At 39.8% G+C, this 57,671-nt stretch carries 57 protein-coding genes (1 of these 57 running past the window's edge); 53 read left to right on the top strand and 4 right to left on the bottom strand.

Annotation, left to right across the window (positions count from 1 at the left end; all coding sequences use genetic code 11):
- From AC58U0_RS00285 to AC58U0_RS00065, 45 genes are all read left to right on the top strand, one after another.
- Positions 1-694: the 3' portion of a YveK family protein gene (locus tag AC58U0_RS00285; protein ID WP_497377022.1), read on the top strand. The gene continues 68 nt to the left of window position 1, outside the view; only the last 694 of its 762 coding nucleotides appear in the window; its start codon lies beyond the left edge, outside the window; the stop codon is at positions 692-694.
- Positions 675-1,340, top strand: coding sequence for a CpsD/CapB family tyrosine-protein kinase (locus tag AC58U0_RS00280; RefSeq protein ID WP_057304995.1), 666 nt, complete (start codon positions 675-677; stop codon positions 1,338-1,340). The genes AC58U0_RS00285 and AC58U0_RS00280 overlap by 20 nt, the downstream gene beginning before the upstream one ends.
- A gap of 47 nt (positions 1,341-1,387) precedes the next feature.
- Complete coding sequence (locus AC58U0_RS00275; protein ID WP_497377021.1) at positions 1,388-2,671, top strand: efflux RND transporter periplasmic adaptor subunit; 1,284 nt, start codon at positions 1,388-1,390, stop codon at positions 2,669-2,671.
- A 21-nt stretch (positions 2,672-2,692) separates the two neighbouring features.
- Positions 2,693-4,414 carry a hypothetical protein gene (locus AC58U0_RS00270; RefSeq protein ID WP_497377020.1) on the top strand — a complete coding sequence of 574 codons (1,722 nt, stop codon included), beginning with the start codon at positions 2,693-2,695 and terminating at the stop codon, positions 4,412-4,414.
- A 12-nt stretch (positions 4,415-4,426) separates the two neighbouring features.
- The gene (locus tag AC58U0_RS00265; RefSeq protein ID WP_497377019.1) at positions 4,427-4,639 is read left to right on the top strand and encodes a hypothetical protein; all 213 of its coding nucleotides are present in this window, start codon (positions 4,427-4,429) and stop codon (positions 4,637-4,639) included.
- A gap of 69 nt (positions 4,640-4,708) precedes the next feature.
- Positions 4,709-5,491, top strand: a complete 783-nt coding sequence (locus AC58U0_RS00260) for a hypothetical protein (protein ID WP_497377018.1) — start codon at positions 4,709-4,711, stop codon at positions 5,489-5,491.
- Positions 5,491-5,760: a PqqD family protein gene (locus tag AC58U0_RS00255; protein WP_497377663.1), complete on the top strand. Its 270-nt coding sequence runs from the start codon at positions 5,491-5,493 to the stop codon at positions 5,758-5,760. The genes AC58U0_RS00260 and AC58U0_RS00255 overlap by 1 nt, the downstream gene beginning before the upstream one ends.
- Before the next feature lie 13 nt (positions 5,761-5,773).
- Positions 5,774-6,202, top strand: a complete 429-nt coding sequence (locus AC58U0_RS00250) for a signal peptidase I (RefSeq protein ID WP_497377017.1) — start codon at positions 5,774-5,776, stop codon at positions 6,200-6,202.
- Positions 6,203-6,221: 19 nt separating this feature from the next.
- The gene (locus AC58U0_RS00245) at positions 6,222-8,045 is read left to right on the top strand and encodes an ABC transporter ATP-binding protein (protein WP_497377016.1); all 1,824 of its coding nucleotides are present in this window, start codon (positions 6,222-6,224) and stop codon (positions 8,043-8,045) included.
- Positions 8,014-9,039, top strand: a complete 1,026-nt coding sequence (locus AC58U0_RS00240) for a nucleotidyltransferase domain-containing protein (RefSeq protein ID WP_497377015.1) — start codon at positions 8,014-8,016, stop codon at positions 9,037-9,039. The genes AC58U0_RS00245 and AC58U0_RS00240 overlap by 32 nt, the downstream gene beginning before the upstream one ends.
- 196 nt (positions 9,040-9,235) lie before the next feature.
- On the top strand, positions 9,236-11,176 hold the full coding sequence (locus AC58U0_RS00235) for an asparagine synthase-related protein (RefSeq protein ID WP_497377014.1): 1,941 nt from the start codon (positions 9,236-9,238) through the stop codon (positions 11,174-11,176).
- Positions 11,177-11,190: 14 nt separating this feature from the next.
- Positions 11,191-11,340, top strand: coding sequence for a paeninodin family lasso peptide (locus AC58U0_RS00230; protein ID WP_497377013.1), 150 nt, complete (start codon positions 11,191-11,193; stop codon positions 11,338-11,340).
- Between the two features lie 149 nt (positions 11,341-11,489).
- A complete protein-coding gene (locus AC58U0_RS00225; protein WP_497377012.1) occupies positions 11,490-12,419 on the top strand; it encodes an HPr kinase/phosphorylase in 930 nt (309 codons plus the stop codon).
- A 3-nt stretch (positions 12,420-12,422) separates the two neighbouring features.
- Positions 12,423-12,734 carry a lasso peptide biosynthesis PqqD family chaperone gene (locus AC58U0_RS00220; protein ID WP_497377011.1) on the top strand — a complete coding sequence of 104 codons (312 nt, stop codon included), beginning with the start codon at positions 12,423-12,425 and terminating at the stop codon, positions 12,732-12,734.
- A complete protein-coding gene (locus tag AC58U0_RS00215; protein ID WP_497377010.1) occupies positions 12,718-13,191 on the top strand; it encodes a lasso peptide biosynthesis B2 protein in 474 nt (157 codons plus the stop codon). The genes AC58U0_RS00220 and AC58U0_RS00215 overlap by 17 nt, the downstream gene beginning before the upstream one ends.
- Entirely contained in the window at positions 13,192-14,382 is a 1,191-nt protein-coding gene (locus tag AC58U0_RS00210) for a nucleotidyltransferase domain-containing protein (RefSeq protein WP_497377009.1), read from the top strand.
- Positions 14,382-16,220 carry an ABC transporter ATP-binding protein gene (locus tag AC58U0_RS00205; RefSeq protein WP_497377008.1) on the top strand — a complete coding sequence of 613 codons (1,839 nt, stop codon included), beginning with the start codon at positions 14,382-14,384 and terminating at the stop codon, positions 16,218-16,220. Before AC58U0_RS00210 ends, AC58U0_RS00205 begins: the two co-directional genes overlap by 1 nt.
- Positions 16,221-16,346: 126 nt before the next feature.
- Positions 16,347-17,078: a glycosyltransferase family 32 protein gene (locus AC58U0_RS00200; protein ID WP_497377007.1), complete on the top strand. Its 732-nt coding sequence runs from the start codon at positions 16,347-16,349 to the stop codon at positions 17,076-17,078.
- Complete coding sequence (locus tag AC58U0_RS00195; RefSeq protein ID WP_497377006.1) at positions 17,075-18,271, top strand: glycosyltransferase; 1,197 nt, start codon at positions 17,075-17,077, stop codon at positions 18,269-18,271. The genes AC58U0_RS00200 and AC58U0_RS00195 overlap by 4 nt, the downstream gene beginning before the upstream one ends.
- Positions 18,268-19,305 carry a glycosyltransferase gene (locus tag AC58U0_RS00190; protein WP_497377005.1) on the top strand — a complete coding sequence of 346 codons (1,038 nt, stop codon included), beginning with the start codon at positions 18,268-18,270 and terminating at the stop codon, positions 19,303-19,305. The genes AC58U0_RS00195 and AC58U0_RS00190 overlap by 4 nt, the downstream gene beginning before the upstream one ends.
- Before the next feature lie 13 nt (positions 19,306-19,318).
- A complete protein-coding gene (locus tag AC58U0_RS00185; RefSeq protein ID WP_497377004.1) occupies positions 19,319-20,479 on the top strand; it encodes a polysaccharide pyruvyl transferase family protein in 1,161 nt (386 codons plus the stop codon).
- Positions 20,480-20,493: 14 nt separating this feature from the next.
- The gene (locus AC58U0_RS00180; protein ID WP_497377003.1) at positions 20,494-21,693 is read left to right on the top strand and encodes a glycosyltransferase; all 1,200 of its coding nucleotides are present in this window, start codon (positions 20,494-20,496) and stop codon (positions 21,691-21,693) included.
- Between the two features lie 4 nt (positions 21,694-21,697).
- Positions 21,698-22,879 (top strand): glycosyltransferase, encoded by a 1,182-nt coding sequence (locus AC58U0_RS00175; protein ID WP_497377002.1) that lies wholly within the window; start codon positions 21,698-21,700, stop codon positions 22,877-22,879.
- Between the two features lie 18 nt (positions 22,880-22,897).
- Positions 22,898-24,091, top strand: a complete 1,194-nt coding sequence (locus AC58U0_RS00170) for a glycoside hydrolase family 88 protein (protein ID WP_497377001.1) — start codon at positions 22,898-22,900, stop codon at positions 24,089-24,091.
- A complete protein-coding gene (locus AC58U0_RS00165) occupies positions 24,088-24,633 on the top strand; it encodes an acyltransferase (RefSeq protein ID WP_497377000.1) in 546 nt (181 codons plus the stop codon). Before AC58U0_RS00170 ends, AC58U0_RS00165 begins: the two co-directional genes overlap by 4 nt.
- Before the next feature lie 93 nt (positions 24,634-24,726).
- On the top strand, positions 24,727-25,659 hold the full coding sequence (locus AC58U0_RS00160) for an SP_1767 family glycosyltransferase (RefSeq protein ID WP_497376999.1): 933 nt from the start codon (positions 24,727-24,729) through the stop codon (positions 25,657-25,659).
- Between the two features lie 9 nt (positions 25,660-25,668).
- Positions 25,669-26,682, top strand: coding sequence for a glycosyltransferase (locus AC58U0_RS00155; protein WP_497376998.1), 1,014 nt, complete (start codon positions 25,669-25,671; stop codon positions 26,680-26,682).
- Positions 26,683-26,695: 13 nt separating this feature from the next.
- On the top strand, positions 26,696-28,258 hold the full coding sequence (locus AC58U0_RS00150) for a lipopolysaccharide biosynthesis protein (protein WP_497376997.1): 1,563 nt from the start codon (positions 26,696-26,698) through the stop codon (positions 28,256-28,258).
- A 171-nt stretch (positions 28,259-28,429) separates the two neighbouring features.
- Positions 28,430-29,977 carry a fibronectin type III domain-containing protein gene (locus tag AC58U0_RS00145; RefSeq protein ID WP_497376996.1) on the top strand — a complete coding sequence of 516 codons (1,548 nt, stop codon included), beginning with the start codon at positions 28,430-28,432 and terminating at the stop codon, positions 29,975-29,977.
- 39 nt (positions 29,978-30,016) lie between these two features.
- The gene (locus AC58U0_RS00140) at positions 30,017-32,419 is read left to right on the top strand and encodes a right-handed parallel beta-helix repeat-containing protein (protein ID WP_497376995.1); all 2,403 of its coding nucleotides are present in this window, start codon (positions 30,017-30,019) and stop codon (positions 32,417-32,419) included.
- Between the two features lie 128 nt (positions 32,420-32,547).
- Positions 32,548-33,720 carry an acyltransferase family protein gene (locus AC58U0_RS00135; RefSeq protein WP_497376994.1) on the top strand — a complete coding sequence of 391 codons (1,173 nt, stop codon included), beginning with the start codon at positions 32,548-32,550 and terminating at the stop codon, positions 33,718-33,720.
- Positions 33,721-34,914: 1,194 nt separating this feature from the next.
- On the top strand, positions 34,915-36,744 hold the full coding sequence (locus AC58U0_RS00130) for a polysaccharide biosynthesis protein (RefSeq protein WP_497376993.1): 1,830 nt from the start codon (positions 34,915-34,917) through the stop codon (positions 36,742-36,744).
- 16 nt (positions 36,745-36,760) lie between these two features.
- Positions 36,761-37,636: a UTP--glucose-1-phosphate uridylyltransferase GalU gene (galU, locus tag AC58U0_RS00125; protein WP_029196352.1), complete on the top strand. Its 876-nt coding sequence runs from the start codon at positions 36,761-36,763 to the stop codon at positions 37,634-37,636.
- 9 nt (positions 37,637-37,645) lie between these two features.
- Positions 37,646-38,800 (top strand): glycosyltransferase family 4 protein, encoded by a 1,155-nt coding sequence (locus AC58U0_RS00120; RefSeq protein WP_497376992.1) that lies wholly within the window; start codon positions 37,646-37,648, stop codon positions 38,798-38,800.
- Positions 38,785-39,894, top strand: coding sequence for a glycosyltransferase family 1 protein (locus tag AC58U0_RS00115; RefSeq protein WP_497376991.1), 1,110 nt, complete (start codon positions 38,785-38,787; stop codon positions 39,892-39,894). The genes AC58U0_RS00120 and AC58U0_RS00115 overlap by 16 nt, the downstream gene beginning before the upstream one ends.
- Positions 39,895-39,897: 3 nt before the next feature.
- On the top strand, positions 39,898-40,782 hold the full coding sequence (locus AC58U0_RS00110) for a glycosyltransferase family 2 protein (RefSeq protein ID WP_497377662.1): 885 nt from the start codon (positions 39,898-39,900) through the stop codon (positions 40,780-40,782).
- A gap of 21 nt (positions 40,783-40,803) precedes the next feature.
- On the top strand, positions 40,804-41,877 hold the full coding sequence (locus AC58U0_RS00105) for an EpsG family protein (protein ID WP_497376990.1): 1,074 nt from the start codon (positions 40,804-40,806) through the stop codon (positions 41,875-41,877).
- Between the two features lie 22 nt (positions 41,878-41,899).
- A complete protein-coding gene (gene galE, locus AC58U0_RS00100; RefSeq protein ID WP_497376989.1) occupies positions 41,900-42,937 on the top strand; it encodes a UDP-glucose 4-epimerase GalE in 1,038 nt (345 codons plus the stop codon).
- Complete coding sequence (locus tag AC58U0_RS00095) at positions 42,934-43,998, top strand: glucosamine inositolphosphorylceramide transferase family protein (RefSeq protein WP_497376988.1); 1,065 nt, start codon at positions 42,934-42,936, stop codon at positions 43,996-43,998. Before galE ends, AC58U0_RS00095 begins: the two co-directional genes overlap by 4 nt.
- A 13-nt stretch (positions 43,999-44,011) precedes the next feature.
- The gene (locus AC58U0_RS00090; protein WP_497376987.1) at positions 44,012-44,608 is read left to right on the top strand and encodes a sugar transferase; all 597 of its coding nucleotides are present in this window, start codon (positions 44,012-44,014) and stop codon (positions 44,606-44,608) included.
- A gap of 16 nt (positions 44,609-44,624) precedes the next feature.
- Complete coding sequence (locus tag AC58U0_RS00085; RefSeq protein ID WP_497377661.1) at positions 44,625-45,263, top strand: acetyltransferase; 639 nt, start codon at positions 44,625-44,627, stop codon at positions 45,261-45,263.
- Positions 45,264-45,371: 108 nt separating this feature from the next.
- Positions 45,372-46,547 carry a DegT/DnrJ/EryC1/StrS family aminotransferase gene (locus AC58U0_RS00080; RefSeq protein WP_497376986.1) on the top strand — a complete coding sequence of 392 codons (1,176 nt, stop codon included), beginning with the start codon at positions 45,372-45,374 and terminating at the stop codon, positions 46,545-46,547.
- A gap of 169 nt (positions 46,548-46,716) precedes the next feature.
- Complete coding sequence (locus tag AC58U0_RS00075; protein ID WP_497376985.1) at positions 46,717-47,058, top strand: helix-turn-helix domain-containing protein; 342 nt, start codon at positions 46,717-46,719, stop codon at positions 47,056-47,058.
- Positions 47,042-47,455, top strand: a complete 414-nt coding sequence (locus AC58U0_RS00070) for a VanZ family protein (RefSeq protein WP_497376984.1) — start codon at positions 47,042-47,044, stop codon at positions 47,453-47,455. The genes AC58U0_RS00075 and AC58U0_RS00070 overlap by 17 nt, the downstream gene beginning before the upstream one ends.
- A 127-nt stretch (positions 47,456-47,582) precedes the next feature.
- Complete coding sequence (locus AC58U0_RS00065) at positions 47,583-47,924, top strand: helix-turn-helix domain-containing protein (protein ID WP_497376983.1); 342 nt, start codon at positions 47,583-47,585, stop codon at positions 47,922-47,924.
- A gap of 12 nt (positions 47,925-47,936) precedes the next feature.
- On the opposite strand, the gene AC58U0_RS00060 is transcribed toward AC58U0_RS00065, so the two are convergent.
- Positions 47,937-48,137 (bottom strand): anti-repressor SinI family protein, encoded by a 201-nt coding sequence (locus tag AC58U0_RS00060; protein WP_497376982.1) that lies wholly within the window; start codon positions 48,135-48,137, stop codon positions 47,937-47,939.
- Between the two features lie 198 nt (positions 48,138-48,335).
- On the opposite strand from AC58U0_RS00060, the gene AC58U0_RS00055 reads away from it, so the two are divergent.
- Positions 48,336-49,202, top strand: a complete 867-nt coding sequence (locus AC58U0_RS00055) for a metallophosphoesterase (protein ID WP_497376981.1) — start codon at positions 48,336-48,338, stop codon at positions 49,200-49,202.
- 45 nt (positions 49,203-49,247) lie between these two features.
- Here AC58U0_RS00055 and AC58U0_RS00050 read toward each other — a convergent pair whose 3' ends face one another.
- A complete protein-coding gene (locus AC58U0_RS00050) occupies positions 49,248-49,568 on the bottom strand; it encodes a hypothetical protein (RefSeq protein WP_497376980.1) in 321 nt (106 codons plus the stop codon).
- A gap of 242 nt (positions 49,569-49,810) precedes the next feature.
- Here AC58U0_RS00050 and AC58U0_RS00045 point away from each other — a divergent pair, with 242 nt between their 5' ends.
- Positions 49,811-50,317, top strand: a complete 507-nt coding sequence (locus tag AC58U0_RS00045; protein WP_261302557.1) for a tyrosine-type recombinase/integrase — start codon at positions 49,811-49,813, stop codon at positions 50,315-50,317.
- A gap of 233 nt (positions 50,318-50,550) precedes the next feature.
- Here AC58U0_RS00045 and AC58U0_RS00040 read toward each other — a convergent pair whose 3' ends face one another.
- The gene (locus AC58U0_RS00040; RefSeq protein ID WP_200957449.1) at positions 50,551-50,919 is read right to left on the bottom strand and encodes a helix-turn-helix domain-containing protein; all 369 of its coding nucleotides are present in this window, start codon (positions 50,917-50,919) and stop codon (positions 50,551-50,553) included.
- 137 nt (positions 50,920-51,056) lie between these two features.
- Between AC58U0_RS00040 and AC58U0_RS00035 the strand changes: the two genes are divergently transcribed.
- Positions 51,057-51,482, top strand: coding sequence for a hypothetical protein (locus AC58U0_RS00035; RefSeq protein ID WP_497376979.1), 426 nt, complete (start codon positions 51,057-51,059; stop codon positions 51,480-51,482).
- A gap of 551 nt (positions 51,483-52,033) precedes the next feature.
- On the opposite strand, the gene AC58U0_RS00030 is transcribed toward AC58U0_RS00035, so the two are convergent.
- A complete protein-coding gene (locus AC58U0_RS00030) occupies positions 52,034-52,462 on the bottom strand; it encodes a DUF2621 domain-containing protein (protein ID WP_057305039.1) in 429 nt (142 codons plus the stop codon).
- 167 nt (positions 52,463-52,629) lie between these two features.
- Here AC58U0_RS00030 and AC58U0_RS00025 point away from each other — a divergent pair, with 167 nt between their 5' ends.
- The 5 genes from AC58U0_RS00025 to AC58U0_RS00005 form a co-directional block, all read left to right on the top strand.
- Positions 52,630-53,757 carry a deoxyribonuclease IV gene (locus AC58U0_RS00025; protein ID WP_497376978.1) on the top strand — a complete coding sequence of 376 codons (1,128 nt, stop codon included), beginning with the start codon at positions 52,630-52,632 and terminating at the stop codon, positions 53,755-53,757.
- A gap of 66 nt (positions 53,758-53,823) precedes the next feature.
- A complete protein-coding gene (purU, locus tag AC58U0_RS00020) occupies positions 53,824-54,723 on the top strand; it encodes a formyltetrahydrofolate deformylase (RefSeq protein WP_497376977.1) in 900 nt (299 codons plus the stop codon).
- A gap of 189 nt (positions 54,724-54,912) precedes the next feature.
- Positions 54,913-56,934: a transketolase gene (gene tkt, locus AC58U0_RS00015; protein ID WP_497376976.1), complete on the top strand. Its 2,022-nt coding sequence runs from the start codon at positions 54,913-54,915 to the stop codon at positions 56,932-56,934.
- A 75-nt stretch (positions 56,935-57,009) separates the two neighbouring features.
- On the top strand, positions 57,010-57,327 hold the full coding sequence (gene ppnP / locus AC58U0_RS00010; protein ID WP_497376975.1) for a pyrimidine/purine nucleoside phosphorylase: 318 nt from the start codon (positions 57,010-57,012) through the stop codon (positions 57,325-57,327).
- A gap of 209 nt (positions 57,328-57,536) precedes the next feature.
- On the top strand, positions 57,537-57,671 hold a 135-nt coding region (locus AC58U0_RS00005), incomplete at its 3' end, for a transposase (protein WP_497377660.1).

The raw sequence follows: 57,671 nt of genomic DNA, 5'->3' as shown, positions 1-57,671 counted from the left end.
ATTGGTGACGACTATTCTAACAGCTATGTATACCTCATCCAATTATCAGCCCATTTACCAGGCTTCGACCAAGTTGATCGTCAATAAAACCTTTGAACAGGATCAATCAGGTACAGAGCAAATCGATTATGGAGCGATCGGGGTTAACATGTCTCTCATTAATACCTATAAGGAAATCATTAGAACCCCAGCTATTATGGATAAAGTCGTTCAACGATACCCCGATTTAAATGTATCCACAGACCAACTAATTTCAATCGTCAATGTTTCTAATCTCAATGAAACGCAAGTCATGTCGATCGTTGTACGGCATTTTTCCCAAGAAAGAGCAGCGAGAATAGCGAACGCCGTTTCGGATGTCTTTCAATCCGAAATTCCCAAGATTATGAAAGTTGATAATATCACCATATTAAATAGAGCCAAAGTACAGGACAATCCTACACCTATCAACCAAAAATCAAATCAGTACCTCATTTTAAGCTTTGTAGCCTCCTTAGCTGTAATGATAGGGCTTACCTTCCTGCTAGATGCATTAGACGATACGTTAAAATCAGATGAAGACATTCGTCAGGTATTTGAAGTGTCGACATTAGGGTACATACCAAAAGTGAAAAACAAAGTATTGCGAACTAAGCAAAAAAATAAATCTAGAAAAAAAGCAGGGGAACCGTCATATGCCAAAACCATCCAATAATTCTGCGATTATGATGCAAATTCATCCGGATTCCTCCACCTCAGAAGCTTATCGTTCTTTAAGATTTAATATCGAATGCTCCGTCTTCGGACGCGAGGCGAAGACGATTACGATTACTTCGTCGGGCCGTGGTGAAGGGAAAACGACGACTGCTGTTAATTTGGCGGTGGCTTATGCTCAGATCGGAAAAAAAGTGATTCTGCTTGATGCGGATTTACGAAATCCATCCATCCATCTTGCATTTGGTGAAGATAATGGTATTGGATTGACGAATTATTTGGTTAATCGGAACGCATTGGACGGGATCATACGGGAAACAATCATTGAAAATCTGTCTATTTTGACCACAGGGCCTGTGCAGCAGAATCCGTCCAGTTTATTAGCATCGAAATCGATGGATGATCTCTTAGCAGAATTGAGAACCAGATACGACATGGTCATTGTGGATACACCATCGGTCTTAACGTTAACTGACGCGAAAATAATGGCGACCAAGTGCGACGGGGTGCTTCTCATTGTGGAATATGGCAAGGTGAAACGTGGCGCAGCCAAAAAGGTGAAAGAGGAGCTTATGCTCGCGAAAGCCAAGCTGATTGGGGTGGTTATGAACGAAATAAAAGACCATCATGCGGAAACTTATCTGTAACCTTTGTCTGTAAAAAATTGCAAGTAAGGGGAGCGAGTTTATAGCTAATGAGACAAAAAAGACGAAAGCCGCATCGGCGAGTCGTGAGAACCGCCTGCATCTTGACACTGAGCATTGGAATTCTGGCCGGATGCTCAGATACAGCTCCGTTAAATCCGGATGCTAATTCTGTATCTCAGGAACAGGCGTTAAAGAATGTTAAAGTATTTAAGGTCATAAATCAAAAAATTGGAGATCCGCTCGAGCGTGCGGCTGAAGTTCAATCCTCCGTTCAATTCGACGTCGTAGCTAAGATGGCTGGGGACGTTGATCAAATCCTGAAGAAGCGCGGAGATATGGTGCAAGAAGGAGACGTCATTGTCAAACTGAAGTCAAGCGAGGTCTCAGCCCAGCGAGAAGCAGCGGATGCTGCTGTCAAAGCGGCCCAGGAAGCCATCGAAAAAGCAAAAATTAGAGCAAAAAAAGAAATGGAAAGCCAGAAGCTGGAAATGAGTAACGCCATTCAAAAAATGGAGCTAGGCATGACGACCTTGCTGCGGAACTACAATAAAATGAAGAACGACTACGATATTGGTCTGGTTACGAAAGCCCAGTTGTATCAGATGGAAAACCAAATGATGAATGCCCGCATGGATCTGGATCAGCTCAAGCAGAAACTGAGCGCTTTGGAACCGATTGATGCCACTTCTGAGTTGGAATCACAGCTCAAAAATGCTCGAGTTACCTTACAGCAGATAGATCAAACCGTGAAAAATCTTGAAGTAAAAGCCCCTGTGAGCGGCTTGTTATCGGAGATGCCGTTAGAGGGCTGGATGAGCCTGCAGCCGGGTGCTACCATCGGTGTCATTCAGAGACTGGACCCGATTAAAATTAAAGCTCAGCTATCGGAAGAAGAAACGAGACACTTAAGTGGTAAGACAGAGCTGTCCTACTACATAGCAGGAACTAAGCAGATGTATAAAGGGAAAATTAGTTATCTTTCCAAAGTGATCGACCCGCAAACGAAAGCTTATGAAATCAACTTAGAAGTGCCTAACAAAGATTTGACCCTGAAGCCTGGCATGAAGCTAAGGATTCAAATGACAGAGGAAAAAGACCAAATCGTTCCTACTGTTCCGACGTATAGTATCGTTAAAGAGGGTGATGATGCCTTCGTATTCGTACTATCGGGCGATATGGTCGAGAAGCGCAGCGTACAACTTGGCAGGCTAAATGAACCTAATCAAGAAGTGCTTTCAGGTGTCAAAGAAGGGGAATTGGTCGTTAAATCCAATCCTAATCAGTTAAGAGACAAAGAAAAAGTCCAAATGACGGCTATTGAAGAGCAATAATGAAAAATGGAGTGACTTGAATTGAAAATAAATTGGAAACATACGATGGTCATGTTCATCTTATCCGTCTCTCTAGTGATTCCATCTGCGTCCTTTCATGCATTGGCAGATGAGAAATATACGCAGTCAACGAGTCTGACTAGCTATCAACTTACCGATTCAATCAAGGTGGAAGTTAAAAGCATTTTAAATGAATCAACCTCAGAAGGAACAAGAATTGCCGCTGTTGTACGCATATTTAACAATGGAGATCGCTTGACCGGGGTCCCGGAATATGAGGTTCGCGTCAAGACACAAGAAGGCTTGGAATATATCATGCGTCCTAGTCAAGCTAATGTCAAAAATATTCAACCCAAAGAAACTGCCGAGCTTAGTTATATGAATGTAGTCGATCGTTATGACGTTTTTTCATTGACCGAGCTTTCGTGGTTGGATGTGGATGAATTCGTCTATCCCAAACAAGAAAAGAGAATCATATCTATTCCGGTATCAGCCATAGAATGGAAAGGGGAGAAGGCCGTCCTTTCTGATCCAGCAACGACGAAGAAATGGGAAGATACGTTTACGATTCCAGTGTTATCGAGCCCGGTAGAATACAAACCGGTTAGCCTTAATGAACAGAATACACCAGAGGGCCCCATGACGATTGTAGGTTTGCTTGCAACGAATAAGGGAGATAAGAAAACAATGATACCCGATTTTCGAATAAACGGAGTATCAGACAAAAAGGTTTATACCGGCAAAAGGTTGGAACAAGATAAGCTGTTACTTGAACCAGGTGAGCAGCATTATGTCCACTATGCCATTCCAGTTAGGAATACAATGGATCTGAAGAGCTTATCCATCCTAACGCCCGAAGACTTTGCGGTTGATGACAAGACGCACAACAATTATTTAATAGGTAGATTAACGATTGCATTGCCGGGAGCTACCAGTAATCTGCGCTTCTTGAATCAATTAGTGGAGTACGAATGGAATAAGCCAATTAAGTTTGATCCGTTATATAAGTTGATTCGACCTGAAGTAGATGTATCCATGGTGGATTTGCAATTGCATGAAAGCGCTGGCGGGGGCTTTAAAGCAGCAGTCGCTAAGTTCAAGCTGCTCAATCATAGCGAAAACCCATTGCAGGTTCCTCAATTCCAGGCGGAGTTGTCGAGCAAAAGTGGTAATAAATACCTAGGTACTAGACAAAGTACGCTGGTAGAAACGCTTATTCCGAATATAAGTTATGTCATTTACTATTCTTTTGTCATACCGAGCACGGAAACAGGTGAGCAGCTGGCCATGCAGATTTTGGATACGAAGAGTGTTGAGCCTTACAACATTCCGCTTGCTGCCTTCAAAACGAAGGTTATGGAGGAGACAAGCGATAAGTCCCTTGCCTTCTACCCTTTTCAAGTTACTTTGAATGATTGGTCGACAGGGGCCAACTATAATATGGCATCGGGAAGTTTACCCTACTCGTATAAGCTGAATTTGGATTTCAATATCAAGCTTCAGGATGAAGTCGTCGTCGATCAAAGCTTCTCCAAGATGAGGCTCGAATTGGCCGATGCCAAAAATAGAATTATGGTAACGAAGGTCCTTTCGTTTACTGGCGAGAACAAGTTGGTTAGCGGAACACAGACCATTAATTTCGATTTAGATCGATTTGAAACTACGGTATATCTTCGTATATACGAAATTATTGATACACCCTTCGGGGAAGCAAGACGACTTATCCAAACTTTGAAAAGATAGGAGAGTGAAACGATGGAAGAAAATATGAAGAGGGAACAAAAATTGTATGCGCGCCCTATGGTTTTAAGTCAACAACCAGTTCGTTTTGAGACGGCTCAAAGCTGGAATAAAGGCCACGGTAACCTGAATCACCCGGGTACAGGGAATGGCGGCATTAATTATCCGAACCCTCCGTACACCGGGCCGCATAATGGTAACGGAGGCGGAAACGGTAAGAACAAGTAAGTTTACTCAAGGAGGTCAATGGTAGATTGCTATTGACCTCATATTTAAATTGTCCCGAGGGGATGCATAATGGAACGCATTTATACGATAATTGGCGAGCATTATATTCAAATGCAAAGCCATTCAGAGACGATTATGAACTGGATTCAAAGGAACTTCCCGGCCGCAAATTCAACTAAGGTTAAACCTGATCTCTTCATTCAACTGACTGAGGGATATGGGACTCCTTTTGTTGATTATAACGTGGCGATTACAAAAGAAGCGGATACCATTTCTTTCAACAGGGCTGATTACTTAATTGAGACGGATTTGGAGTATCGCTACGCTAAAATCTCTGTACATAATGAATTGGCATTAAAGCATGCATTGATGAATTTATACAGCTCTTATCTGATTTATTATCAGTGGGGACTATTAATTCATTCATCTTGCGTGATCGATAAGGGGAAAGCATACCTGTTTGCAGGTCACTCAGGAGCAGGCAAGTCTACCGCCGCTAGGTTATCACATCCCCGCGAGCTTCTATCCGATGAAGCAACAGTTGTAAAAATCACCTCTGATCAGATTACAGTGTTTAACTCACCTTTTCGAAGTGAACTAGACAGAACAGGCACTGAAGAAACAAGTCCGTTAGCAGGCATTTATTTATTGAACCAGGCGATTGATAATCACATCGTTACGCTTAGCAAGTCGAATGGATTTCTTCACCTTATAGATAAAGTTTTTTATTGGTCTCATAGCTCTGAAGAAACAGGGAGAATACTTCAATTGCTGCAGCATGTTGTCAACGCGGTCTCAGTTAACGAGCTGCATTTTCAAAAAAACGATACATTTTGGGAGTTGATTTCGTGATGACCCAGTACCTTCGGATGAATGATTATGAATCTATTAAACTTGATTTGGAATGGATTATTTTGAACACAGATGAATATACCTTAACTAAGTTAAATGGTGTGGGCGGATTTTGCTGGTCATTGCTTGGCACAGCTCAGACGGTAAGCTCCATCAGCGAAGCAGTTCGGAAGGAGTATGAATTCGTCTACGAGACGGTTGAAGAAGATATTGAAGCGTTCTTGAACGATATGATCGGACGCGGCTTGGTTCAACATGCCGTTTCATAAGGAATCTGTACAGATGATGACACATGTAATTGATAAAAAAGGATGGATCGAGCTTCCAGCCAGGGGAACGAGTATGTATCCTTTTATCAAGAAAGGGGATATTTGCCGTTTTGTTTCCACGCAAGCTGCAACCCTGAAGAAAGGCGATATCATCCTATTTCATACACCAAATGGAAACTTAATCGCTCATCGATTCTGCCGGTTTGTTACTAGGAACCAACAATTGCATTATCTTTGTAAAGGAGATACGAATTTAGCGCATGATGAAGCTGTTGCAATGGAGCATTTGATTGGCAAGATGACCTGGATTAGGCGGAATGGGAGAATCATCCAAGTCTCGAATCTGCCCTCTTATGTATGGGGCCAAACCGTTCTAACATTCCCCATGATATCGTTATTGTTAAGAGTTTATTTAAATCGAAGAGAAAGCACGCAAGCGTAGACTTTCAATGGAGCGACCTATGACAGGAATAATACGAAGGTACCTATTTGCCGTAAAGGAATACATAACTTTCAAGGACGTTCAGAAAACCTACACCTTACTGACTCCATATATGCTGCGGCATTGGAAGACGTATGCCATTCTCTTTTCCTTGTTATTCGTTGATATCACCTTAACGTTGGCCTATTCATGGTTCTTTGGAAACCTGACGGACGCTGCTATTCAAAGTAATTTTGCACGCATGAAGTGGTTAATCCCAATAGGAATTAGCTTTGTTATTCTCAGCATTTCTTCGACTTATCTGAATACCATTTTTGAAACCATTGCAACAAATGCTGTGAAGAGGGATTTTTCCGCACACTTATTTAAACACATAATGCTTTTATCTGGAAAGGATATATCCAAGCACCAATCCGGTGAGCTGATGTCTCATTTTACCAATGATATTCATAGCATTAACGGTGTTATTGGCAGAAGCCTAATTGATCTTATAAGACTTCCCTTTATCTATCTGGCTGTTTTGATATATTTGATGCAGATTAGTGGGAAATTAGCGCTTATATGCGTACTAGTCGCTCCGATTGCTATGCTATTTAGTGTTATCTTCGGTTTATTACTCCGTAACAACGGCAGATTAGTTCATAGCCTGATGGGAAATATTAGTACCCTGCTAAATGAGACATTTCATGGATTGCAAGTCATTCGATCTTTTACCATGGAAAAATCGATTTTCGCGAAATATGTTAGTAAAAATCAAGAACTCTATACCCTAGAGTTAAGCAATGCAAAGCTGCGTGGATGGTTCTATGTAGGGGGGCACGCTGTATCTACGATAACATTTCTTGTAAGCCTCTGCATGGGTTCGTATTACGTCTCATTAGGTTTAATATCCGTAGGTTCCTTGCTAATTTTTGTTAACCTAGTTAACCATTTGGTTTATCCGTTGACAGAGCTCGCAGGACAATGGGCAGGCTTTCAAAGATCATCTTCAGCTATGGAAAGAATATTCAAGATCTTGGAGCAGCCAACCGAATCAACTGATTTACCGTTAGCCGTCCAATCTAAGCCATTGATGAAGTCTATTCAGTTTCAGGACATCACATTTAGCTATGATGGACATACCAACATTTTCAATCATTTAAATTTGCAGATCCCGGCCGGAAAGGTCGTTGCCATAGTCGGTTTGAGCGGGGCAGGGAAAACGACATTATTTAATCTGCTCTTAGCATTTCACAAACCGCAATTAGGTAGGATTTTCATTGATGATCGTTCTAGTGAAGCATTCTCACCTTCCGAATTAAGGAGTTTATTTGCCCATGTTTCTCAAGATACCTTTCTATTTGGCGGTACGATAAGGGAAAACCTCTTATTAGCGCGAGAGGGCATTACGGATGCGGAGATGATGCAGGCTGCAACAATTGCCAACATCCATCCTTACATCATTTCTCTTCCTCATGGCTATGACACTGAAATTGGGGAAAGAGGGATAAAGCTGTCCGGTGGACAAAAACAACGTATGGCTATTGCCCGTGCGGTGTTAAAAAATGCTCCGATCCTCCTGCTGGATGAGGCTACCTCCGCCTTGGACAATGAGACAGAACATCAAGTAAAAGAAGCCCTGCATAAATTAATGGTAGGCCGTACAACGCTTGTCATCGCACATCGATTATCGACTGTTCAAAATGCTGATGTAATCATTGTCATGGACAAAGGAAAAATTGTTCAAACCGGACACCATAGCGATTTACTGCTGGAGAATGGATTGTATCGCAGTTTAAATCGGAAAGGGTCTCAGAAAAGGGGAGAGCTCGTTGATCATCACTTTGATACAAGCGTTATATGATTCAAGAGTCCACATACCCCAGGAAATAGAGTTTTTTGAGAAAACACTCGAGGATATTGAGTTTTTTGATATATCACCGCAGATTTATTGGTTATTAAAGCAGCGGGGACAATTGGTGCAAGTGCCGTCGTTTTTTCAGGAACGGTTAAAACAAAAATATAATGGTGCCTTATATCAAAATATGTTTATCCGAAGTCAAACGAAATTAGCATTAGAAAAACTTGAAGAAGCGGGAATTCAGACAATCCCCCTTAAAGGCACTTTCTTTGCTGAAAAGTATTTTGGACACTTAGGAGCTAGGTGTACGTCCGATATTGATCTTTTAGTGCATCCTTTTGAACTGGAAAGAGCTATTCATTGTGTGAAATCTTTGGGGTATATAGAGCAGGAACGGATCCCTTCCCATTTCCATTGGAGCTTCAGTAAAGAAATACCTAACAGCACTATTCCTCTGACCATTGAGCTTCACTGGGATTTGCTAAAGGAAAAAACATCTGATTTAAATATAGACGAGTTTTGGGAGCAAGCAACTCCTATGGAATCCTATCGGTATATCAAGGAATTATCGGATTACCATACGTTTTATATGATTTGTCTGCATGGTTGGAGGCATAATTTGTGTTCTCTTAAATATTTTTTGGATATCATCCAGATGATCCATATCCTGCAGGACAAAATTGATTACATCCGTTTACAGAAGGACGCTGCTGCCCACAAAACCTTGAGAAGGACCGTCAGGACACTAGCCATTGTTTACCACCACTTTCCACATCTAGCAGGCATTAAAGAGCTGCCCATTAAAAAAGGTATCAACCTTTGGTGGCAATACAACGCAATTAGAGATCGAAATTACAAGACATACATGCAATATATAAATTGGGTCTATTATGAATTTTTCGATTTTGATTCGCTTGCGCATACTTGGGCAGCGCTCGTTAATTTCACGTATAGCGTAGGAAATATGAGGTTTTCGCATAAGATCAAAAAGATGTAGGAAGTTGTTGACAGTGATGATAGAAGATGATATTCTGAGGTTGTTCTCGATAAAGAACGATTTTAGAGAATGTAAATGAAATGCTTACATGGTCATGTGAGCCAATAGAAGTAAATCTATGCATAGAAACGTTCTTTAATGAGAACGATGAAAGAGAGCGATTCTCTTTTATCATATAGAAATGTGGAGGAAACGAATGAGTGCAATAGCCGGAATCTTTCACCTAGATCAAGAGCCAGTGAATGCTGAACATGGCCATAGATTGATGCAAGGATTTGCAAAGTATCCTTCAGATGATGTTCAGACATGGCAGCAGGGGCAAGTTTTCCTAGGCTGTCATGCACAGTGGATTACACCCGAATCGGTCGGTGAACGAAATCCATACTATGATTCTGAAAGACAGTTAGCTATTACAGCTGACGCGATCATTGATAATCGTGATGAATTGTTTCAATTCTTGCAAGTGGAGCATAGCCGGAGAAAAGAAATGTCTGACAGCGAGCTGATACTGCTTGCTTACGACAAATGGGGGGAAGAATGTCCTAAGTATTTGGTGGGGGATTTCGCCTTTATGATTTGGAATGAGAGAAAGCAACAGCTTTTTGGGGTTAGAGACCCTTCAGGTTATCGAACTCTTTATTACTACCGAAGTCATTCTCGATTTGCTTTCTGTACAATAATCGAGCCTTTACTTTCATTACCATACATTGAAAGACAACTAAATGAGCAGTATGTAGCTGAATTTTTGGCGATAACTGGAATGATAGATACGGTAGATGCTCGAATGACTCCTTATAGGGAGATAGAACAAATACCACCATTTCATTCAATCACTATTAACAAAAATGAAATTAAGATATCAAGGTATGGTACTTTTTCTTCGGGTGAGCGTTTAAAGCTAAAGTCTAATGAAGAATATGTGGAAGCATTTCAAGATGTTTTTCAAAAGGCAGTAACCGCAAGGTTGCGCACACGTCATCATGTCGGTTCTCAGTTAAGTGGGGGGTTGGATTCGGGCTCGGTTGTTAGTTTCGCTGTAAAAGCAATGAGAGAACAAAATAAACCATTTCATACATTTAGTTATATCCCACCTCATGATTTTGTGGATTTTACCCCTAAACAAGGAATGCCTGATGAAAGGCCATTTATCCAAAAAACTGTGCAGCATATTGGGGGTATCTCAGACCATTATTGCGATTTCGATGGGAAAAGTTCCTATTCAGAAATCGATGATATGCTTGATGTGATGGAGATGCCATATAAATTTTTCGAGAACTCATTCTGGCTAAAGGGAATGTTTGAAAAGGCTCATGATCAGGGCCTAGGGGTATTACTTAATGGCGACAGAGGAAATTTCACAATATCTTGGGGATCAGCACCCGATTATTATGCTGTCCTCCTGAAAAAACTTAAATGGGTTCGACTTCTCCAAGAATTGAATCAATATAGTAGAAACGCTGGGGGATCCAGATTACGTAGGTTGCCAGATATTGCAAGAATAGGTTTTCCAATTCTTAATCAATTTTTTCCTCAAGGGGTGCCTCAAAGGCATCCTGTAGTAATCAATTCACAATTTGCTCAACGTACTAAAGTTTATGAAAAACTGAGAGCGCACGGTATTGATCAAACAGGTTGGTTTGCTTCACCTAACTTGTATGAACAAAAGAGAGCATTATTTGAGGATATTCTCCCTTGGAACTCTGGGAATACACTTGATTCTAAACTATCTTTACGGCATTCACTATGGAAACGGGACCCAACCAACGATCTGCGTGTTGTTCGTTTTTGTTTATCTGTACCAGAAGATCAATATGTCCAAAATGGTTTAGATCGTGCTCTTATCCGCAGATCTACTGAAAAATTCCTGCCCGACAAAATCAGGTTAAATCAACGTATTTGGGGAATTCAAGCAGCTGATTGGGTTCATCGCATGGTTCCAAACTGGAAACAGTTTGTAGAAGAAGCCAAGCAACTAAATTCTGATGAAAGATTAATGGAATATCTAGATAGTGAAGTGATTCGTTCAGCTTTAATAAAAGTTAATGAGGGAGCTCGTCCTGAATATTACACAGATCTAGATTATAGAATACTAATGCGCAGTATAATTCTATACCGTTACTTGAAAAAAATAGCTTGAAGGGAGGTGATAACATGAAAAAAGAATGGCAAACACCTGAATTAGAAGTGCTTGATGTGAAGATGACAATGGCTAGTACCACTGGTAATCACTTCGATGGAAATTTCACTCAAAATGGTCAAATTCCTACGGATGGTAATGGTCACCCACTAATCGCTAGCTAGGTTAATTACATAAGGGCTGAAGAAGATTTACGAATTGAAATAATATTCATACATAGAGAACCTCGTAAATATGTATGAAGGTTAAAAGCCCTTATTGTTTATTAAAGCATAAGGGCTTTTAACTCAATCATGAAAATGGAGTGAAAAGAATGTTAACCGTTGAGAAAAAAGTGGTTTATAAAGCTTTCGGATTGTCCATTGTTAGCGAAATCTCTCTTCCAGAATTAACACATATGGATAACAAGGTAGAATCTATTGATGTTGTTATAACTTATGGAGATTTATCCAAGATGTGGTCTGAGCTTTCAGTTAATCCAGACGAATTTACCATCAAAGAAAATTTAATATTGTTTCAAATCCCCAATTTAGCAACTTTTTGCATTGAAGAAGGGAAAAAAATTACGGTTTCACCAATGAATGATTATGACGATGATATGGCCAAAGTCTGGATTCTTGGGTCTTGTATGGGTGCTATTTTAATGCAGAGGCAGATCTTTCCTTTGCATGGAAGTGCAGTAGCTATTCATGGTAAGGCATATGCTATAGTTGGAGATTCAGGCGCTGGTAAATCAACCCTCGCTTCAGCCTTCCTTGATAGAGGCTATCATCTTCTATCAGATGATGTGATTGCTGTTAAACTTTCCAAAGAAGATAATGCGCCTATTGTCACCCCGGCCTATCCTCAACAGAAGCTATGGCAGGAAAGCTTAATAGAGTTTGGCAGGGAAACGAGTCAGTATCGTTCCATTTACGGTAGAGAAACTAAGTTTTGTGTGCCAGTCGCCGCGCAATTCTTTTCTGAACCATTACCTCTTGCAGGTGTGTTTGAGCTAGTGAAATGTGACTGTAAGGAAGTAGAATTACGTCCAATTGAGAAAATGGAAAGATTTTATACGCTTTATCGTCATACGTATCGTAATTTCATTGTTCCGCGGTTGGGACTAATGGATTGGCATTTCAGTACTTCAGCGAGTATTGTGCATCACATTCAAATGTTCCAACTAAGCAGACCCGCGTTTGGTTTTTCAGCTACTCAATTAGTAGAAACTGTATTGCAAACTTTAAATGTGGAGGCGTAAATTATGACACAAGTACAATCAATCTCTCAACATGATATTGTGGTACAAGGTAAAGGAAATATTGTAAGTAATATGGGTGCTGAAAAGGTGATGCTAAGCGTCCAAAATGGAAAGTACTACAATTTAGGTGCTATTGGTGGACGAATATGGGAACTGATTGAGGGGCCAACCCAAGTGGAAAAGGTGGTAGAGACTTTAACATCTGAATATGCGGTAGAGCGAAATGAGTGTGAACAACAAGTCATCACTTTTATTGAAATGTTATCGAGGGAAGGATTGATTGAAGTCGGTGAGGTTAATGGTGATCCTTCATAAATTAAAGGTCTTATTCTCTTTAGAAGCTAAAACCGTTCTTTTGTTTGTGGAGGCTTTTTTTTATTTGGGCTGGGCTCGCATTCTTATTTTAGTACCATTCGCTAAGATTGCGCCTTATTTAGGAACTCATATGGAGGAAACAAAGAGTGAACAGCACCATCATTTGAGATCCGAACTTGTTAAGGTTCATGATGCTATTAGGCTCATCAGTCCTTATACGTTTTGGGAAAGTAAATGTCTCGTTAGAGCAATAGCAGCGTCTAAGATGCTGGAAAGGCGTAGAATTGAAAGCACTCTTTATTTAGGAACCGCAAGGGATGATTCAGGGAAAATGATTGCTCACGCCTGGCTTCGAAGCGGTAACTGCTACATTACAGGGGCTGAAGAAATGCAGAAATTCGCAGTAGTAGGGAAATTCGCCAAATATATAGGACTAAGGGAAACGAAGGGGATATGAATGGATAACGATTTCCAGTTGGATGTATCGCACTTTCCTAAAGAGTTAACTTTATTACTTTCAGTTATACAATCGAACATTGAGGGAAGCAATCAGTCGAGAGGGATTACTGATATCAATTGGGATCTGTTCCTGAATCTGTCTGCACATCATCGGGTTTATCCTATAGTTTATAGAGAGTTAAATAGAGCTGATTATACATGGGTACCCCCCCATATTATTCGGACTCTGCAAAATGATTATCAAGTAAATACATTTCAAATGCTTCAATTAAGCGCAGAAATGCAACATATATCGAGTTTACTCTCCGATTCTAACATCCCTATGCTGCTCCTGAAGGGTCCGGTACTCGCCGAAGATCTGTATGGAGACATTTCACTGCGAACCTCCCGAGATTTAGACATCCTTATCCCTTTACAGGAGTTAGAACCAGCAGAAGAACTATTCGTGCGACAGGGTTATGTCAAAATAGAGTATCCATCAATGATATTGAATGATTGGAAATGGAGACATCATCATATTACCTTCTTTCATCCTGAGAAAAAGGTTACCATCGAAGTCCATTGGAGATTAGGTCCAGGTCCAGGGAAAGAACCTAGATTTGAGGAATTGTGGGAAAGGAAGAGAGCTAATAAGAGTAGTGGAAGTCCTGTCTACTATTTAGGAAGAGAAGATTTATTCTTATTCCTCGTTTGCCATGGCGCTCGGCATGGATGGTCACGACTTCGTTGGTTATCTGATATTGATCAAGTCATCAAACAAAATCTCAATTTACCGAATCTTTTACATCTACTAAAGGAAAATAATTGTATGCATATTGGTGCGCAAGCACTTATTTTGGCTTCACAGATTTTACGTACGCCTTTGACGGAAGAAATGAAATTGTTGACTCTGAATAAACGTGCATATTACTTAGCTAAAGATGCACTTTTTTATATGTATCAGATGGTAAACTTACACACTAGTCCAGTTCCTGATGGTGTTGCTAAGTACCATGCACGTCATTTATTTTCACTGATGTCAATGAAGACTAAAATATTATTTGTCTTAAGTTTCTTGTATCCCTATCCTGAAGACACTGAAATGATAAGGTTGCCCAAACAATTGCATGTTTTGTATTTTCCGCTAAGACCTCTCCTATGGGCTTGGAGAAAAAGCAAGAAACATCGCTTACTGCAGGGAGGGGCGTAATGAATCATCTACTATATTTTACAAAACAAATGCATAACTACGCTGGAAGAATTCTATATATCAACCTACTAGGCATGATGATGATCAGCTTACTAGACAGTGTAGGAATTATATTATTAATTCCTTTGTTGAATGTAAGTGGAATTCTAAACATGAACGCTGGAATGAACTCTTTCTTTGGGATATTTGATTTTCTAAAAGAGCTTCCACAGTCGTTAGCCCTGCTTCTTATCCTAGGGGGATACCTTGTACTGATACTCGGTCAAGCCGTCATACAACGGAATCTATATCTTCGTGATACGAGAATCCATACCGGATTTATTAATTATGTAAGATCAGAGACGTATCGTGCATTATTACTTGCCAACTGGAGCTTTTTTATCAAAAGAAGAAAGTCAGATCTCTTAAACTCATTCACAGATGAACTGGGACGTGTCGCGAGTGGAACCTATATCTTTCTACAGTTTCTTACATCCTTAGTTTTTACCATGATTCAGTTGGGTATAGCCTTTATGTTGTCACCCAAAATGACACTCTTTGTTTTAAGTTGTGGTTTGGTTATTGCATTCTTCTCTCGTGCTTTAATCAAAAGGTCAAGAGCTTTGGGAAATCAAACGTCAGAACTATCGCGGGCCTATATGGGTGGTATTACAGACCATTTTAATGGAATTAAAGATATTAAGAGCAATATGTTAGAGGAGTCTCGTATTACTTGGATGGATACCTTATCCCAAATGATGGGGAAAGAAAGGTATGAACACGCCAAATTGAAAACGAGCTCTCAGCTTTATTACAAGATTTCGTCCTCTTTCTTTATTGTAGGTTTCATTTACTTATCCGTCATGCTGTTTCATAATCAAGGAGAACAACTATTGTTGGTCATTCTCATTTTTTCTAGACTTTGGCCGCGATTTACAGGCATTCAATCCAATTTAGAGCAGATATCTGCGTCCATGCCAGCCTTTAAAGCACTAATGGAATTACAACAAGCTAGTATGGAAGCTAAAGAAATAAAAGATAGAAATTATGCTTATGACGAAGTAAAACCAATTCTTATCAAAAAAGATCTTGAATGTCGAAACGTGTATTTCCGATATAACGAGAAAGAACAGGTCTTTGCTCTTGAGGAAATCAATCTGCATGTGCGTTCCAAGCAATTAACAGCCATTGTTGGTCGATCTGGTGCCGGTAAAAGCACCCTAATAGATATCTTAATGGGACTACTTCAACCCAATAGCGGGCAATTGCTGATCGATGATGTTCCATTAACTAGTGAAAAATTATTGTCTTTGAGGAGAGCAATTGGTTATGTTCCTCAGGATCCGGTACTCTTCAACGGAAACATAAGAGAAAACCTATTATTGATTGAACCAAACGCAAGGGAGGAACAACTGTGGGAGGCGCTTGAATTTGCAGCGGCAGCTGAATTTGTAAGAGCACTGCCAATGGGATTAGATACGATTCTCGGGGATAGGGGAGTTAGGCTCTCAGGTGGTGAACGTCAACGGATTGTGCTGGCGCGGGCCATTTTACGAAATCCTACTATTCTTGTTTTAGATGAAGCGACTAGCAGCTTAGACACAGAGAATGAGGGGAAGATTCAGGAGGCACTGGCTCGATTAAGAGGGAAATTGACGATTATCGTCATCGCTCATCGTTTATCGACCATACGTAATGCTGATCAAGTCATTGTGTTGGATAAAGGAAAGATAATACAAAATGGCGGATTTGCCCAATTAGCTGGTGAAAAAGAAGGATTGTTTGCCAGCTTATTAGGAAATCAGATTCAAGAAATGAATAAACCCTCTGTCTCATACTTAGATTCTGTTGCAACTTGATGTATAGAGAAGACGCATGTTGACATGTTCTCTATAAAGAACTAAAATGGATGTAGGCCCAAGATATATTCTGCTAACTTCACTTGTTGTTCTTTATAAAGAAAATGTTAACGAGGAGAACAAGAAATGACAATTCCTAAGATCATTCACTATTGCTGGTTTGGCGGGAAAGAAAAGCCAGACATCGTTAAGCGATGTATAGCAAGCTGGCGTAACCAACTAACTGGCTATCAATTCATAGAGTGGAATGAAAACAACTTTGACATCAGCAGTAATTTATATGTAATAGAGGCGTACGAAGCAGGCAAATTTGCGTTCGTCAGCGATTATGCGAGAGTGTACGCGCTCTATCACTATGGTGGTATTTATTTAGACACCGATGTGGAAGTATTCAAATCCTTTGATGACCTGCTGCATCATGAGTCATTCTGGGGGTTCGAGCAAGAGAACTACATCGCAACAAGTACGATCGGAGCCGCGAAAGAGAATAAGCTGATCCAAGTATTTATGGATTCTTATCATACCAAGAGCTTCATCCTTGCGGATGGAACTTTTGATTCGCTAACGAATGTAGCGATGATAACGAAGATATTAGGCGATTGGGGGGTTACTCCCAATGGTAGCTATCAAGACATAGAGGGTGTTGGAACCTTTTATCCGCAGACATATTTCTCTCCTTATGATTATATTAACTGCAGGAAATTCATCACGGAAAACACGTATGCGATGCATCACTTTTATAAGAGCTGGTTGCCGCTAAAGGCGAGGTGGAAGGGGCGAATGAAGTTGCTCCTGGCAAGGATTATTGGCGGACATAATATTGCAAGATTAAGGGAAGGGCTTAGGGGGATTCAATGAAGAACATATTGATTGCTTCCTTTGACATGGAAGTTGGTGGCGTAGAGAGAAGTCTGGTTAGTATGCTTGATCACTTCGATTATAAGCAATATGCCATTGATCTCATGTTATATAAACATCAAGGTGATTTTATGAACCTCATCAGCCAAAAAGCCAACTTATTAGGCGAAATTCCCCAATATAGTACATTTAGAAAATCAATCGCCAAGACCCTTCAGGATAGACAATATACGATTGGATTTACCAGGATTTTATCAAAAGTGCATGCGGATATTCTTGGGCGAGTAAGGCAAGTTGCGGAGCCAGGATATTACCAAATGCAATTGATGTGGAAATATGCGCTTCCCTATTTACCAAAAGTTGAGAAAGAGTATGACGCAGCCATTAGCTATTTATGGCCTCATTATTTTATAGCCGAGAAGATTAAGGCAAAGAAAAAAATAGCTTGGATACATACGGATTATTCCAATGTGGAAACCAATGTGAAGTTGGACCTGGAAATGTGGAGAAAGTTTGATCATATCATAGCTGTCTCGGATGCATGCAAGGACTCTTTTTTAGCAAAATATAGGGAATTAGAAAGCAAAGTTGTCGTTATAGAAAACATTACATCACCAGATTTTATTAGGAATATGGCCGATAAAGAAGCAGCTATCCCAATGGTGAATGATGAAAGGTTTAAAATAATGACAGTAGCCAGATTATCCCATGCGAAAGGCATCGATAATGCTGTAAAGGCATTAAGGATTCTAAAAGATAAAGGTTATAAAGATATCGCTTGGTACATTGTTGGTTACGGCGGAGATGAAGCTGCTATAAAAGAGTTGATCGCAATGAATGGTTTAGACGATCAATTCATTCTATTGGGGAAGAAAACAAACCCATATCCTTATATAAAAGCTTGTGACTTATATGTACAGCCATCTAGGTATGAAGGCAAGGCTGTTACGGTAACCGAAGCGAAAATCTTAGGTAAGCCTATTTTAATCACGAATTATTCTACCGCAAAGAGTCAGGTGGAGGATGGTTATGATGGGATCATTTGTGAGCTTAGTGTAGATGGAATTGCTGGTGGCATTGAGAGATTATTTAGAAAACATGAGCTAAGAAATGATATAAGTAACCATAATATCAGCAAGGAATTTAGCAACAGTTATGAATTAGATAAGCTTTATGGAGTGATATACACGTGAATATAAAGGTAAGTGTGATAATACCCGTGTATAATGCGGAGAAATATTTAATCCCTTGTTTGGAGTCACTTACAAGTCAAACCTTAGAAGCTTGTGAGTTTATATTTGTTAATGACGGTTCCATAGATCAGAGTGGGCAAATCATTGAGGATTATTCAAAAAATGATCCTAGAATTAAACTTATTCACCAAGAGAATAAAGGCGTGAGTATGGCTCGGAATGCTGGACTGCAGGCAGCGGTTGGAGAATTTATTGGCTTTGTTGATGCAGATGATTATATAGAAACAGATATGTATGCGACCTTGTATAACGTTGCACTTGAGGGCAATTGTGATGTCGTCATTTCGAATTTCGAAAGCGAGATTGAGGGTCAAAAGGTAATTACGAAATATCCATTTCCTCTTCAAACCATGTTGGCGAGGGAATACATAGAGCGTGAGATTTTAACCTATTTCTTGAAGGCAGATCATTTAAATACCGCATGCAACAAGCTTTATCAACGTAAAGTCATTCATGATTACGATCTAAGATTTCCAGAAAAGGTTGCATTAGGTGAAGATGGACTGTTCAATATTCAATTTTTTAGACATGCTTTAAGTGCAATATATATCGATTATACAGGCTATCACTATCGGGAAGTAGCCGGAAGTGCAACAAGAAATATTTTAGAAAAAGACTATTTTAAAAGAGCATTAGAAGTGTATACGATGGAAATTTCAGATTGGGGAATCAGCTACATAGATCCAATTAAGATCAAACAGCTAAGGTCGATTAGACTAATAAATAGCGTGATGGCCTATGCCTATGTTTACTTGAAATCATCTAATGAGTTAAGTTTCAGCCAAAGATTGAGATATGTTAGCCAGATGATCGCTAATCCCCATGTTAGGGAAGCATTGCCTTTTTTTTATAATGAAGTTTACGGAAATCTAGGCAGATATGAGAAGTTTATTGCTGACATGATTAGCAGGAAGTCAATAATAGGCCTCTATTGTGGTGCGACATATAGCAGATTAAGAAATAAATCGTATTGAAGGAGTTTAGAAGATGAAGATTATGATGTTTGCTCATGATGGTAGTCTAAATAGGGGATGCGAAGCTATCGTACGTTCCTCAACCAATCTGATTAAAGAAAAAATGAATGGTGTGCAGGTGTTTCTAGCATCGGGAAAACCAGAGACGGATCGGATTATCTCCAAATTAGATGGGATCTATGATGGATCTGCCCGTGGCATTAAGAGGTATTCCTATGATTGGTTTCTTTCCTTTATTAAGGTAAAGCTGTTTAAAGACGAATCTTATGCCCTGGGTAAGATTCATAACAATATCGTTAAACATATCCCGGATATGGATGTATGCCTCTCCATTGGTGGTGATAACTATTGTTACGGTGAACAACCTGGATGGTACGAAATCAACAAGAGGGTGAAGGCTCAGGGAAAGAAGCTGGTCTTATGGGGCTGTTCCATTGGTCAAGAAGATATGTCAGAACGCAAATTGGAAGATCTCAAATTGTTTGATTTGATTCTTGCGCGAGAAACGCTGACGTATCATATGCTGAGAAGCAAAGGTTTAAGGAACGTTGAATTATGCGCGGATGCTGCATTTACAATGGAAAAGGAAGAGTTAGAGTTGCCCAGTGGTTGGCAGGCCGGGAACACCGTTGGTCTTAATTTCAGCCCTTTGGTATGGAAGAAAAACACAAATTCTCAATCGGCAGTAAGAGACCTTATCACTCATATTTTGAAGACGACAGACATGACCATAGCCCTTACCCCTCATGTTATAGAAGGTGGAAATAATGACTATGAAGTTCTTCAAAAGTATTACGAAGAATTTCAACCTAGTGGTCGTGTGATCCTTTTACCTAGTGATTTGAACGCGATTCAGTATAAGGGATATATTTCAAGAATGAGATTTTTTATTGGAGCCAGGACACATGCAACGATAGCTGCATACTCCAACTTTGTCCCAACTATGGTACTAGGATATAGCGTCAAGTCGAAGGGGATAGCAAGGGACATTTTCGGCGAAGAAAAGCTGGTCTTAAGCATTGACGAAATATCGAACAGTTTGAAGTTAATAAGTAAGTTTGATGAGATGGTGAGAGAAGAAGAGCAAATCAAGAAGAAGCTTCAAGTATCGATTCCTGGAATTAAGCAAATGTCCTATAAAGCCGTAGAGTATCTAGACAAATTAGTTCAATAAGATTGAGGTATAAAATGAAGAAAAAATTACTTTTTATTATGCCTAGCTTAACAGCGGGTGGGGGAGAAAAGAGTTTAGTAACCTTATTAAACAAAATCGACTATAGCGCATATCATGTAGATTTGTTTTTATTAACTCATGAAGGGCTTTTTATGGAATTTATTCCCAGTGATGTACGCCTATTGCCTTTACCTGAAACCTATAACTTATTTACACTGCCTTTGTTTCACTCTATAAAGGAGCTATTGTTTAGAGGCAATGGGGGATTGGCCTATAATAGATTGATGTTCTCTTTAAAGAATAGAAATGCAGGAAACATATCCAAAAGAGAACAGTATAACTGGAAATACATCTCTAAATCGTTTGAACCCCTACAGGAAAAGTATGATGCTGCAATCGGATTCTTAGAAAAAACTTCTACTTATTTTTGTGTAGATAAAGTGGATGCTGCGAATCGAAAAATTGGTTGGGTTCATATCGATTACGATCAGTTAGGAATGGATTCGCGGTTCGATGACGATTATTTTAACAAGTTGGATCATATAGTGACCGTATCGGAGGAATGTGCCCATATACTCGAAAATCGCTTCCCTGAACAAAAGGAAAAGGTGGAAGTCATTTACAATATCGTATCCCCGACGATCATTCAGAAAATGGCAAGCCCAAATCATCTAGATGTATATGAGAAAAAAGAGGATGAAATTATTATTTTATCCATAGGCAGATTACATTACCAAAAGAATTTTGCTATGGCAGTTGAATCCTGCAAGATATTAGTAGACCGCGGCTATAAGATCAGTTGGAATATTATAGGCGATGGTGAAGAAAAAGGACAACTCATGAAATTAATTGAAGAGAATCATTTAGAAAACAACTTTAAGCTGCTAGGTTTAAAAGCGAACCCATATCCTTATATCAAGCAAGCAGATATTTATGCGCAAACTTCAAGGTTTGAAGGGAAATCTATTGCTATTGATGAGGCTAAGATATTGAATAAACCAATTATAGTCACGAATTTTAGCACGGCGAAGGATCAAGTTAATGATGAAATAGATGGACTCATCGTAGATATGAATGCTAACGCAATGGCAGACGGAATTGAAAAGTTGATTAAAGATAGCAATCTCAGAACAAAGTTATCATCCAATCTATCTAAATTACAGTTGGGAACAGAAGAAGAAATCGAGAAATTATATGAACTTCTAAACAGGTGATTCTATGAAGAAAAAAGTGCTATTTGTAATGAACAATTTGAGCTGTGGCGGAGCTGAAAAAGCACTAATTTCCTTATTGGAAACAATGGATTACGCAGCGTATGATGTGGATTTATTTTTACTTAAACATGAAGGGCTATTTCTTAGTAAAATTCCACAGCAAGTGAATTTGTTGGAAGAACCAGCTGAATATAAGTATTATGATATGTCTATTAAAACGGCTATTATGGATTGCCTTAAGAAAAGGCGATTGCATATTGCTCTATTCAGGATACTTGCCGGTACCATCTATAAAATTGAAAAAAACAAAATTCGATGCGAGCAGCGGGTTTGGAAATATATAGCGAAATCGCTGGCTAACATAGATACTAAATATGATATCGCCATCGGGTATTTAGAAAAAAATCCGATTTATTTTTGTATAGATAAAGTGAATGCTGCTAAAAGAATAGGTTTTATCCATAATGACTATGACAAACTTGGGATGGATCCCTTCTTAGATCAACCCTATTTCGATAAGCTTGACCATGTAGTTACCGTATCGGAAGAGTGCGGTCATATTTTAAAAAATAGATTTCCGATGTATAGCCATAAGGTTGATGTCATGCACAATATCGTGTCACCGGCAGCTATACATAAATTATCGCAAGAATCGATAAATATGAGCGATGCTGAGATAAAACTAGTTTCAGTCGGAAGATTAAACTATCAAAAAGGCTTTGAAATGGCGATCGAATCATGCAAAATGCTTATCCGTGCAGGATATGTAGTGAAATGGTATATCATTGGCGAGGGAGAAGATCGAGGGAAGTTAGAAAGAAAGATTGTTGAGGAGGGATTGCAAGGAGTTTTCGTTCTCTTGGGCATTAAAGAAAATCCCTACCCGTACATAAAAGAAGCAGATATATATGTACAGCCATCTCGATTTGAGGGGAAATCAATTGCTATAGATGAAGCGAAAATTCTACATAAACCTATTGTGGTAACGAACTTTAGCACAGCTAAGGATCAAATAACTAATCATGATAATGGTTTGATTGTGGAAATGAATTCAAAATCCTTATATGAAGGAATTGCGTCACTCATCAATAATGAGGCTTTGCGTGAACATTTTACATACCAATTATCTAATGAACGATTAGGAACGGAATCGGAGATTCATAAGCTTTATGAAATGTTTAATTAATTAAAGGGGATACAGCATATGATTATTCAAATAATAGGTTTAGCACTACTTTGTATAATTGCAATAATTATATCGATTGATGTCGTTCCTATTGGGAAGGATTGGCTCAGTAGAATTCATATTGGAAGATATCAGGATAAACAAATATGGAATAAATCGATCACAAAATTAGGGCTGAAGTGGTTGAATACAACGCCAAAGATTAAAGTGACGGATCATACAAGATTAGTAGTAATCGATATGTTAAAAGGAAATTACACGAAAAGTGCCATTCAACATTGGCAAGAAGCATCGCTTTTATTAGGATTGTCGGAATATTTGATACATAATGACGATAAAGATGTGAAACGCGAGCTTAGAAAGTATTTAAGCTTGAAATTTGATAGTCAGGGCCAGTGGCTTCATATGCCTAATCATGTAGATGCGGCCATATTAGCTTATGCATTAATGAAATTGGACTTTATCGAAACGGATAACTATAGATTGGCTCTTGATAGTACCTGGGCTATGATCAAAGAACATATCGGACACGATGGTACAGTGGCTTACCGTAAGTTTATGAAAGGTTATCGGTATGTTGACACAATCGGGTTTATTTGCCCGTTCTTAGTATCTTATGGTATTCGATATCAAGTAGATGAATGTGTAGATTTGGCGGTTAAGCAAATAAAAGCTTATGAAGAGCAAGGCATGTTGGAAGGACATCATATACCAAGTCATGCCTATCAAGTAGATCGCAACGTCCCATTAGGACTTTATGGTTGGGGTAGAGGGCTTGGATGGTATGCAATAGGTCTTATCGATGCATGGCTTGAATTGCCAAATGATCATAGTTATAAGCCCGTCTTGGAAGAAAGTGTGAAAAAGTTTGCAACGGCCGCTGTACAGTTCCAACAAGAGCAAGGTAATTGGAATTGGACAGTCACCAGAGGAGAATGCAGGCCTGATTCTTCAACAACAGCTACACTAGGATGGTTCATGCTAAATGCGTCCCAAATCGATGAAATTTCGGAATTATGTATAGAGAGCGCAAATAAAGCAACCAATTACTTGATGAAGGTTACAAGAAGAAATGGTGCTGTTGACTTTTCTCAAGGAGACACTAAAGATATAGGCGTATATTCGATGTTATTTAATATACTTCCATTTACGCAAGGATTCTGTATTCGAATGATGAATTCCTATAATGGTCTTAAGGTTGTGAAGAGATGATAAAGAGAATTATAACTTCAATAAAAGTCCGGGTTAGAAACAAGTTATTTCCAAAAACAGAATTGGAGGTATTAAGAGAAAGAGGATTAAAACATGGTAAAAATTTTAATTACTTCAATAGCCACATAGATTATGGTCATTGTTGGCTTGTAGAGATTGGTGATGATGTAACAATTACCAATAGTGCCATACTGGCTCATGATGCAAGTACCAAAGTATATTTTGGTAAGACAAAGATTGGGAAAGTTAAAATTGGAGACCGAGTATTTATAGGATTTAGAAGTGTTGTTTTATGCAACGTTACAATCGGCAATGATGTCATAGTGGCTGCTGGGTCCATAGTAACAAAGAATATTCCCGATAACAGCATAGTAGCTGGAAATCCTGCGCGAATTATCGGAAAGACATCCGATTACTTGGATAAGCATCGGGAAAATCTTAAGGTTAAACCGGTGTATGACACATACTGGCCAAATAAAACACAGGAACAAATCGAAATCATAAGAAAAGAATTAGACAATGACTTTGGCTATGATGAATAAATATAGTATACTCTGAAGTTTACTCTATTTCACATCGGTATGGATGGGTCATGAGACAGTAATAATAAGCGGAGGAAGATGGGTGAATAGTTTATGATACTAAGAACGTTAAAAGATCGTTTAACAGTAGTGTGGAATTTGATGTTTGATTTAAAACATGAAGCTCAGCATCAAGCTAATATTGTTATTGATAGCATCATTAGACTTTTGTTCAGTTCTCCCAAAATTAAAACCATCGACCATACCTTAGATGAAATCTTGAATAATAAAGCCTCTGTTTGTAGGTACGGAGATGGCGAATTTAAATTAATGATGAATACCAGAATTACGTTCCAGAATTCAAATGAACTCTTAGCAATAAGATTAAGAGAGATTTTAAAGGTTGAAGACCCTGGGTTTCTAGTATGTTTACCGGATGTGTTTGAAGATCTAACACAATATCATGATGAACCCAGGAATTACTGGCGACGACATTTAGCAAAGTATCGCTTGCAATGGTATAAGCTCCTGTCCGAAAAAAAAGTATACTACAATTCGTTTATATCCAGATGTTATTATCCATTCCAAAATAAGTCGAATAGTCATCGATGGTTTGCTCAAATGAAATTAATCTGGAAAAACAGAGACATTGTTATTGTTGAAGGAAGGAAAAGTAGGTTAGGTGTAGGGAACGATTTGTTCGATACAGCCAATTCGATCGAGAGAATTCTAGTTCCTGAAGAGGATGCGTATTCCGCATATGACAAGATTATGGCTGAAACCAAAAAGATCGTGAAACATAAATTAATATTGCTGGCAATTGGCCCCACTGCAACGATCATGGCCTATGATTTATTCAAAGAGGGATATCAAGCTATTGATATAGGCCATGTGGATATCGAGTATGAATGGTTTCTAAGAAAAGCGAATACGAAGATAAGTATAGAAAATAAATATGTATGTGAAGCAGGAGCAGGGCAAGGTGTTGGAGAGAGTCAAGACAAGAAATATTTAAAAGAAATAAAATGTATTATCACAACGAGTTGAGGTGGCCAAATGGGTGAAATAGTTAGCATAATCGTACCCATGTACCGCGCAGAGAAATGTCTACCCAGATTGATGGAATGTATATTTAACCAAATATATACAAATTTCGAATTAATACTTGTGAACGACGGTTCACCTGACAAATGTGGTGAAATTGCTGAGTACTACGCAGCTAATGACACCCGTATTAGGGTTATTCATCAAGAAAACGGTGGTCCCAGTAGTGCAAGAAATACGGGTATTGATGTGTCTACTGGGAAATACATTGTATTTATCGATGCTGATGATGAAATTTCAAAGCAATATTTACATCTCCTTTATAAGACTGCCGAACAGCATCAATGTGATGCGGTTATTAGTGGTTACCAAACAACGCCAAGTCATCTCTCATTTATACCGGGGTATAAGGTAAATCAGCTAATGCAAGGAAGAGAACTCGTACTAAGCGCATCAAATATCCATTCCAATAATGATTTATGCTATGCATGGAGGTACTTTTACAAGACAAGTTTTTTAAAGAAAAATCAAATTAAATTCAATGAAAATGTCTTTGTCGGCGAAGATGTCATATTTAACTTGGAAGTTCTCCTTACATCGAAGCGCGTGTATGCGATATCCGATATCCTGTATTACTACACAGATAATAATCAGGATAGTGTAATGAGACAACCTTATAAACCAGCATTGGAAAGCAGTTTAATTTTACAGCACAGATTAAGAAAGCAGCTCTCTGAAAAGTTCGGTTTGCTTACGGATAAAACTTACAGGAATGACATGGCCAATTATTATATAAAAACAATTTATAGATTGCTAATCCGGAATGTAAAAAACAGCTCTGACCTAAAAATCGATGTCGAATTGCGCAGGCTTGTAAGGCATGAAATGTTCCAAGATAGTGTCAAAGAAATAGGCTTTGCTTATCAGTGCAATACCATTAAAGAATACATCTATTATTTGGCTCTTAAATTTAAAGTATTACCGATTTTAATAGAAGTGCATAAAAGAGAATTCAGAAATCAGTAAAACAGGAGCCAAAATGAGAGTAAAAAATTCGCTAATTAATGTATCAACCGGAATTGCCAGTCAATTCATCATTACATTGCTCAGTTTTCTGTCAAGAACTGTATTCATTAGTGCTTTAGGGATTGAATATCTAGGAATTAATGGATTATTTACGAATATATTAGGCATGCTTGCCCTAGCGGAAGCTGGAATTGGCTCAAGTATAGTATACAGCCTGTATAAACCGATTGCAGAAAATGATCAAGAAAAAATTAATGTATTGATGAATCTATACAAAAAAGCTTTTCGGATCATCGCACTCGTTGTTTTCCTTCTAGGAGTTGCAGTTCTGCCCTTTATTAAATATTTTGTTCAAGATACAAGTATTGAGCATGTAAATCTAATTTTTTTTATTTTTCTGTTAAATACAGTATCGAGTTATTTATTTTCACATAAAATCTCTCTCTTGAATGTCAGTCAAAAAGGTTATATTGTAACGGGGGTATATTCAATCTCATCCATTGTTGCTACCAGCATTAAGATTGGAATATTGTATATTACTCATAATTATTTGATGTATATCATCATTGATATTCTGATAACGATTTTAACGTCAGTGATTTTATCTATTATGGTAGATAGAATGTATCCATTTATTAAGAGCAAAGTAACGACACAATTAGACACTGAGACCAAGACAAGTATTATTAAGAATGTGAAAGCTTTAATTCTGCATAATATAGGTGGATATTGTGTGTTTGGCACTGACAATCTGATAATTGCTTCTTATGTAAGTGTGGCTGCAGTAGGCTTATATTCAAATTATTATATGTTCATTACGATTTGCAGAACGTTTATCAATCAAGTTTTTGATAATATTAATCATAGCATTGGAAATTTAGTGGCAAAAGAAAGTGAAGAAAACATTTATCGTATATTTAAAATAACCTTCTTTTTCAATTTTTGGATATATTCTTTTTTTACAATATTTTTATATATTACATTAGATCCGCTAATTACTTTGTGGTTAGGGCCTGATTATCTGATAAGTAAAAGTGCAGTTATATTTATTATGTTGAATTTCTATATATCTGGTATGAGACGCTCTATTGTAATGGTAAAAACTACTTCTGGCATTTTTCATCAAGACAGGTTTGCGCCTTTTTTCGAAGCTGGAGTAAACCTAATTTTATCTATTATACTAGTACAGTACATAGGTATGACAGGTGTTTTCATAGGTACATTAATAAGCACTATCGTTGTACCTTTTTGGACAGCCCCATATTTTGTATATAAGGAAGTTTTTCGTAAACCTGTAAAGGAATATTTTTTAATTTACTTGAGTTACTTGACTATAGGTATAGGTATTTACGTGGTAACAAATTTTATTTGTAATTTATTACCAGTTAATAATATTTTTCTGCTAGTTGTTAGAGGGCTGATTTGTATAATCGTTCCGAATGTTTGCTATGTACTAATTTATCGTAAATCGAATGAATTTAAATATATGTATTCGATTATGCATCAGTTATCATCAAACTTATATGTAAGAATCAACAAATTTAAGAAGAGGTCAGTTTTAAAAGAAAATCTTTAAAATCGCCCCGTTGCTGCCATTCCTGGAGCAAAGGGGTGATTTTTAGTTTGAATTACATTAATTGGGTTAAAGAGCAATCTATTGTGGGACATGAATAACGAACAAGTGATATTAAATTGCATATAGTAAATATAAGAAGGATTAGCTAGATTGAGAGGGGATGAGTAAGGAATGACCTATCAAACAAAGAAGTTGCTTGTTGATTCAGAGGGCGTTCAGATTCCACAATATTTTAATGAATCTAATGATCAATTTGAACCTTTGTTGGGTTCAAATGGTGGAACGAAGATGCTTTGTGCTAAAGCCAAGGAACCATTTAGCGGAAACGCAGGATTAACAAAAAATTTCAATAGTAATATGGATGGTTTTGTCATCACGAATGATGGGATAACTGATTTAACGTTTACTATCAAAAATGATACCTACACCGTGAAGGCCGGTGAAGTATTTGAAGCCTTTTTTGAACCGTTTAATTCTGTACTGATCTCGACCAACTCTTCCTTTCGTGCGTACTGTACTCAATTTGTAAATATTATTACGAATAATAACCCTGACGTAATTGCTCCTGACAATGTGACTAATTTATCTGCAACGAATGTTACTACTAATTCTCTGACTCTCAACTGGACGGCAAGTGCTTCTTCTGATACGGTGGCCTATAGAATCTCAAATGGTACTTCGTTCCTCACAAGTGTGCTAGGGACCTCTTACAACGTCACGCAACTTTCACCATCGACTTCGTATACCTTCAACGTTAAGGCTGTTGATGCCATGAATAATATATCGAGCGGAACATCACTAACGATTGCGACAACTGCACCCCAAGGCATAGTAATTACTAGCATGAATGTTACATCTTTTGGAACAACATTAACATGGCCAGTTGTCGGGGGGGCTTCCTCTTATGAAATCTACAATGGATCAACCTGGTTGGCGAGTACTTCAGGAACTAGCTACACGATGGTTGGATTAATGGCAAGCACGAATTATTTGCTTACACTTAAATCAAAGAATACGGCGGGTACTGAAACAAATATGGGAAATGTTTCGTTTGTCACTTCAGCATTAAATCCGAACGCACCTGTTTTGTATTTATTCACCGATGATATTTTGGCTGCAAACATGACAACAAACGGATTGCTGTGGGGAGACCGGAGTGGAAACGGTTATAATGTTCTGGTATCAAAAGGGTGGCCATATGCGAATTCTGCATTCCAAGGAAATATTCATGCTGATGGTCTGGAATATACGTCTGACGTTGTCGTTTCTAGTATTGCTTCCAATTTGATACCATTTTGTACAGATGTGTTTACGTGGGAATTTGAATTCATGCCACCGAGCATCCCTCTATCTAACTTTACACTTCAAGCTTACCAGAACGACTATTATGGTTATCAAACTTTCTTCGCGAAGAATAATGGTGATTTTCACCTTCAAAGTCCGAACAGCAGCTTATATACAGTTCTAAATACAAATCCCTCCATATTTAATGGAACAAAACATCATTTAATTGTTACTTGTGATGGCACGAATGTTAAAGTTTATCTGGATAATGCATTGATCGGCAATAGAGTAACGAATGGGAGAAGCACAATTATTTGTAAGACTCTGAGCATCTACAATAAAGATAACGGAGGTAGATTCCGCCGCGTCAGGTATTATACGCGCGTGTTGACTGATTCGGAACGAACAGCTAACTACAATGAGTGCATGTCTTAATTAGCTGGTACTACTACCATAGAGTGAGGTGATGGAATTATGGTTTGGGTCAAGAGTAGCAAGGATTTAGTATCAGACACATCAACTACCTATTTAATAGAGTTGTCAAGGTGGGGTATCACGAAAGGTCTTCCTGCTAAGCCTTACGTGGTAAATGACTATATAACTGCAGACAACAATATTCAAGGAATCAATAATGCCTTGAAATATGCTTTAAACAATAATTTCACAGAGGTTACTTTACCAAGAGGTGAGTATTCGGTTTGCTATCCAAGAACCATTAATATGGTTAGTCATTTAAGATTCAATCTTAATGGCTCAACGATTAAGGTGATTTATGATTCCGATAAGAAGTCACCTTTTGACAAAATAAATACGTCAGATTTTTATAAATTTGAAGGGACTGTTCTCACCTTTGATAACGTTTACAACGCGCATCTTCTCAATGGATATATAATTGGCTGCAGAGAGGATAGAAGCTATTCATATCCAGTGGGGGAAGCTGCTCTTGAAAGCTCATACGGCGTTCAATTCCAACGGACTTCAAGTAACAATTCGATAATAAATTGTAGTATAGGGTCATTTACTGGAGACAGTATCAACTTTATTAGTAAATCACTTAGTGAATTAATTGAATTCAATCCGCAATTTACATTAAACACTATCAACAATGCTACAGGTGCTCTAATTCCTGCGACAAACATATTAACGAGTAAATCAATAGACTTGCCTAATTTAGATGGTGAGAATTATTCTTCATTAGTCATTGCTGGTACAGGTTATGACAGAGTGATTGGAAGTATGAATACAAAAGATTTTGATATGGCTTTCTACAAATCAGATGGTTCCTTTATAGGCAAGATGAAAAGTCAAAGGATTTATACACCAGTATCTATTCCTAGAGGGGCATCCACGTACCGATTTGTATTTTTTGATGAAACAAATCCCAATAAAATATTTAATATAAGAATCATGTACGGAGATATTCCTCATCACAACATCATTCGTAATTGTGAGATTTATGGTTGCCAACGTGGTGGAATACAAGGCGGGGGATCCCATAATATTATCGAATATAATACGATTAGAGACACAGGAAAAGACGGAAGCAATGCTTTTCTAGATGGTGGCACCGTGTTTAATGATCCTACACGATATTGTTTCAATCAAGAAGACAATTATGGGGAAGGTGTAATTATTCGGCATAATCGCTTCTATGGCAGCAGTAATGGGATATTAGCGGGAGTATATACGATCAGTATCCAGAATAATCATTTTTATAATATGACCGCAAATGGTATCAACATATATGCTGTCCAACATGCAGATATTAAAGGAAACTATTTTTACAATTGTGGAAATAACATCGGATTGATGACAGCTGAACTGGAGAATCCATATATTAACATAACAGGAAACTATATGAAGGGTGGGAGTTTAGGCTTAGGCGGAGCGAAATATAAAGTGAATTTTAGTCATAACTACTTGATCAATTGTGTCAATATTAGCATGCCCTCTGAAAATGCAATATTCCAAAATAATGTGATCAAGTTTACAAAAGCATCTATAGGTTACACGTTTTTTATTGTCGATCTGGTAAAAGATTGTATATTTGAAAATACGATTTCAACAGGTTTCAGACTTGATGCTCGAGTGTATGCATACGAAGGATGTACTTTCGATAACATTGCAATTAAAGCAGGCTCACGAAATGAATCAACGCTAAGTGAGCATGTAAACATCGAGCAATGTACATTTAAAAACAATGCATACTTACTACATGACACTTCGGCAACAAATCCCAAAATTCTGAAAGTCAACAATTGTTCCTTTATCGATGCAAGGGTATGGAATTTAGTCACCAATATGAATAATATACGTTCCGTAACTTTAATCACAAATTGTTACTTTCAAGTGAATTCAATCACTGAAATCTTCGTGAGTCAAATAAACAGCCCAACCTCGGAGACTGAAATTGCACTTGAAGATTGTGTCATTGAAATAAAAACACCTGCGTTTGTTCGTTTGTTAACTCAGTTCTGGGGCAATGTTTCTACAGTAATATTGTCGCTGAAAAGAACCTCAATAACCTATTCAGGCTCTGCGACGCCACTTGCCTTAGTTTATTATCAATCCTCAAATGTAATGAAAAAATTCGTATCAGCAGACAACACATTTACGAATATTATCTTGCCACAGCAGGACCCCATTTATATTGGATATGATGAATCCAGGAAGTTCAAGAAGACCGTAACACTTACAGCTGATGGAGCACAATTTTCTTCAACAATTGTTCATAAATTAAACACAATGGAGCCTTATGTATTCAGCTTATCTTCCGCACAGATTGTACAGCCCAGTATCATGCTCATTGATGCAAATACAATTAAAATTACGTATACACAAAGCATTACTATGAATGTGACGGTTAGCAAGTTGTGAATTGGGATCAGAAATATGTGTATAGGCACCTTCGGGTGTCTATATTGAGGTTGAAAAAAGAACAAATATCTGTTATTGTTCTTTATAGAGAACAATGATTTATCATTAATTGGATTGGGGTGGTTAGTTTGGCTAATAGATTTGAAGAATTAGTCTCTTTAAGAGGAGTGGCTGCTTTAATTGTATTGTTGTCACACTTTATCTTTGCCTTACCAATGAATATTGCAGTTGTGAAACCTTATATTGCAGTGTTCACAAGTGGTCATGCGGCAGTAATTTTGTTTTTTGTTTTAAGTGGATTCGTCTTGTCGCTCTCCTTTTATAAGAATCCTCAAGTCAGCTATCCCAAGTATTTAATAAGAAGATTCTGCAGGATTTATATTCCCTATTTTATTATTATTGTCTTATCTTTCATTGCTAAGGTGAGTTTAGCTTCCAATATTGATAAGGTACCTGACATTATCGGGCTAGGCAATTGGGCGGAAAAAATAACTGTTGATAATATAATCAATCATATCCTTTTTTTAGGGGAGTACAAATGGTATACCTTCAATATGGTTATTTGGACATTAGTTCATGAACTAAGAATATCAATCGTATTTCCTTTCATTATGATTTTTGTCCTTAGGGCCAAGTGGAAATTAAGTATCATCGTGAGTCTCCTCCTATCTGGTGTTGGTTATTTCATGATGATGAATATCCCTAGTGAATTTCATAAGCCATTATCGACGAATTACTTTATAACATTGCACTATTCGTCAATGTTTATTATTGGAGCCTTGCTAGCTATACATAGAGTTTATTTAGTAAGTATCATAGCTAAAACCAGATTAAAACACGTTTTCCTTCCAATGGGGGTATTGTTTTTTTGTTATCCGCGTCTTCCTTTTTCGATATTATCAAAGTTAATTGGTAATACAGAGTACAACTTGTACTTAATAATGATTGATTGGTTTATTACCTTTGGAGCTGTTTTAATTATGTTGCATGCTTTAGGGGTTAATTACTTTTCGAAATTTTTACTTTTGAGACCCATAAATTTTCTGGGCAAAATATCGTTTAGTTTTTACTTATTACACGCATTGATATTGTTAATCATGTTGCATATACTGTACGGTTTGATACCAATGTTGATAATATTAGTTATTTCCTTTGTTTTATCTATCTTCATGTCAGCTTTGAGCTATAAATTTATAGAAAAACCTTCCATTAAGCTTGGAAAATATTTATCGGGTTACGGATTTAAACGGAATTCGAGTTCTTTAAATAACGATGAGTTATCAAAAAAAGTATCTGCATAAAAACGAAAAATAATCTTTTGCCGTACTAGGTTTTATGCCAAGCGTCTCGAATGCAAACGGAAGGAATTAAAATAAATCATATGTTTAGGATGATTGTTATTTGAATCTCAAAGCTTGAGTTCAAACGTTGCCTATTGCTGCAGAGCTAATACTACAATGAATGCGGCTGCTGTTTCAACGCAACGTACTTATCTTGAGTTAACCAGATGGAATATTAATAACGACAATTCGCACACTTCTGAACCAACAGATGGTCTAAATCTTGCTTGTTATTAAAAAAGGTCCATGTGATTTTTTTGGGGCAACGAGGGCGAGTGATCAAAGTCCCAGATGCATGTAATTGTTTTCTGGGATATTTGGTTTTAAAAATCTTCTGAGAATGCCCTCTCTCTTGTCAGACGAGGGGTGCTATCCGAAAAGCCCAAGCAGCCGTCCAAGATTGGGTAATGACATCCCTATGCAGATATCCATCTTTAAAAACTTATAAGTAGCGGCCATACTATCCTCCAAGGGGCTCATGGATCTGACAGCAGCTATGACATGGGTTCTATTCTTTGTCCTGTGGTACCAACAAGAACAGTGATACAGTGGGCTTAACTTCTAGACGTCCAATGCAAACTGTGGATAACGAACAAGCGTGTACGAAATGCCGAAATCTAAGCATTCTGAAAGATGGTCACGGGAAGTAAGAGCATGTGTTTTGAAAGAAGTAGTATAGCTTAATCCTGATCGGATCAGTGTGAAATTAACTGAAAATATTTGATCCTCTTACTTGGAATGGAAAGCTTCTGAGACGAGATAAAAAAACTGTATTGACACGTTCTTTATAAAGAACTACAATTAAATAAACAACTATTGACCAAATAAAAGTATATTTTTTTACTCAAAATGTTCTTTATAAAGAATTAATTTAAGTTAAACGTTCTTTATAATAGGATAATCGCCAATATTTTCAATATCGTTCTTTATGAAGAACTATAAAAGGTGTTCCTAAATGAACTCCGGTGATGCCTCCTTACCGTTATCAATGGAAGCACTCGACCATGCTGTGGGTTGAATCGACCTTAGACGCGAGTCGTCAAAAGTGTGGTGCGAGGAAGGGTTAGATGCCCTATATAGGATTAAAGGATTTAATTATATGGTCTTTCTCCAAAGGCCTTATACTTAAGAACTTTAGTGAGAGGGTGGATTTATTTGTCATACCGACAAAGGTTATCTCTATTAATATTCATAGACTCCTTCATTGTATTAACGTCCATTTTTTTTAGCCGATTTTTATTGAGCGCAGATCTAAACGTCATATCGCTGCCTTTGGTCGTTAGTTCAATTACATTGCTCCTTAGTCATCATGTGTTTTCGTTTGTGTATAAGCTTTATAAGAAAGCCTGGGAACATGCGAGCATCGAGGAATTATTGTTTATTGTAAAGGCGATTACGTTTTCAATTGTTACTGTGGCGTTCATCCAACAAATCATTGTGCAGGATATTTACTTCCGTTTACTCGCGGTCACATGGATGCTCCATATCATGCTGATTGGTGGATCTCGTTTCTGTTGGCGACTCCTTCGGAACCGTTATATCAATAAACAAGTGAATAAAAAACGTACGTTAATCGTTGGTGCCGGTTCGGCAGGGATGATGGTTGCCAGACAATTGATCAAAAATAATGACGCGGATCTAGAGCCTGTTGCATTTATTGATGATAACGCGCGAATGCATAACCTGGATATTCTGGGTATACCCGTCGTTGGCGGCGTTAATCGCATAGAGATGGCGGTAAAAGAGCTGCAAATCGACAATATTATTATTGCTATTCCTTCACTAGGTAAAAAGGACCTCAACTTCATATTCCAAGAATGTGCGAAGACGGCAGCCAAGACACAAACACTGCCTAAGCTAGAGGATCTAGTAACTGGTAAGCTTTCCGTTAATCACTTCTTGGACGTTCAGGTTGAAGATTTATTGGGGCGGGAACCCATAGAGCTTGATATTGAAAGTATTTCCGAATTTATCACGGACAAAGTGGTACTAGTAACTGGTGCTGGAGGTTCAATTGGTTCGGAAATTTGTCGACAAGTCACGAAGTTTCATCCTCAGAAGCTGATTCTCTTAGGACATGGGGAGAACAGCATTTATTCAATCGAAATGGAATTAAAGGACATTTGTGTACATACAGAAATTGAATTCATAACGGAAATTGCTGATATTCAGGACTCCTGGAAGATGATGTCGATCATGAACAGACATCGACCTGATGTCGTGTATCACGCAGCTGCCCATAAACATGTACCGCTCATGGAGCGGAACCCGGAAGAAGCGTTAAAGAACAATGTAATCGGCACGATGAACGTTGCCAAAGCGGCCAGCAAGTTCGAAGTGGGTACATTCGTCATGATATCAACGGATAAAGCGGTGAATCCAACCAGCGTCATGGGTGCCACCAAAAGAATGGCTGAGATGATTATTCAGGATATGGATAGAAGCAGCAATACCAAATTCGTTGCTGTTCGTTTCGGCAATGTGTTAGGGAGCAGGGGCAGTGTCATTCCGAGGTTTAAGCATCAGATTGAAAAAGGCGGTCCGGTTTCAGTCACTCACCCCGACATGATTCGCTACTTTATGACGATACCTGAAGCATCCAGATTGGTCATCCAAGCCGGAGCATTAGCGAATGGCGGAGAAATTTTTATTCTAGACATGGGAGAGCCCGTGAAAATCGTAGATTTGGCGAAAAATCTCATCAAGCTATCCGGCAACTCGCTAGAGGATATCGAGATCGAATTTACCGGAATGAGACCGGGTGAGAAGCTTTATGAAGAGTTGCTAAAAGCCGATGAAATCGACGAACAGCAAGTATATCCCAAAATTTATATAGGTAAAACCGCGGAGCTTTATGTGGAAGAAATCAAAGAGATGATTTCCATTTATGCCTCACTGGATAAAGAGAGCCTGAGAGAATATCTCGTAAATTTAGGGAATAGCAATATCATTCCACTACCAAAGAAACTAGTCTCAATTGGCTAAAAAGGAGCAAACATCTATGAAAGTAAGAAAAGCAATTATTCCAGCCGCTGGTCTGGGGACAAGATTTCTACCTGCAACCAAGGCTATGCCTAAAGAAATGCTGCCCATTGTCGATAAACCAACCATTCAATATATCGTTGAAGAAGCCGTTGAGTCAGGCATTGAAGATATTATTATCGTGACGGGTAAAGGGAAAAGGGCCATTGAGGATCATTTCGATATTTCCTTTGAGCTTGAGCAAAATTTATTGGAAAAGCAGAAGTTTGACTTGTTAACTGAAGTTCAGAAGTCGTCCAAAGTTGATATTCATTATATTCGTCAGAAGGAACCCAAGGGTCTGGGACATGCCATCTGGTGTGCGCGCAATTTCATTGGGGATGAACCTTTCGCTGTGCTGCTAGGGGATGATATCGTTCGAGCGGAAAAGCCATGTCTGAAGCAGATGATGGATCAATATGAATCTCGCCATGCTTCCGTTATTGGAGTGAAGCACGTATCCGATGAAGAGGTATCCAGGTATGGAATTGTCGATGGAAACGAAATTGAGAAGCGTTTATATAGCATCAATCATCTAGTTGAGAAGCCCAAGAAAGAGGAAGCGCCGTCTAATCTTGCGATTATGGGCCGATATATCCTGACACCGAGGATTTTCGACATTCTCAATAATCAAGAGCCGGGAGCCGGTGGTGAAATTCAACTTACCGATGCCATTGCAGAATTAAATCGACTTGAGTCGGTATATGCCTATGAATTTGAAGGCATGCGATTCGATGTGGGCGATAAGTTAGGTTTCATACAGACAACGATTGATTATGCCCTGCAGCGCGAGGATTTAAGATACGAATTGCTGAAATACCTGTCTTCCACCTTGGAGAGGGAATTAATTAAGTAGGGGATGCAAATGCCTAAGAAAGTGCTGTTATGTGCCACAGTTGATTATCATTTTAAAGCTTTTCATGTGCCCTACATGAAATGGTTTAAAGAGCAGGGTTGGGAGGTCCATGTTGCCGCTAACGGGAATATGGAACTTCCTTATGTCAACGCGAAGTTTAACGTTCCGATCCAACGCTCACCATTTCATCGAACCAACATTAACGCCTATACGGAGCTTAAGTCAATTATTGACGAAAACAAATATGATATCATCCACTGCCATACCCCGATGGGCGGTGTACTGGCTCGTTTAGCAGCGAGGAATGCGCGGAGAAATGGGACTAAGGTCATATATACCGCTCATGGCTTTCATTTTTGTCAAGGAGCACCCGTTCATAATTGGTTAGTTTACTATCCCCTTGAGAAATTTCTTTCTTATTTCACGGATTGCTTGATTACTATCAATGAGGAAGACTACCAACTAGCCGTTAATCGCCGATTCAGAGCAAGTCGAATTGAGTATGTACATGGCGTAGGCGTGAATACGGAGCGGTTCAGACCTGTCCAAGAGTCACATAAGCGTGAATTGAAGCAGGCAATCGGTTATGAACCCGACGATATCCTCCTGTTCTATGCGGCTGAATTTAATACGAACAAGAATCAACAATTGCTTTTACAAGCTCTAGCTTCGGTCAAAGATGACGCTCCTAATGTCAAACTCCTGCTTGCTGGTGAGGGTCCGATGAAAGAACTGTGCCAAGAGCTTGCAAAGGAGATCGGTATTGCGGATCGGGTTGATTTTCTGGGCTTTCGCAATGATATTGATCGCTTATTGCCGATATGTGATATTGCCGTTGCATCCAGTCTTCGTGAAGGGTTGCCGGTGAATATCATGGAGGCTATGGCATGTGGACTTCCCATCATCGCTAGCGAAAACAGAGGCCACAAAGAACTGGTTCATAATGACCATAATGGTTGGATTACAGCGCCTAATGATCAAGCGGCAATGGCAGAGAAGATCAACCTATTAGCTCATAATAGGCTATTAAGAGTGAAGCTGGGTATGTTGGGTAGAGAAATGGTTGAACGAAAGTATGCCACCCAGCAAGTATTAAATGAGAAAAGCACGATATATTCCCTATATATGGGCGAAAAGGTGGAGGGCATGTGGGCGATCCAATAAGAATTCTACACGTTGTAGTCAATATGAATCGAGGCGGAGCGGAAACACTCCTCATGAATTTATATCGCAATATGGATCGTTCCAAGGTTCAATTCGATTTTCTAACCAGTAAAGTAGGAGCCTATGATGCCGAGATTATAGAGATGGGTGGAATCATTCACAGAATCCCCTATGTATCGGATATTGGCCATACCAAATATATCCAAGCTTTGGATCAATTCTTTCTTACATATCCCAATTATAAAATTGTGCACGCCCATATGGATAAAATGAGTGGGTTCGTATTGCGTTCCGCCAAAAAAGCGGGAGCACCTATACGGATTGCCCACAGTCACAATACGAGCAGCGAGGGCGGGATTGCTGCCAAAATATATAAGTGGGTTGCCGGAACTTTTATAGCGTCCTGTGCAACACACTTTTTGGCATGTTCGAATAAAGCTGCCCAATGGTTATTTGCAAACAAGGGAAATAATGTCGTGATTTTGAAGAATGGGATTGAGAGTGATAAATTCGCATACTCGCCGGAGGTTAGGGAGCAAGTAAGGCGGGAGTTGAATATTTCCTCAGCTTGCTATGTCGTCGGACATGTGGGGAGATTCGCGCATCAGAAGAATCATTCCTTCCTTATTGATATTTTTGCGCAGTTGAACCAAGAGCAGCCGGATACGGTGCTTGTTTTGGCAGGGGATGGACCTCTGCGTCCAGAGATTGAGAAGAAAGTGAAAGCTTTGCAGCTGCAAAGTAGGGTAAAGTTTCTTGGTGTGCGAAGTGATGTTACGAGACTGCTTCAAGCTTTTGATATGTTCGTGTTTCCTTCCTTACATGAAGGACTGCCCGTTACGCTTATTGAGGCGCAGGGCGCTGGACTGCCTTGTCTTATTTCCGATGAAATTACCCAAGAAGTGGATATGGGCATCCATTTGGTAGAGCATTTATCTCTGGGTGACAAATTGCTTTGGGTAGATCGAATGAAGCGTGTAATCGCAAGGAAATTACCAAGGCAAATCCCCGCTTTATCCTTATCGAACAAGGGTTACGATATTAAGAACACTGCGGCGTGGACAGAGGGTTTTTATTTAGGTATATCGAGGTGAATGATGAAGAAGCTTACTGTATTTACACCGACTTATAACAGAGCATATTGTCTTCACGTTTGTTATGAGAGTCTGAAACGTCAAACTTCCAGAAATTTTATTTGGTTAATTATAGATGATGGCTCTACAGATAATACGAGTGAATTGGTAGCGAGCTGGATGGCAGAGGATGAGATCGATATCCGTTATCATCGGCAGGACAATCAGGGTATGCATGGAGCTCATAATACAGCTTACAAGCTAATTGATACGGAGTTGAATGTATGTATTGACTCTGACGACTTTATGCCGGATGGCGCCGTGGAACAAATAAACTCCTTTTGGGAGTTGCACGGCAGCGAACATGTGAGTGGCATCATTGGTCTTGACGCTTTTACAGATGGCCGGATCATTGGCTCAACGTTGCCGGAAGATCTCACGAGCTCCACACTTTTTGAGTTGTATAGTAAACATCGTGTGACAGGTGATAAGAAGCTAGTTTATCGAACTGCATTAACCAGACAGTATCCTTATCCTATATTCAAAAATGAAAAGTATGTTGGTTTAGCTTATAAGTACTATATGCTGGATCAGCAGTATGAAATGCTGCTCATGAATGAAGTGCTTTGCTGCGTGGAATATTTACCGGATGGTTCCTCGATGAACATGCTTAAACAATACCGCAAGAACCCCAACGGCTTTGCCTTTTACCGTAAGGAGCTTATGAAACTGCCCTTTGCCAGCTTACTCTTTAAATTCAGGCAATCGATCCACTATGTATCCAGCAGTATGACATCAGGTAATCGTAGGTTTATGCAGGAAACACCTGCCAAGCTCCTCACTTTTCTCGCTATTCCACTTGGACTCATGCTCTATTGGTATGTGATTAGAAAAACAAGAATCTCTTAAGGACTCGAAAGGAAATCAAATATGGCCATACTGTGGGTTAATCTGGTTGTCGTCTATATCGCATCTTTCTTTTCAAGGCATTTGGCCACACCAGTGACTATCGGCGGTGGGCCTATATGGTATAAGCCCAATAAATGGTTGACTGCAATCGTAATGGCAACATTCGTCATGATAGCAGGACTCCGCAATAACATTGGAGATACCTTCTTTTATATGTATTCCTACACGTTAAGTGATTTTACTTGGGAAGAAGTAAAAGCTGAGAAGGATATTGGCTTCGGAATCTTGCAAATGATATTGAAATCATTCACCCAGGATCCCCAGTTGTTAATATTTATAACTGCGTTAGTGACGAATATTCTTATCGTCTATGTGTTATATAAGTATTCTAGATTGTTTGAAGTGAGCATTTATATTTACATAACTTCTGGACTTTACATTGTATCCATGAATGGAGTCAGGCAATTTTTAGCTTCAGCCATTATATTCGCTGCTACCAAATATTTGTTTGCTGGAAGCTGGCGGAAGTATTTTCTCGTGGTCGCTTTCGCCTCTACGTTTCATGAGAGCGCCCTAATCCTTATTCCTATTTATTTTATTGTGAGAAGGAAAGCATGGACCACATCCACTTTTGTTCTCCTATTTCTGGCGGTTATGTTGATTCTGGGATACAACGTACTTTCAGATGCCATTTTCGCAGCTATCGCGGATACACACTATAGCGAATATAAGGAATTTCAAGAAGGCGGAGCTAACGTCATTAGGGTAGCTGTTGGGGCAGTTCCATTGATATTTGCTTATCTGGGAAGAAACAAACTGAGGGAGATATTCCCCCATGGTGACTACGTCGTAAACATGTCGTTACTGAATTTTATTGTCATGGCCGTCGCTACACAAAATTGGATATTTGCAAGATTTACCATTTATTTTGGATTATACAATGTCATTCTCATGTCATGGGTTATCAGTTTATTCGTGAAAAGACAACAGAAATTTATATACTACGCGATTCTAGGCTTTTATCTGATTTATTTTTACTATGAGAACGTGGTTACTTTACACATTTTTTATACAAGTGATTACTTGAAATTCTGATAAACAGTTTGGGGGTCAAATAATGGCAGTTCTCGTAACGGGTGGAGCCGGATATGTTGGCAGTCACACCTGCGTGGAGTTATTGAATGCTGGATATGAAATAGTCGTTGTGGATAACCTTTGCAACAGCAGTTCGGAATCCTTAAAGCGAGTAAACGAAGTAACGGGAAAAGATTTCAAATTCTATCAGATTGATCTATTAGATCGGCAGAGTCTTGAAGACGTCTTTAAGCAAAATAAAATTGAAGCCGTGGTTCACTTCGCTGGGCTTAAAGCAGTAGGTGAATCCGTTCGTTTACCGCTTCGCTACTACCATAATAATATCACGGGGACGCTTGTGCTTTGCGAACTTATGCAGGAGTATGCAGTAAAAAGAATGATATTCAGCTCATCCGCTACTGTATACGGCATGTCGGAATCCGTACCGATCTCGGAGAATTCTCCTCTTGGTGCAACGAACGCCTATGGGCGCACGAAGCTAATAATTGAAGAAATCATGCAGGATGTGTACGTTTCCGATCCCTATTGGAGCATCGCGATCCTGCGCTATTTTAACCCTGTTGGTGCCCATAGCAGCGGAAGATTAGGCGAGGATCCAAACGGCATCCCGAATAATCTGATGCCTTTTATCACGCAGGTGGCGGTAGGGGGGTTAAAGGAACTGCAGATTTATGGGAATGACTACCCGACCTTGGATGGTACAGGTGTAAGGGACTATATCCATGTGGAGGATCTAGCGCGCGGACACTTGAAGGCGCTGGAGAAGGTGATGGTAACTACAGGTGTGGAAGCTTACAACCTTGGGACAGGACGAGGGTATAGCGTTATCGAAATGGTCTCTGCTTTCGAAAGAGTAACGGGCAGACGCATTCCATATAAGATGACGGATCGAAGACCTGGTGACATAGGGATTTGTTATTCGGACCCGACTAAGGCTGAACGGGAGCTGGGATGGATCGCTGAGAAAGGCATTGAGGAGATGTGCCGGGATGCCTGGAGATGGCAATCCAATAATCCGTGCGGTTATATCGAAGAGGAAGAAGTGTTGAGGACGACATGAATATTTCAGATAGCTTGCATCATCATCATCATATCATTCATACCCTCCTAGTAGGGGGGATTGTGGAGCTTAAGAAATTATTTATCGTTCCTACAATTAGCCTTAAAATATTTAGAAGATTAAAAAATGGTTATTCGCTATTTCTGAAAGGGATTATTGTATCCAACTGGTCGATTACCGTGTTCATCACGGATGACTTTGTATCTGAAGCTCCTCCAAGCAGCAAATTGGACACTCCCTCTTTACGTGCTGCAGATGTAACAGACGTTTCGGCAGAGTTTGTCGCTGATCCATTTATTATCCAACATGATGCAACATTCTATCTGTTCTTCGAGGTTCTAAATAAGGCTTCGGGTCGAGGAGAAATAGGTTTAGCTTCGAGTTCCGATGGATCCGAGTGGAATTATCAACGTCTAGTGCTTCGCGAAAATTACCATTTATCCTATCCCCAAGTGTTTGCCTATGAGAATGAATACTATATGTTACCGGAGACAGCGGAAGCAAATGGTGTCCTCTTATATAAATCACGAAATTTCCCCTATGAATGGGAAGTGGAGTGTGAGTTGTTCAGCGGTAGGTATTTAGATCCCTCTATTGTACATGTGGATGGGAAATGGTGGATATTTGCAGGTACGGATGAAGGGAATTTTCATCTTTTTTACTCCGATCAATTAATGGGATCTTGGCGCGAACATCCTCAAAGTCCGATCCTGTCAAATAACAAGATGATTAGCAGACCAGGAGGAAGACTAGTCGTTGCAAATGGAAACATATATAGATATACACAAGCTAATTATCCACATTATGGAGATTCAGTCCGTATCTTCAAAGTCAATCAACTCTCAGAGATTGAATACGAGGAAGAAGAAGTTTCCTGTATATTAAAAGGCTCCGATAAAGAGAATGATTGGAGAAAAGATGGGATGCACCATATCGACCAGCTTCAGATAAATGATAATCAATGGCTAATTGCCGTAGATGGTCATTCTTTTAAGAAGATGAATTATCTATTATGGAAGCTTGACCGTATCAAATCCAAATATTTCAGCCCAAATCAATAGGAGTAGATCATTCATGAAGCGATTTTGTGACTTGTTGGTATCCATTCCATTATTCGTAATCTTTCTTCCGATTATCGGGATCGTTGCTGTATTGGTTAGGTTAAAGTTGGGATCTCCGGTCATATTTAAGCAGCAAAGACCGGGATTACACGGGAAACCAATTAATCTTTATAAATTCAGGACCATGACGGAAGCAAGGGATCATGAGGGCAATTTATTGCCTGATTCGATCCGATTAACCCCATTTGGCATGTTTCTTAGAAAATACAGTTTAGATGAATTGTTGCAATTGGTTAATGTCATCCAGGGAGATTTAAGTTTAGTTGGGCCAAGGCCTCTGTTGATGGATTATCTGCCCTTATACACCGAAGAACAGGCGAAACGACATCAAGTTCGACCCGGAATTACCGGATGGGCTCAAGTCAATGGCAGGAATAAAATCTCGTGGGAAGATAAATTTAAGCTGGATGTCTGGTATGTGGAAAATCAAAGCTTCCTATTGGATGTGAAAATTCTAGCATTAACCTTTGTCAAAGTCGTAAGGTCGGATGGGATCAGTCACGGAAATCATGTGACCATGGAGAAATTTTCCGGCTCAAATCTCTCATGAAAAGAGGTGAGGCATGATGGATCTTGTTGTTATTGGTGAAGGCGGTCACAGTAAAGTGATAAGGGAGATAATTCGTTCTAAGAGTGACTACAAGATCATAGCCATTCTGGACGATAAGTACGATGAACTTACTGTAATCAATGACGTATACATAGGGCCGATTTCTTCTGCACACCTTTTATTGAACCGAATGAATCATTTTAAATTTGTTATCGCGATAGGGAATAACGAAGTTCGAAAATTGATTGTATCGAAGCTTGGCTTATCCAAGGAAACGTATATTTCGCTCATACATGATACAGCTGTTATTAGCACGAGTGCTTATATAGGGGATGGAACGGTTATCATGGCGGGTGCGATAGTCAATGCCGACGCAGTGATAGGCGATCATGTCATCATTAATTCAGGGGCAATCGTTGAGCACGATAATCAACTTGGGGATTATACCCACGTTGCGCCGAAAGCTACGCTTACGGGATCTGTAATCACGGAAGAAGGAGCTATGATAGGTGCGGGAGCGACTATCATCCCCGGGAAAAAGGTAGGCGAGTGGGCGGTCATAGGAGCTGGAGCTACGGTTATCAGTGATATCCCCGCTTATAGCACAGCTGTTGGAACTCCTGCGAGATTAATTGCAAGAGCCATGTTTGCATAGTTGATAAAAGCGCCCATCCTAGAAGCTTGGCGAGTGAGATTATCTTAGAGGCGCCGAATGGCGCTATTTGTGTTCTATTAACCTTTAGGAAGGCTGTGAAGGCGCCGTATGACTACTCATAACAAAAAAATTTATCTTTCCCCTCCACACATGAGCGGGAATGAAATGAGCTATATCCAGGATGCTTTTGATACGAATTGGATCGCCCCTCTGGGCCCGCATGTGGATGCATTTGAGAAAGAGCTTGCCTCTCATGTCGGGTCAAATGCGGCTACAGCAGTTAGTTCAGGGACCGCGGCAATCCATCTGGCATTGCGACTGATCGGGGTCAAAGAAGGGGACAGCGTTTTCTGCTCAAGTCTTACCTTCGTCGCTAGCGCAAATCCGATTGTTTATTGTGGAGCGAGGCCGGTATTTATTGATTCTGAACCCGAGACATGGAACATGTCACCTAGGGCATTGGAAATCGCTTTGCAGGATGCTGCTCTAGAGGGTAAATTGCCTAAAGCCGTTATTGTTGTCAATCTCTATGGCCAAAGTGCAAAAATGGACGAAATCATGTCGTTATGTGAATCCTATGATGTTCCCATTATTGAGGACGCAGCAGAATCACTGGGTTCTATGTACAAAGGAAGAGCAAGTGGGACTTTCGGAAAATATGGCGTTTATTCATTCAATGGGAATAAGATTATATCCACCTCAGGCGGAGGAATGCTGGTTTCCGATGATGTAGAGGGATTAAAGCAAGCTCGTTTCTTAGCTACGCAAGCACGGGATCATGCCGTCCATTACCAGCATAGCCAATTGGGATTCAATTATCGAATGAGCAATGTATTAGCTGGAATAGGCAGAGCACAGCTTGAGGTGTTGGAAGAGCGAGTCAATGCCAGAAGAGCGGTATTTAACCGTTATGATGAAGGCTTGTCCCATTTGCCAGGGGTTCAATTCATGCCGGAATTAGCTAACACGCGCTCGAATCGGTGGCTCACCGTATTAACGATAGAGAAGAAAGAAGCTGGGGTAACCGCTCAGGAAGTGTTACAAGCATTGACAGAACTAAACATCGAAGCCCGTCCAGTCTGGAAACCGCTTCATCTGCAGCCGCTTTTTGAAGGGGCTCGGTACTATCCGCATAGCAACAACGAGAGTGTGTCGGAACGATTGTTTCAAACAGGACTATGCTTGCCCTCGGGTTCACAATTATTGGAAGATGAACAACAGAAGGTGATCACTTGTATCAAGAAAACGATTATGCAAACAATGCCATTCAAGGTAATTATTTAAATAGCGGAGAGACTTTGAGCTCCGCTCAAAGATCCCTATATTAGGAGGAACTAATCATGTGCGGAAATGCCCGTTATATCGGAAATCAGGGGGCGAAGGATACCCTGGTTAAAGCGAACTTCGAACAAGTAAATCTACCCAAAAGTGTCACTGTGGAGTGATGATAACCATGATCGGTCAAAACATTTCAAGTATCCGCAAGCAAAGGGGGTATACGTTGTCCGAGCTCTCAGAGCGGACCGGTATTTCCAAGTCTTATTTAAGTAACATTGAAAGGAATCTAAAACAGAACCCCTCTATTCATGTCATGGAAAAAATAGCATTGGTTCTCAAAGTAGACTTGAAAACGCTATTAAAAATTGCCGCTGATGCGGAAACAAGCCAACAGCTTGATCAAGAGTGGATGGATTTTATTTCTGATTTGAAGCAGTCAGGCATTGATAAGGAACGGATTCATGAATTTAAAATTTTAATAGAGTTTATGAAGTGGAACAATGATAAAATTAAATAGCATGAAACCGTTGTTCTGGTGGTTTCTATTAAGTGTGTTCATAGGAGCCATATTTATTTTCACCGCTCTTCAGACCTTTACCGGCGAGAATACCAAAGAACAAATCCAGCAGATTACAGGTATGAATGAACATAATGCCTATGTAATCAATGCGATTATTCGCAAATCCGCCCATGTACTTATGTTTGGCTTGCAAAGTATCTTTTTCTATATCGCACTTAGAAGGCAATCGCTCTGGTTCGCTTGGGTTTGCACAACCTTTATGGCCGTTCTAGATGAATGGCATCAGGCCTACGTGCCGGGAAGGTCCGCATTAGTCCAGGATGTACTGCTGGATTCACTGGCAGCGCTGATATTTCTTAGAATTATCGTTTATTTAAGAAGACGATATTCGTGACAAATTCAAAATAGCCCCCTTTTGGGGCTTTTTTCGTTCTTTATAAGAGACAAATTTGTTCGTTAGAAGAAATTCTGATATAATATCAACAAGAGCAACATCACTTCATAATAAGGGAAGATCCGAAATGATTGGAAAACGTGTTCAACAATTGAGGAAAGAGAAAGGCCTGTCTCTTACAGAACTGGCGGAACGTGCAGGGGTTGCTAAATCTTATATTAGCAGCTTGGAGCGGGATATTCAGAAGAATCCTTCGATTCAGTTTCTTGAGAAAATTGCAGCTGTTCTGAAAGTGCCAGTCGATAGGCTAATTGATGACCAAGAAGAGATGGCTGATAATGACCGTGAGCTCGATCCGGAATGGTATGAGATCATTAAAGAAGCCATGACTTCTGGGGTTGACAAGCAGCAGTTTCGGGAGTTTCTGGATTTCAATAAATGGAGAATGAAACGTCCAAACGACGAATAGTTCTATTTGGTTTTATGAAGATTGTTTGATGAATCCTTGTGAGGACATAAAACGATCATTTTCTGTTGAAAGTGAATTTATCGTGGGTTGGAAGGGGCTTCTTAGGAATGCGCGGATATCTTCCATCGTAAGACCCATCTTACGTGCGCTCATAATAAGATTGACCCACTCCACATCAAATTCTTCGGTATCTACCTGATTAATCCGATTCACAAAAGACCCCTCCAAATCATCTATCGCGATACAAAGTGTATCTGTTGATTTATTATCGCACGTTTTTTCCGTGAAATCAATCCCGAGAATATTAAAATTATACAAATTGTATCAGCGTTTCATTTGGGTCCCCTCGACAAAAAACACGTAAATTATTAAAAAAAGGCTCGAAAAATAGGAGAGGGTTGGGAACATAAAGTGAAAAATGTTCGCATAAATCGCAGGACGTTTCTCAAAAAAAGTCTGTTTGCGGTTAAATCCTTAGCCATATTAACGGGAATTAGCGGATTATATGCCATCTTCGGAGAGCGGTACTGGATACAGTCGACAACGGTTCGTCTTTCGTACCGTCGTTACCCTGCATCTTTTGAGGGCGTGCGTATTGTCCAATTCAGTGATACACATATAGGCAAGTATTATAGTTTGGAGCAGATGAACAAAGTGGTTGATTTGCTGCAGCGGCAAGAGCCTGACATTATCTGTTTCACAGGAGATTTATTTGATTCCAAATTCGGTGAAGTGAGTGATGAGGTAATTCCGATCCTATCGCGACTCCGAGCAGGAATGGGTAAATTCGCGGTGCTCGGCAATCATGATATGCGTCTAGATTCCAATCGAGTAAGGGATGTACTAGAGAGATCTGGCTTTACCGTCTTAGTCAACGAGAGACGATCTATTGAACGTGGGAATGGACGCATACAGGTGGTCGGAATAGATGAAATGTTCTACGGTAAACCGAATCTACCGTTAGCTTTGCAAGGAGTAAAGCGGGACGATTTCGTGCTGCTGCTTGCTCATGAGCCAGATTTCGCAGATACGTCGTTGGCCAATCATGTCGATTTGCAGCTCTCTGGTCACAGCCATGGCGGGCAGATTAGGATTCCATTGTACGGCAGTATATTTACGCCGGACCTAGGACAAAAGTACCCTATTGGCTTGTACGCCTTTGAAGGAAGCGAGTTCAACGTCTATACAAACCGTGGAATAGGTACAACTTTGTTCCCGATTCGGTTCAATTGTCGACCTGAAATCACAGTGTTTGTCCTAGAAAAGAAGCTGCCATAAGCACGTAAAAACTCCGTTAGCCGAAGCCAACGGAGTAAGTATTCATCAGTAGCAAAACCACTTTTTCCAAATATCAAACGAATCTATGCAATCAATATCATCCCATTTGATGTCATCCCAGTGGTTGTTATTGTTGTTATGGTTGTTATGGTTGTTGTTATTATTGTTGTTATTATTATGATTGTTGCTATTGTTATTGTTATTATTACTATTCCCTTTATTAACCGTAAAAATTGAAATAAACTTAGAAAGAATGCTGTTTTTCTGAGAACTACCCGATTCATTACCTGAGGCGGAAGCATAAGCGGGCAAGATGATTGCACTAAAGAGTAAAATCAGACAAGATAGTCTAACGATTTTAAACACTGAACATAACCTCCCTTCCGAAGAATTATTTCATGCAATCGTTCTTTATTAAGAATTATACAGTAAAAATTAGGTTTTGAGAACTATAAAAGGCATAGATCATTTTTTTAATTTATGATACAATATGTAACATGATACAAGTAGGGGGATTGATAGAGTAAAAATAAGAGTTTTCTAGCTGTAATGAGATACAATTTGTAACATAAAAACGGAACTGATTAAAATCATGCGAGGTGCAACTCATGCAGGTTGTTCAACCTATTAGAGAACAAGAGAAAATTGAACAGATACAGGCCGTTTTGAAAGAACAATCGATTCGGGATTGGCTTCTTTTCACAATTGGGATTAATTCGGGGCTTCATCTGAGCGATCTATTGTCTTTGAAAGTGAGCGATGTGAAGGATCGAAGTGTAGTCAGCATCAAGGAAGAAAAAACGGGTAAAGCAAAGACGTTTCAACTTTCTCCACAGCTTAAAACTTATATTGAAGAATATATCCAATATATGGATGGTGACGCTTATTTATTTCCATCGCAACGAACGGGCAATCCGATCAAAAGAATTCGAGTTTACCGTATTTTAAATGAAGCTGCTAAGCAAGTTGGACTAAACGACATAGGTACACACACACTTCGAAAAACATACGGCTACCATTATTACCTAAGAACGAAAAATGTTTCGGTCCTCAGAGATTTATTCAATCAATCGGCTCCTTCAGTGACTTTAAAGTATATTGGCGTGAAGGAATAGAAAATCAATCTTAATTGATATTGGGTGAAAGTAGTGACTCGAGGTAGATACATAATGTATCACGGTGATTAATACAAGTATAACTCTTTTTAAAGTTAATAGCTGAGCGTTGGGAGTGGAGTTTCTTATGAAACAAGAAGAAAAGATTTCAGTAGAAATTCATCATGTTCTTCAGCAGTTAGGGATCGACCAGCAGAAGTTTCAGAATCAAGTTATGATGTCTTCCTATCAATCTACTCCAAGGAACGCTCAGCTCTTACAAAAGCGATGAATCGTTTTGCTTCCTCTGGGGTCAGTATTCGACCATCCACGGTTAATGAAAACTTTTTCAAAATGCTCTCATCCGTTAAATCGAGATGCTCTACGAACTCTCTAACATCATGATCTAGAACCGTTTGTGGCTGGTCAGTCCGGCCAAGTAAATAATCAACGGTAACATTAAAAAAATTGGCGATCTTGTTAATCGTTTCGTAGTCCGGCTCACGTCGATTTGTTTCGTAATGAGAAAGAGCGGCTCTTGAGATTCCAATTTTATTAGATAGTTCTTCTTGCGTTAATCCTCTTTTTTCGCGTAAAAGGGCAATGCGATCTCCATATTTCAGCGTGATCATTCCTCACTGTTTAATTATTCTTTAACATTATTACCATTGTTTTTCCCGCTATATACCAGAGAACTATTATAACAAAGCAGAGATTCATTGACTAGATACAAGATGTAACAAAAAGGAGGGATGAGGCAATGGCGTTGGAGAAAAAAAGTAAACTATCATTAATCGTACCACTGGATGGTAAGTTGAATATTATTCAAATTCGAAATCAACTCATTAATAGCAAATATGCACTAATCGATATTATAGCACTTGAAAAGTCCCAATTCACATTTGCTAGTCCCCTATGCTTACCAACCAGCCATCAAGTCACCTACGGTTTTGAATTTACGATTTTCGGTCAATCATTTCGAGTTAATGGTAGCATAGAATTAGAAAATAATAACGAAAATGAATACATCTATAAAGCAGTAATTCAATCTGAAGATCATGCTGATTCCGAAATGCTCTATGCCATCAATCAACTTGCGGTCACACAGAATACGGAATACGTAAAGCTTTCTAAAAGCTACACGCCAGAACCTTCTTCAGCTGTTACAGTTGATTTGACATGTTGAGGGAGAAATAAAGCCGATCTGCTTGTGCTAATTCGTTTGTTGCTCTCATAAGGTTAGTATAAAAACCAATGAATGTCGAATTAAAATATGCGAATACATAATTTCTATATCGATACATGAGAAAATGAATTCAACCCCTTGCAATGTTACAAAACGTATCTTATAATCAATATATATACAGAATGTAACAACATGCGACATTTTGAGCACTCAAAGGGGAGGAATATCATGAATTCGGATATTGTGTATTGTATTCAATGTAGTTCGATTATAGGTAGAGGTAATTCAGATCAGATTTTTAAGACGGGTTTTTATCATACAACGATTCCACTTTGTCTCTGCAAAACGTGCGTTTCGACGGAGGAGAGCAGCTTAAGTATAGAAATTATAAGCGATTCCCATAAGTGCTATTCCGATTTTGCCTTGCCCTTGTCTATTTAGCCGAAGGGTGGAGTAAGACCGGTTTTTTTTGTTATAAATGGTAAGCGCTTTCAAAACATATGAAGGAAAAGCCTTCCTCTTACGTAAAAAGCGGAAAGGCTTTTTTCATTTTATTGGAGTAAATGCTTATGCGCACTATAGTCAATCTGCTGCTTTTCGAGGAAGCTAGTCAAGCTCTTATAGTCGCGCCGCGGTGTTGCGAGAATATAACCTTGAATACAGTGGTCACGTGTGACTTCACTTGCATGCGCCTCCAGAGCAACCTGTCCAATACGAGCAGCGATGGAATGCTTAGCGATATCTCTAAAGGCTGTCGGTACAGGTGATACCAATTGATCGAGAAATGTTTTGGAGTCTTCCGTCCATAAGTGCCGCGAGCTGTCCACGTAGTGATTTTGCCAATCCAGCTTCGACTTACCGTCTTCCTTAGGCAGCACCTTTAGGAACTTTCGAAACATGAAATATCCGCCAATGGACATGAACAAAAGCAGGACACATACCCAGAAAATGATGAACCACATGAAAAAATCATTAGCCATTTATTTGTCACCTCACTAGCCTACATCAATATATCTTTAAGAATTATACCTTATTTCTAGATTTCTTGCGACAATCCTAGTAAAATAGGAAGGTAGTAGACGCAACTACATTGGTCTTCCATACCTAAGTAGCTGCGTAGTAGACACACACAAAGGAGTTAACCATTATGCCCAAAATTGGCTCGCACGTTTCGTTCTCAGATAAAGGCTTGTTAAATGCAGCAGAAGAGGCAGTCACATACGGTTCTTCCACATTTATGATATACACAGGTGCTCCGCAAAATACGCGCCGTAAACCGATTGAGGAACAATTTATCGAAGAAGGTAAAGCTGTGATGGAGAAGCATGCGATGAACGAAATCGTCGTACATGCTCCCTACATTATTAATCTAGGTTCTTATAAAGAAGATACCTTTGAGTTAGCCGTGCGTTTCCTTCAGGAAGAAATTCGTCGAACAGACTACATTGGCGTTCGCAATATCGTTCTTCATCCTGGGGCTTACACAGACAAGGATGCGGAGTATGGCATTGCCAGAATCGCGGAAGGTCTGAACGAAGTACTTGCAGGAGTTAAAGATACGAATGTGAACATCGCGCTGGAAACAATGGCTGGCAAAGGGACGGAGATTGGCCGCAGCTTTGAGGAACTAGCTGAAATTATGGAACAAGTAGAGTTTAACAACAAATTATCCGTTTGTCTGGACACTTGCCATATTCATGATGCTGGGTATGATATTGTGAACGACCTTGATGGCGTTCTGCATCATTTTGACAAAGTAATCGGTCTAGAAAAGCTTGGAGTTATTCACTTGAATGATAGTAAAAATCCTCGGGGAGCCAGCAAGGACCGTCACGCTCCGCTTGGCTCAGGTTGGATTGGCTTTGAGGCTATGAATAATGTTGCCAATCATGAGAAGCTGCAGCATTTGCCTATGATTCTTGAAACTCCTTGGATTGGTAAAGAAGATAAAACGCAGCGTCCGATGTACGAAGCAGAAATTGCGCTGCTGTCCGGTAACCTTAGTGGACGTTTTGGCGCCGAATTCTTGGATCATGTAGAGCGAATTGACTTTTTGTTAGGCAAAAAAGAAATTCATTTCCGTGATTTCGTTCTGAACACATGGGAATTATTGAAAAATGATGCCAAGGCAAAGAAAGCGGACGGACGTGAGCCGCTAGAGCGTTTGTATGATATTCTACATGAAGAGAATCTCTTCTCTGACCTCAGCGAGGAACAGATTAATCAACGATTGATCGTTTGGCTTGCAGGTAAAGATATACTCAAGAAAGTTTAAAATCGATTACAGAAAACTAAAAAGAAAACTTTCTTACAGAAAGTTAAAGCTATTAGGGGGATTAACATGGAACAGGGAAGTACGAGTAACTCATTGCGCAAGGAGAGCGTAATGGTGAATAGGGCAAGAATGTTGATCTCTTGTCCGGATCAACCAGGAATCGTCGCGGCGGTTTCGCAATTTTTGTTTGAATATGGTGCGAATATCGTGCAATCCGATCAATATACAATGGATCCTGAGGGCGGTATGTTTTTCATCCGGATCGAGTTCGATTTAATGGAGCTTGGTAGTCGAGTTGACCAGTTGAGAAAGGATTTCTCTGTCGTTGCGGACAAGTTCTCCATGGATTGGAGTCTTTCTCTAGCCAGTCAGAAGAAGCGCATCGCTATCTTCGTATCGAAGGAAGATCATGCTTTGCTTGAGCTGCTTTGGCACTGGCGCGCGGGTGATCTTAACGCAGATATCGCGATGGTCATTAGTAACCATCCGGACATGCAATCGCTCGTCGAGCCTTTCGGAATTCCATATCACCATATTCCGGTTACCGCGGATACGAAAGCAGAAGCCGAGCGTCGTCAGCTTGAAGTCGTTGGAGACAATGTTGATGCGATCGTATTAGCTCGTTACATGCAGATCGTTTCGCCTTCTTTTATTAAACACTACGCTAACCGCATTATTAATATCCATCACTCTTTCTTGCCTGCCTTTGTCGGCGGGAAGCCTTATGCGCAAGCGCATAACCGTGGGGTGAAAATCATCGGCGCTACCGCACATTATGTGACCGATGAACTCGATGGCGGACCTATTATTGAGCAGGACGTTCAAAGGGTAAGCCACCGCGATAACGTCGAAGATTTGAAAAGAATCGGTCGACATATTGAACGGATCGTTCTTGCAAGAGCGGTAGCTTGGCATGTAGAAGATCGAATTATTGTGCATAATAACAAGACAGTAGTATTTAATTAGGTTAGATTAGGCTGTGTCCATTTCTGGATGCAGCCTATTTGCTAGTGACTGCTTAAGCGGATGATGTTTTAGCGGGTTATTGTGGCAAAGCCTTAAAGCAAATGGTACAATAATGCAAGCGAGAAAAGTCACTTGTATGTACAAGTCATTGATTGACGAAAATACAGAAATATAGGAGGGAATTTTCGAATGACAGTAACAAACAAAACAATTGAACAATTAGCAGTTGACACGATCCGTACGTTGGGTATTGACGCCGTTGAGAAAGCCAAATCAGGTCACCCAGGTATGGTCATGGGGGCTGCGCCAATGGCTTACGTGCTGTGGAAACAGCATATGAAGCACAATCCATCTAATCCTAAATGGGTCAATCGCGACCGTTTCGTTCTTTCAGCCGGCCACGGATCCATGCTGCTATACAGCCTGCTTCACTTGTGCGGATATGATCTGCCAATGGAAGAGATCAAAAACTTCCGCCAATGGGGAAGCAAAACGCCAGGACATCCGGAATACGGTCATACAGCAGGTGTTGACGCAACGACGGGTCCACTTGGACAAGGTATTGGTATGGCAGTTGGTATGGCCATGGCGGAAGCTCATCTGAGAGAGACTTACAATAAAGAGAATTTCCCTGTAATCGATCACTATACATACGCAATCTGTGGTGATGGCGATATGATGGAGGGCGTTTCATCTGAAGCCGTTTCCTTGGCAGCTCACCTTAAATTGGGCAAATTAATTATGCTTTATGATTCCAATGATATCTCGTTGGATGGCGAGCTTAATATGGCATTTTCCGAGAACGTTGAGAAGCGTTTTGAAGCTTACGGCTGGCAAGTGCTGCGCGTAGAAGAGCAAAATGATCTTGCGGCGATTTCCAAAGCAATTGCTGAAGCGAAAGCTGATACAACGCGCCCAACTTTGATTGAAGTGAAAACGACAATCGGTTTCGGCAGCCCGAACAAAGGCGGCAAAGGCGGACACGTTGGACCTCACGGTTCTCCACTTGGCGGCGAAGAAGTGAAGCTGACGAAGCAAGCTTACGGCTGGCCGGAAGAGCCGGACTTCTTAGTTCCGGACGAAGTAAGAGCGCACTACGCAGAAATTCAAAAAGAAGGCGCTGCAGCTGAACAAGCTTGGAGCAACCTGTTGAATGACTACATCAAAGCATATCCGGAATTAGGTAACCAGTTCAGCGCGGCTGTGAATAATGAATTGCCAGCAGGCTGGGACGCAGATCTTCCGGTTTACAGCACATCAGACAAGCCTATGGCGACTCGTGTTGCTTCCGGTAATGCAATCAACGCGATTGCACCTAATTTGCCGCAATTGATCGGCGGTTCCGCGGATCTGGCAAGCTCGAACAACACTATGATCAAAGGCGAATCCAATTATAGTGCCAGCAATTATGCAGGCCGCAATTTATGGTTTGGTGTTCGTGAATTCGGTATGGGTACAGCGATGAACGGTATGGCTCTGCATGGCGGAGTTAAAATATACGGAGCTACATTCTTCGTATTCTCCGATTATCTGCGTGCATCGATTCGTCTTGCAGCTCTTATGCAGCTTCCGGTGATCTACGTTCTAACACATGACAGCATCGCTGTTGGTGAAGATGGACCGACGCATGAACCGGTTGAACAATTGCCAGCGCTTCGTGTCATTCCGGGCATCACCGTTATTCGCCCAGCCGATGGTAACGAAACATCAGAAGCATGGCGTTATGCGATTTCCCAAGCTAAGGGGCCAGTTGCACTCGTATTGACTCGCCAAAACCTGCCGATCCTTGAAGGAACAGTCCAAGGCGCGAAAGAAAACCTAAGCAAAGGCGGATACGTTGTATCCGATGCTACTAATGGCAAGCCAGTTGCTCAAATTCTGGCAACAGGCTCCGAAGTACAATTGGCTGTCGCGGCGCAAAAGCTTCTTGAAGCCGAAGGCATTAACGTTCGTGTCGTAAGCTTGCCAAGCTTGGAGCTGTTCGAGAAACAGTCCAAAGAATATAAAGACTCCGTCATTTTGCCGGAAGTGAAGAAGCGTCTAGCTGTTGAAATGGCTTACCCACTTGGCTGGGAGCGTTACGTTGGCGACCAAGGATCCATCCTTGGTATCTCTACATTTGGAGCATCCGCACCAGGGGATTTGGTTCTCAAAGAGTATGGATTCTACCCAGAGAACGTAGCAGCTAGAGTGAAAGCTCTATTGTCTTAGTTAAAAGTAGCCACAGCCCACCACCGCGTGGGCTTGGCTTTATTCTTAGTCATTTTAGAGGGGGAACCAATCACCATGTCTAGCTTTGAAAATGTAACTGTTTTAACGAAAGCCAACGTTTATTTCGACGGTAAAGTGACTAGCCGCACCGTTCAATTCGCCGATGGCACAAAAAAAACACTCGGCATTTTGCTCCCGGGTGAGTATGAATTCGGAACAGATTTTAAAGAAATCATGGAAATCCAAGCTGGTGAGCTGAACGTATTGCTTCCAGGCAGCAGCGAATGGATTACCATCAGCGGCCAAGGTGAATTCACAGTTCCCGCCAATGCAAAATTCAAGCTCGAAGTGAAAACAGTAAGCGATTATATTTGCTCTTATATTCATGAGTAATTAAATAGGGAAGACTTCAGATCCCATACTTCTATCGGCATATTGTCCGATGATGTATGGGATTTTTTTTCGACAAGCCAGAATGCTTCCCTCTTGATCGGCTCGCAGAGTTCTCGTGGAAAGCGCGGTTTTGGACTTAGAATAAAAAGTGGACACCTCTTAGATTCAGGCAGATAATAAATCTAATAAATCGAAGAGGTGCCGGCGCCATGAGTGTGAAGAGACAACATTACAATGAGACGTTTAAACGTGAGGCGGTAAAGTATGTGCAGGAACAAGGAAAGTCCCTGGAGCAGATCGCTGACGATCTGAATGTAAATCCAGCTACGCTGCGAAACTGGGTG

It is taken from the genome of Paenibacillus sp. J31P190, assembly GCF_059692075.1.
The sequence above is the reverse complement of the archived record's forward strand: the minus strand, read 5'-3'. Positions and strand labels throughout refer to the sequence as shown.

Excerpts from the sequence above, each read along its gene's own strand:
- AC58U0_RS00280 (WP_057304995.1), top strand. The coding sequence starts at position 675 with ATGCCAAAACCATCCAATAATTCTGCGATTATGATGCAAATTCATCCG.
- AC58U0_RS00275 (WP_497377021.1), top strand. The coding sequence starts at position 1,388 with ATGAGACAAAAAAGACGAAAGCCGCATCGGCGAGTCGTGAGAACCGCC.
- AC58U0_RS00265 (WP_497377019.1), top strand. The coding sequence starts at position 4,427 with ATGGAAGAAAATATGAAGAGGGAACAAAAATTGTATGCGCGCCCTATG.
- AC58U0_RS00260 (WP_497377018.1), top strand. The coding sequence starts at position 4,709 with ATGGAACGCATTTATACGATAATTGGCGAGCATTATATTCAAATGCAA.
- AC58U0_RS00255 (WP_497377663.1), top strand. The coding sequence starts at position 5,491 with ATGACCCAGTACCTTCGGATGAATGATTATGAATCTATTAAACTTGAT.
- AC58U0_RS00250 (WP_497377017.1), top strand. The coding sequence starts at position 5,774 with ATGATGACACATGTAATTGATAAAAAAGGATGGATCGAGCTTCCAGCC.
- AC58U0_RS00245 (WP_497377016.1), top strand. The coding sequence starts at position 6,222 with ATGACAGGAATAATACGAAGGTACCTATTTGCCGTAAAGGAATACATA.
- AC58U0_RS00235 (WP_497377014.1), top strand. The coding sequence starts at position 9,236 with ATGAGTGCAATAGCCGGAATCTTTCACCTAGATCAAGAGCCAGTGAAT.
- AC58U0_RS00230 (WP_497377013.1), top strand. The coding sequence starts at position 11,191 with ATGAAAAAAGAATGGCAAACACCTGAATTAGAAGTGCTTGATGTGAAG.
- AC58U0_RS00225 (WP_497377012.1), top strand. The coding sequence starts at position 11,490 with ATGTTAACCGTTGAGAAAAAAGTGGTTTATAAAGCTTTCGGATTGTCC.
- AC58U0_RS00220 (WP_497377011.1), top strand. The coding sequence starts at position 12,423 with ATGACACAAGTACAATCAATCTCTCAACATGATATTGTGGTACAAGGT.
- AC58U0_RS00215 (WP_497377010.1), top strand. The coding sequence starts at position 12,718 with ATGGTGATCCTTCATAAATTAAAGGTCTTATTCTCTTTAGAAGCTAAA.
- AC58U0_RS00210 (WP_497377009.1), top strand. The coding sequence starts at position 13,192 with ATGGATAACGATTTCCAGTTGGATGTATCGCACTTTCCTAAAGAGTTA.
- AC58U0_RS00205 (WP_497377008.1), top strand. The coding sequence starts at position 14,382 with ATGAATCATCTACTATATTTTACAAAACAAATGCATAACTACGCTGGA.
- AC58U0_RS00200 (WP_497377007.1), top strand. The coding sequence starts at position 16,347 with ATGACAATTCCTAAGATCATTCACTATTGCTGGTTTGGCGGGAAAGAA.
- AC58U0_RS00195 (WP_497377006.1), top strand. The coding sequence starts at position 17,075 with ATGAAGAACATATTGATTGCTTCCTTTGACATGGAAGTTGGTGGCGTA.
- AC58U0_RS00185 (WP_497377004.1), top strand. The coding sequence starts at position 19,319 with ATGAAGATTATGATGTTTGCTCATGATGGTAGTCTAAATAGGGGATGC.
- AC58U0_RS00180 (WP_497377003.1), top strand. The coding sequence starts at position 20,494 with ATGAAGAAAAAATTACTTTTTATTATGCCTAGCTTAACAGCGGGTGGG.
- AC58U0_RS00175 (WP_497377002.1), top strand. The coding sequence starts at position 21,698 with ATGAAGAAAAAAGTGCTATTTGTAATGAACAATTTGAGCTGTGGCGGA.
- AC58U0_RS00170 (WP_497377001.1), top strand. The coding sequence starts at position 22,898 with ATGATTATTCAAATAATAGGTTTAGCACTACTTTGTATAATTGCAATA.
- AC58U0_RS00165 (WP_497377000.1), top strand. The coding sequence starts at position 24,088 with ATGATAAAGAGAATTATAACTTCAATAAAAGTCCGGGTTAGAAACAAG.
- AC58U0_RS00160 (WP_497376999.1), top strand. The coding sequence starts at position 24,727 with ATGATACTAAGAACGTTAAAAGATCGTTTAACAGTAGTGTGGAATTTG.
- AC58U0_RS00155 (WP_497376998.1), top strand. The coding sequence starts at position 25,669 with ATGGGTGAAATAGTTAGCATAATCGTACCCATGTACCGCGCAGAGAAA.
- AC58U0_RS00150 (WP_497376997.1), top strand. The coding sequence starts at position 26,696 with ATGAGAGTAAAAAATTCGCTAATTAATGTATCAACCGGAATTGCCAGT.
- AC58U0_RS00145 (WP_497376996.1), top strand. The coding sequence starts at position 28,430 with ATGACCTATCAAACAAAGAAGTTGCTTGTTGATTCAGAGGGCGTTCAG.
- AC58U0_RS00140 (WP_497376995.1), top strand. The coding sequence starts at position 30,017 with ATGGTTTGGGTCAAGAGTAGCAAGGATTTAGTATCAGACACATCAACT.
- galU (WP_029196352.1), top strand. The coding sequence starts at position 36,761 with ATGAAAGTAAGAAAAGCAATTATTCCAGCCGCTGGTCTGGGGACAAGA.
- AC58U0_RS00120 (WP_497376992.1), top strand. The coding sequence starts at position 37,646 with ATGCCTAAGAAAGTGCTGTTATGTGCCACAGTTGATTATCATTTTAAA.
- AC58U0_RS00110 (WP_497377662.1), top strand. The coding sequence starts at position 39,898 with ATGAAGAAGCTTACTGTATTTACACCGACTTATAACAGAGCATATTGT.
- AC58U0_RS00105 (WP_497376990.1), top strand. The coding sequence starts at position 40,804 with ATGGCCATACTGTGGGTTAATCTGGTTGTCGTCTATATCGCATCTTTC.
- galE (WP_497376989.1), top strand. The coding sequence starts at position 41,900 with ATGGCAGTTCTCGTAACGGGTGGAGCCGGATATGTTGGCAGTCACACC.
- AC58U0_RS00095 (WP_497376988.1), top strand. The coding sequence starts at position 42,934 with ATGAATATTTCAGATAGCTTGCATCATCATCATCATATCATTCATACC.
- AC58U0_RS00090 (WP_497376987.1), top strand. The coding sequence starts at position 44,012 with ATGAAGCGATTTTGTGACTTGTTGGTATCCATTCCATTATTCGTAATC.
- AC58U0_RS00085 (WP_497377661.1), top strand. The coding sequence starts at position 44,625 with ATGGATCTTGTTGTTATTGGTGAAGGCGGTCACAGTAAAGTGATAAGG.
- AC58U0_RS00080 (WP_497376986.1), top strand. The coding sequence starts at position 45,372 with ATGACTACTCATAACAAAAAAATTTATCTTTCCCCTCCACACATGAGC.
- AC58U0_RS00075 (WP_497376985.1), top strand. The coding sequence starts at position 46,717 with ATGATCGGTCAAAACATTTCAAGTATCCGCAAGCAAAGGGGGTATACG.
- AC58U0_RS00070 (WP_497376984.1), top strand. The coding sequence starts at position 47,042 with ATGATAAAATTAAATAGCATGAAACCGTTGTTCTGGTGGTTTCTATTA.
- AC58U0_RS00065 (WP_497376983.1), top strand. The coding sequence starts at position 47,583 with ATGATTGGAAAACGTGTTCAACAATTGAGGAAAGAGAAAGGCCTGTCT.
- AC58U0_RS00045 (WP_261302557.1), top strand. The coding sequence starts at position 49,811 with ATGCAGGTTGTTCAACCTATTAGAGAACAAGAGAAAATTGAACAGATA.
- AC58U0_RS00035 (WP_497376979.1), top strand. The coding sequence starts at position 51,057 with ATGGCGTTGGAGAAAAAAAGTAAACTATCATTAATCGTACCACTGGAT.
- AC58U0_RS00030 (WP_057305039.1), bottom strand. The coding sequence starts at position 52,462 with ATGGCTAATGATTTTTTCATGTGGTTCATCATTTTCTGGGTATGTGTC.
- AC58U0_RS00025 (WP_497376978.1), top strand. The coding sequence starts at position 52,630 with ATGCCCAAAATTGGCTCGCACGTTTCGTTCTCAGATAAAGGCTTGTTA.
- purU (WP_497376977.1), top strand. The coding sequence starts at position 53,824 with ATGGAACAGGGAAGTACGAGTAACTCATTGCGCAAGGAGAGCGTAATG.
- tkt (WP_497376976.1), top strand. The coding sequence starts at position 54,913 with ATGACAGTAACAAACAAAACAATTGAACAATTAGCAGTTGACACGATC.
- ppnP (WP_497376975.1), top strand. The coding sequence starts at position 57,010 with ATGTCTAGCTTTGAAAATGTAACTGTTTTAACGAAAGCCAACGTTTAT.